Origin of the sequence: Cellulomonas soli, from assembly GCF_052036975.1 — a bacterium.
Lineage (GTDB): Bacteria > Actinomycetota > Actinomycetes > Actinomycetales > Cellulomonadaceae > Cellulomonas > Cellulomonas soli_A.
The window spans coordinates 1-55,088 of sequence record NZ_JBQIAR010000016.1 but is presented as its reverse complement, the minus strand read 5'-3'; the positions used below and the strand labels follow the sequence as shown (position 1 = coordinate 55,088).

Genomic DNA, 55,088 nt, shown 5'->3' with positions numbered 1-55,088 from the left:
GGCCCATCGCACGCGCAGGGACTCCTCGAGCTCCTGCTCGTCGAGCCGACGACGCAGCACCTGCAGCTGCTCCTCGAGCCGGGGGATCCACCGGTTCTCGACAGCGCGCTGCCGGGTGCGGGTGGACTCGAGCCGGGCGGTGACCAGCACGACCGCCCGACGCGCGGCGGCGAGGCGCGCGGCAGCGGCGGCGGCCTCGCGGTGCGCGGCGGCCGAGTGGGCGAGCGCCGAGCTGCCCCCGGTGGCGGGTGCCTGCGGTGCCGTGAAGGTGGCGTCGACGGGGTAGGTGGCACCCATCGCCCCGCCCCAGACGACGGTGACCTGTGCCGCGGCGGTGGGTGCGGTGCAGCGGATGGCCTCCTGCCCGTCGAGCGCGGCGACCCGTTCCTGCCACGTCGCGGCCCGGTCGGCGTGGTCCGCCCACTCGAGCTCGAGCCGGGCGGTGTGCAGCTGCAGCCGTTCGAGCTCGTCGGTCAGGATCTGCCGGGTGCGGTCCAGCAGCTCGGCGCCGTGCCGGGCGGTGCGCAGGCGTCGTTCGAGCCGCATGCGGCCGGCGCGTCCGGTGTCGCTCATGCCCGGCTCCTCGCGTCGGCGTCGGTGGCGGTGTCAGCGGCGGTGTCGGCACCGGTGTCGTCCGGTCCGTCCGGTGTCGGCGGCCCGTCGGTGGCGGGCAGGTGGTGGGCGAGGAGCGCCGGGGGCAGCATCGCCAGCTCCTGCAGGGGCAGCTCGGCCAGCGCGGACCACGCCCGGTCCAGGGTGTCGTCCATCGTGCGGCGCTCGTCGGTGCCCTGGTGGAAGAGGCGTTCCTCGACGACCGTGCCGTACCGCAGGCAGCGGCGGTCGGTCTCGCTGAGTGCACCGGTGCCGATCAGCTCGGCGAGTTCGGCGACCCGCCGGGCCCGGGCGATCGACGCCATGACCTGCGCGGCCACGTCCAGGTGGTCCTCGCGGGTGCGGCCCGGTCCGGCGCCGCTGCGCATCAGCCGGGACAAGGACGACAGCACGTCGACCGGCGGGTAGACACCCCGCGCGGCCACGTCCGGTGAGAGCACCACCTGGCCTTCCGTGATGTACCCCGTCAGGTCCGGCACGGGGTGGGTGATGTCGCCGCCGGGCATCGTCAGGACGGGCACGATCGTCACGGAGCCGGGCCGCCCCCGCACCCGACCGCACCGCTCGTACAGCCCGGCCAGGTCGCTGTACAGGTACCCGGGGTAGCCGCGGCGGGCCGGGATCTCGTGCCGTGCGGCCGACACCTCCCGGACCGCCTCGGCGTAGCTGGTCATGTCGGCCATGACGACCAGCACGTCGTGCCCGTCGGCATAGGCCAGGTGCTCGGCGACCGTCAGGGCGATGCGCGGCGTGAGGACACGTTCGATGACCGGGTCGTCGGCGGAGTTCAGCAGCAGCACCAGCTCACCGGCGGCGGACCGCTCCTCGAGCCGGTCCCGCACCGTGGCGATGTCGGCGTGCGGCATGCCCATGGCGGCGAACACCACCCGGAACCCGGTGCCCTCGACGCTGGCCTGCGCGGCGATCTGCGTGGCCACCGTCAGGTGGGGCAGCCCCGGCACGGAGAAGATCGGCAGCTTCTGGCCTCGGACGAGCGTGGTCAGCGCGTCGATCACGGAGATGCCGGTGAGGACGGGTTCGTGCGGCGGTTCGCGGTGCACGGGGTTGAGCGGCCAGCCGTTGACGGGCATCACGGTGCCGCCCGTCACGGGGGGACCGCCGTCGAGCGGTTCGCCGCGGCCGTTGCACACCCGCCCCAACCAGCCGTCGCCGACGGGCACGTGCAGGGGCCGCCCCGCGAACCGCACCTGCAGCCCGCCGGGTGTGAGCCCGTCGGTGCCCTCCAGGACCTGCACGGTGACCAGGTCCCGGTCGACCTCGAGGACCAGACCGTGCCGCGGGGGCTCCCCCGGGGGAGTCGGCTCGACGGTCGCGAACTCGTCCCAGCCGACCCCTGCGGCGTCTCCGAGCACGAGCAGCGGGCCGCGCAGCTCACGCACGTCGTCGTACGAGAGCGCCGCCCCGGTCATGCGCCGGCCTCGAGCCGCCGGATCGCCGCGGCTGCGCGCTCGCGGACACCGTCGGCGTCGGCCGCGCCGGTCTCCTCCCGCGCGCGGACCACGGACCCGAGGTCGGTCTGCTCGAGGGTCGTGGCGGCCACCCCGCGGTCGACGAGTCGTTGGGTGCAGTCGGTGACGTCGAGCACCATGTCGAGCAGCGCGGCGCCCTTGGCTGCGGTGCAGAACGCGTCGTGGGCGCTGAGGGCGTTCTGCCGCAGCACACCGTCGCGCAGCAGCCGCCCGCCGAGCAGGACCATGCGTTCGTGCCCCGGCAGCGAGGACGTGCCCACGATCTCGGCGAGGTCCGCGAGCCGGTCCGCCTCGGCGAGCAGCGCGGCGGCGCGGGCCCGTCTGGTCGACCAGCCGGGGTCGCCGTGCGTGGTGTGCCACCGGCCCACGGCGTCCGCGTCGCGGGCGAACGAACCGGCCCAGTGCACCGCGGGGTAGTGCCGCGCGTACGCCAGGTCGCGGTCCAGCAGCCACAGCGACCGGATGAAACGTTCGGTGCAGGTGGTCACGGGTTCGGTCAGGTCGCCTCCGGGTGGGGACACCGCGCCGATCACCGTGACGGACCCGTCGAGGCCACCCAGCGTGGTGACCCTGCCGGCCCGTTCGTAGAACGCGGCGAGCGCGGAGGCGAGGGTCGCCGGGTACCCCTCCTCGGCGGGCAGCTCACCGTGACGGTTCGCGAACTCCCGCAAGGCCTCGGCCCAGCGGGACGTGGAGTCCGCGATGACGACGACGTCGTACCCCATGTCGCGGTAGTACTCGGCGACGGCCACCCCGGAGTAGATGCTCGCCTCGCGGGCCATCATCGGCATGTTCGAGGTGTTGGCGATGATGACGGTCCGGTCGATCAGGCGCCCGCCGGTGCGGTCGTCGACGAGCTGGGCCAGACCGTCGAGCACGTCGGCCATCTCGTTGCCGCGTTCGCCGCAGCCCACGTAGACGATGACGTCGGCGTCGGACCACTTGGCGATCTGCTGCAGGAGCACGGTCTTGCCGGTGCCGAACCCGCCGGGCACGGCGGCGGCAGCCCCCCGGGCCACGGGGTACAGCAGGTCGAGCACGCGCTGCCCGGTGTGCAGCGGGACGGTGCCGACGGCGCGGTCCCGGAACGGTCGGGCCACACGCACGGGCCACGGTTCGGCGAGCCGGACGTCGCGGGTGCCGATCCGGGCGATCACGTCGAGCGCCCGGACCTGGCCGGGTGGGGCGAGCCAGGTCAGGGTGCCGGTGGCGTCGGCGGGCACGAGGACCCGGTGCTCGACCGCGCCGGAGTCCGGGACGGTGCCGAGCACGTCGCCCGGTGCCACGGGTGTCCCGACCGGGTGCTTCGGCTGGAACGTCCAGGGCCGGGCGAGGGTGTCGGGGTCCTGCGTGGCCGGGACCCGGTCGGGGGTCAGCCACAGGGGTGCGGTGCTCAGGGGGCGCAGCAGGCCGTCGAAGACGCGCCCGAGCAGACCGGGGCCGAGCAGCGCGGACAGCTCCCCGCCGGTGCGTCCGACGGGGTCGCCGACGTGCAGGCCACCGGTGTACTCGTACGCCTGGAGGGTGGCGCGGTCGCCGGCGACGGCCACTGTGGCGGCGCTGATCTGCCCGGTGCCGAGCGTCACGAGCTCGCGCATGCGCAGGCCGTCGAGGCCGGCGACCTCGACGAGCGGCCCGTTGACGCGGGTCACGGTGCCGTGGCCGTCCACAGGGTGCTCACCTCCGGGGTCATCTCGTCGAGCGTCCGGGTGGCCAGTGCGGGCAGCGACAGGTCGAGGTGCCGGCTGCCGGACCGCGCGACGACGCCGCCGTGCGGGCTGGGGCTGACGACCGCGTCGGGTCCGAGCACCTGGTGCGCGCGGGCGGTGAGATGCGCGACCAGGTCGGGGTACCGGGGGTCGTCGCGCAGGGCGGCGACCTGCAAGGTGACCTGCTGCCGCAGTGCGTCGAGCAGGGCGTTCTGCCGGGCGAGGACAGTCTCGTGCGCCTGGCGTCGGGCCCGGGCCGAACGGAGCGCCGCCGCGGCGCGTGCGGTGCGGCGGCCGTCCGCGGTGGCGGCGGCCAGCAGGGCGTCGGCCTGGGCGTGGGCGTCGGCCAGGAGGGTGTCGGCCCGCTGCCGGGCGTCGCGCCGCAGGGCGTCGGCCTGCGCGTGGGCGTCGGCCAGGAGGGCGTCCCGCAGCGGGTGGAGGGCGTCCTGCGCACGGTCCGGCAGGCCGGTCATGACGGGATCACCACGGTGAGCGGGGACGCGGGGTCGTCGACCGCGGGGCCGATCGCCTGCGCGGCCCGGCCGGTGAGCAGGACGACGGCGGCACTCCCGGGCAGGTGCTGCCACGCGCGGCGGACCTCGTCGTCGGTCTCGGCGGGCCGCACGTCGACACCGGTGAGCCGGTAGCCCCCGATCAGGGCGACCTCACCGACGGCGACCACGGTGCGGGCGGTCATGGCGGTGCCCGTCAGGCCTGCCCGATGAGCACGACCGCGATGATCAGGCCGTAGATGGCGATGCCCTCGGCCAGGCCGACGACCACCATGGCGCGTCCGAAGATCTCAGGGCGTTCGCTCATGGCAGCCAGGGCCGCAGAGCCGGTGTAGGCGACGGCGAACGCCGCCCCGAGGGACGAGCCGGCCACGGCGATCGCGGCGGCGATCAGGGCGGGTCCGCCGATGCCACCCGTGGCGGCGGCCTCCGCGGCGGGCACGGCGGCCTGCACGGACCCGGCCGCGGCGGGGGAGCCGGTCAGGGTGACGACCAGCACGGCGAGGGCACCCAGCAGGGCCAGGACGTCCACACCGACCAGGACCGCGACCCCGGCACGGCGGTGCCGGTGGGTCAGGACGAGCGCGCCGACCGTGACGAGCACGACCACGGGGGCCATGACGATCCAGGGGTTCACGGGTGCCGCCCTTCGCTGGTGCCGGCGGCGTGCAGCGCCTCCGGGGGTGCGGTCGACCCGGTCGGTGCGGTCGGGTCGGTTGTGCTGCCCAGCGCCGGGGTCCACGGGCGGAACGCCCGCCCCTCGGTGAGGAACACACGGGAGAACAGCTCGTAGTACTCGAGCCGCAGCGCCTGGATCGCGACGACCAGCGCCTCCAGGACGAAGGTCAGCGCGTTGCCGACCAGGAACAGCAGCACCGCGGCGACGCCACGCCACCCGGGTCCCCACAGGGCGGTCGTGCCGTCCCACACGACGCTCAGCAGGGCGGCGTGGGTGAGCCCGAACGCCGCCAGGCGCGCGAACGAGACGATGTTCGAACCGAGGCGCAGGACCGTGTCGACACCTTCGACGACGGCCTGGAACACGCCGGTGGCGCCACCGCCGGACTCGACGAACAGCCCGACGAGGACCAGGGCGAGCGAGACGGCACCGATCACGGCGCTCGCGGTGACCAGCACGGTCACACCACCGGTGAGCCCCCACACGGCCAGCCCGGCGGCGAGGAAGAGACCCGAACCGGCCAGGCCCGAGCGGGCGTACAGCGCGTAGCCCCAGCCACCCTCACGGACCCGGTTGATGGTGCCGTACGTGTAGGCGCCGGCCAGCAGCACGGCGCCGACGCCCAGTGCGGTGAGCAGCAGGCGGACGGGTTCGGCGAGCGGGTCGAGCCACAGCACGGGGATGATGCCGGTGGGTCCGAACATCTCGCCGTACAGGGCTCCGAAGCCCATGGAGACCAGCCCGGCCCCGGTGACGAACGGCCAGGTGCGGCGCAGGGGTCGCAGCCGGGTGACCCGTCCGCTGTGCAGCAGGAGCCCGCAGCCGACGAGCACGGCACCGTGGCCGACGTCCCCGAACATCATGCCGACCATGACGACGTAGGCGAGCCCTGCGGCCCGGGCCGGGTCGACGTCCTGGTAGGGCACGGTGCCGTAGGTGTCGACGAGTGTCCGGGACAGCCGGGGGGTGCGGGTCCGCGCGATGAGTGTCGGCGGTTGCACGCCGCGGGGGTGGGTGAGAGGGACGAGCGCCGCCCCGTGCACGGCGAGCCGTGCGGCCAGGTCGCCCACCTCGCGCGAGGGCACCCATCCGACGACGCCGGCGACGGGGCCGTGGGTGGCGGCGACGGCCTGGGCCCGGTCGAGCTCGTCGGGTCCGTCACCGGGCGTGTACGGCAGGTCCAGCTCGACGACCCCGGAGCGGGCCGCGTCGGCGAGCGCGGGGCGCAACCGGTCCTGCGGGGCCACCAGGGCGACCCGTTCCATGTGCAGCGGCCGCAGCCGGTCACGCGACGGCATCGAGGACCTCACCGGGTCCGGTTCCGCGTGCGGCGGCGGCGAGGGCCGCCCGCACGCGCCACGCGTCGACCATGAGGACCGCGGCGGCGCCCAGCACCACGTCGGGTCCGGGCAGTGCGCCGCGCAGCAGGCGGGTGCCGTCCGTCTCGACGGCCACCTGGGCGCGGACCTCGCCCTGCCAGAGCCGGTCGGGGTGGTCGAGCCCGCGCAGCACGGCGTGCGTGGCCCGGGGCAGCGTCTCGCGGAGCGCGGTGAGGTCGTGCGTGTCCTGCCACCCGCTGCCGATCAGGGGCCGCAGGAGGACGGGGATCCGGGGTGGCGGTGGGGTGCGGTCGACGAGCACGAGGCGCGCGGCGAGCAGGGCCGCGGCGGTCTGCGCCCAGGGCCGGGCCGGCGGTGCGACGTCGGCGAGCCGGCGCCACCACACCAGGGTGAGGGTGTCCCGCAGCCAGGTGGTGCCGTCGGTGTCGACCTCGCCCCAGGGCGAGCGGCGCAGCGCGGTGCGCAGCTCGGGCAGTGTCGTGGCGGTGCGGAGCTGCGGCCAGGCGGTGGCCAGGGTGCCGAGCTCGTGCGGTGGGGTGAGCGTCCGACCGTCCTGGAGGTGCCGGGCCAGGGCCACGATGTCGTCGCGTTCGTAGCGTCCGGCGGCGGTCCGGCACAGGCGTGACGATCCGGCCGGTACCCAGCCGGCCAGCACCCGCAGCTGCCACACGGTCGTGTCGTCGAGGGCCCGTTCGGCGGCCGCCAGGTCGGTGGCGTCGTGCAGGCGTTCGGCGTACATGCTGCCGTCGAGCCGGGTGAGGGCCGTGGCCAGGTCGGGCTGCGCGGCGACGGTGCGGCAGCCGGCGGCGCCGAAGCGGCGTCGCGCCAGCGCGCGGGCCCGGACCGCGGCGGCCACCCAGTCGGAGTTCATGGCCGTGACGCCAGGTGGTCCGCGAGCAGCCGGTCGACGACGAGCTGCGCGGTGCCGGCCAGGCGCGCGGTGCCGGCGGCCTGCAGCCGGTCGGCGGCGGCGCGGGCGGCCTCGAGGGTGCGGGCGTCCTGCTCGTCGGCGGCCTTCCCGATCCCTTCGGCGGCCTCGGCGCGCGCCGCAGCCTGGGCGAGCCGGGCCTCGGCGACGACCGCGGTGGCGCGGGCGCGGGCCTCGGCGACGATCCCGTCGGCCTCCTGGCGGGCGTCGTCGACGAGTCGCCGGCAGGTCTCGAGGTCGCCGGACAGGGCGGCGAAGACGGGCGCGAGCTCGGCCTCGAAAGGCGCCTCGGTGGTGGCGGGAACTCCCAGGGGCCCGGCGGGCCCGGGTGCGCCCACGGGCCGGAACCGGTCGAGGATGCTCAGACGCGCCATCGCATCTCCTCGAGGTCTTCGGACCCTTCGGACTCTACGCGCGCCGCCGGTGGCCGCCAGTGCGCGGCGTCAAGGGCGGTCAGGAACGGACATTTCGGACTGTTAGGGTCGCCGCCATGACGAGCGGTGCAGGACGGGCAGGCGGACGTGCAGGTGGGCGTGGAGGTCGACGCACCGTGGTGATCGCCGGGGTGGCCGCGATCGTGGCGCTCGGGGTGTCGGCAACCGCGGTGCAGGCGTGGCCGCACCACGGGACCCCGCAGGCTGCGGCCCACCCTGCCCGGACCTCCGCCGCGGCGACGGCGGCCCCGACCGCCGCAGGCGCTGGTGCCGTATCGTCACCGACCAGCGGGGCCGTGGGCGAAGCGGCGACGGCCGTCGCCCCGACCGCCGCCGCGGCGACCACCACGGACGCGGCGGCCGGTCCGGCGGCGCCCACCCCGTCCGGTGACGTCATCGCCAACCTGTTCGAATGGAGCTGGGCGTCGGTCGCCACCGAGTGCACGACGGTGCTGGGCCCGCACGGGTACGGCGGGGTGCAGGTCGCCCCGCCGCAGGACTCCGTGCGGCTCGACTGGGACACCCACCCGTGGTGGGAGGTGTACCAGCCTGCCGGGTACGACCTGAACAGTCGGATGGGCGACGAGGCGGCGTTCGTCAGCATGGTGCAGACCTGCCGCGCGGCGGGGGTGCACGTGTACGTGGACGCCGTGATCAACCACATGTCCGGTGCCGACACCACGGCCGACGGGGCGACGTCGTACAGCGGCCACATGTACACCGCGATGACCTACCCCGGCCTGTACACCCCGGCCGACTTCCACCAGGCGAGCGAGTGCCCGACCGCATCCGGGCGCGTCGAGGACTACGACGACGCCACGCAGGTGCACTTCTGCATGCTGTCCGGGTTGGAGGACCTCCGGACCGAGAGCAGCTACGTGCGGGGGGCCATCGTGACCTACCTGAACAAGCTGCTCGGCTACGGGGTCTCGGGGTTCCGGGTGGACGCCGCCAAGCACATCCCGCTCGCAGATCTGCAGGCCATCATCGACGGGCTGGACCCGACGGTCGACGGCACCGAGCCGTACGTGGCGCTCGAGGTGTTCGGCGGCAAGGGCGAGCTCTCCCAGGCGGCGTACGCCGAGCTGGGCAGCGTGCTCGGCCTGGACGCCTCCGTGCAGCTGAAGCGGGCGTTCGCGGGCAGCATCTCCTCGCTGCGGACGTTCGGGGACGGCCTGGTCCCGTCGTCCGACTCCCTGACGTTCGTGATGAACCACGACACCGACCGCAGCGGCGTGTCGATCGGTTCCCACGACGCCGCCACGAACCGGCTGGCCACGTTGTTCGTGCTCGCGGACGACTACGGGCGGGCCCAGGTGTACTCGTCGTTCGCCTGGTCGTCCTCAGACGACTCCCCGCCGTCGGACGGTGCGGGCATGGTCAGTGGCACGGAGTGCGGCAGCGGCGCCTGGGACTGCCTCGACCGGGACCCCGCCGTGCTCGGCATGGTGGCGTTCCGCAACGCCGTGGGTGACGCCACCGTCACGAACTGGTCCGACGACGGCGCTGACCTCATCGCGTTCAGCCGCGGGAGCACGGGGTGGACGGCGCTCAACGACGCCACGTCACCGACCACCCGGACCCTGCAGACCGGGCTGGTCGCCGGCACCTACTGCGACCTGCTCACCGGTGGCTCGGCTGCCGGTTCGTGCCGCGGCACGAGCATCACGGTGGGCGCGGACGGCACGGCCGTCGTGACGGTCCCGGCCCGGGGCGCGGTCGCGATCACCACGGCCACCCGGGTCTGACCGGGGTCGTCCGCGAGGTCAGTCGCAGTTGTCGCAGCGGCCGGTGGCCGGCAGTGCCATCGAGCACGTCGGGCAGATCCGCTCCGGGGCCTCGCGGACGGCGGACGGCCGCGCGACGGGAGTGCGGGGCGCGCGAGGGGCCTGGGGTGCGCGCGGCGCACGGGCCGGTGCTGCCCGGACGACGCCCGCGGGCTCGGTGACCTCGAACCCGCGCTTGCGCAGGATCGCGACGGCCGCCTCCGGGCCGCTGTCGAACTCGTCGGAGCTGGCCAGGCGCCCGGTGGCGAACCGGTGTGCGAGCCCGAGCAGGGCCCGCGCGTCGTAGCTGCGGCCCTCGTGCACGAGCGTGTGCTCGTGGGACGGCGCGAAGCCGTACAGCTGGAGGAACTCCTCCCTGCCCCGATCGTCGTACTCGGTGATCGCCTGGAGGACATGCTGCTTCGACACAGAGGAGAACGTGGCCACGATCCCTGAGCGTACGTCGCCGTACGCGGCGCCCGGTCCACGGGTCGGCCCCGCCGGGTGCAGCCCCGGGGGAGCGTGCCTACCGTGGTTCGCACGTGCCCGCACCAGCGTGGGCGCCGACCCCTGGGAGACGGCATGGCGCACGGCGACATCACGCACATCGACATCCCCGTCGACGACCTGGCGCGGGCCACGGCCTTCTACGGCGGGCTGTTCGGCTGGGACATCCAGGAGGTGCCCGGCTTCGAGGGCTACCCCATGTGGCAGGCGCCCAACAAGATCAGCGGCGGCGGCCTGGCCCCGCGCAGCAACGGGTTCCGTTCGCCCCGTTCGTACGTGGAGGTCGACTCGATCGACGACGCCCTCGCCAAGGTCACGGCCCTCGGTGGCACGGTCGCCATGCCGAAGTCGGAGATCAGCCCGACGAGCTGGTGGGCGGTGTTCGTCGACCCCGACGGCAACGAGGTCGGGCTGTACGAAGGCACCACGGACACGGGCGAACCGGCCTGAGCGCACCGGTCCGGCTCTGAGCGGGGCGGACTGGCGACGAGGTCAGCTGCCGCCGGTGAGGATCGCCGCGAGGTCGTGAGCCGCCTGCGTCTCGTCGTACGCCTCGGAGCGGTCGCCGGAGCCGTCCACGTCGAGCGAGACCCGCGAGCGGGTCGACTCGTCGAGGTAGTGCGCCACGTAGCCGATGCCCGCGGCCTCGTTCGTCGGGTACTCCCAGCGGACGACGACGAACTCCCGTTCCCCGACGGTCACGGAGGTCTCGGTCTGCACGTTGCCCTGCTGCTCGTAGGCGCCGGTGGCCTCGACCAGGTCGTCGTAGGCGGCGTCGTCGACCGCCTCGGTGTAGATGAGGCTGGCCGACGTCGGCTTGTAGAAGTCGCACTGGACGACGAACACACCCTCCAGAGGCTGGGCGAAGACCGTGGTCTGGACGTTGTCGTGCGTGCGGCCGTCGACCTCGATCGACTGCTCCAGCGGGCAGTCCCAGTCGAAGTCACCCATGCCGGTGGTCCCGACGTCGGGGTAGCGCTCGTGGCCCTCGACGATGCCGTTCGCGTACCCGGCGGGGACGCCGGTGATCAGCGCGGGCCCCTCGTCGGCCCCTCCGCACGCGGCGAGCAGGCTCACGCCGGCGGCGAGGGCGACCAGACGGAGCAGGCAGGGAGGAGAACGGACATAACGGACATGGGATGACATGCGGAGAGCGTAACGGCCGTCTCCGCCGCCCTCGCACCCGGGGCCGGCGCGCTGCGACCTGCGCGGTCTGGGCTACGTTCGCCCGATGAGGACAGCGGGCGTGATCGGTGGGGGGCCCGCAGGGCTGATCGCCGCGGAGGTGCTGGCCCGCGCCGGCGTGCACGTCACGGTGTACGAGCGGATGCCGTCACCGACGCGCAAGTTCCTGCTCGCCGGGCACGGCGGGCTCAACATCACGCACTCCGAGGCGCGCGACCGCATGCTGCCCCGGTACGGCCGCTCCGCCGACAGGCTCGCCCCGATGCTCGACGTGTTCGGGCCCGCCGACCTGCGCGAGTGGTGCGCCGGCCTGGGGGAGCCCACGTTCGTCGGGTCGAGCGGGCGGGTGTTCCCGCAGTCCTTCCGGGCCACACCCCTGGTCCGCGCGTGGCTGGCGCGGCTGACCGAGCTCGGGGTGGACGTCCGGCGCCGGCACCGCTGGACCGGCTGGACGGACGACGGCGCGTTGCGCATCACCGGCCCCGACGACGTGCCCCACGAGGTCACGCACGACGTGGTGCTCTTCGCGCTCGGCGGTGCGTCCTGGCCGCGACTGGGCGCCGACGGCGGATGGGTCGACCCGTTCACGCAACGGGGGATCGAGGTCGCCCCGCTGCGCCCCGCCAACGTCGGCCTACGCGTCGACTGGACCGACGCGTTCGTCGGCCGCTTCCCGGGCACCCCGCTCAAGCACGTCGCCCTGACCGTCCGCGGCCACGACGGCCCGCCGTCACGCGGCGACGCGATGCTCACCCGCACCGGCATCGAGGGCGGACCCGTCTACGCCCTCGGCGTCCCCGTCCGCGACGCCCTCGACGCCGACGGCCGCTGCACGCTGCTGGTCGACCTGCGCCCAGACCTCGCCACCGACCAGCTCACCGACCGCCTCCGCACCCGGCGCCCCAAGGACTCCCGCTCCAGCTGGCTGCGCCGCACCCTCGGCCTCGACCCCGCCTCGCTCGCCCTGATGTGGGAGGCGACCGCCGGCGCCCTGCCCGACGACCCCGCCGCGACCGCCGCCCTGGTCAAGGGCGTCCCCGTCACGATCACCGGCACCATGCCCATCGACCGCGCCATCTCCACCGCCGGTGGCATCACCTGGTCGGAGGTCGACGACACGCTGATGCTCCGCCGGGTGCCCGGCACGTTCGTCGCAGGCGAGATGCTCGACTGGGAGGCCTCCACGGGCGGGTACCTGCTGCAGGCCTCGTTCAGCACGGGGGTGGTGGCGGCGCGGGGGATGTCGGCCTGGCTTGACGGGGGGACCCCGGCCGCCTGACCGCAACGCTCGACCGGGGGCGGGCCCACCTCGGTGAGCTCGAGGGGCCGAGTGCAGGACCGATGGCTACCCCGGCGACTTGCCGGTGCACGGCAGGCGCGGTTACCCAAACGTGCATCCCGAAGCGCAGGCGTGCTTGCCTGCTACTTTGAGCATCGCGCTGATGGTCTAGTGGCCCAAGACGCCCGCCTTCATATGCCTCGACTTGAGGCCCCTTAGAGCGGGAGGCGCTCGTTCGAATCGAGCCAGCGCACGTGGGAGATGAACAGCTTGGCCTTATGGTCACGCGTGCGCGGCGGGATTTCAAGCTCAATGCGGGCCAGAACAATCACTTCCTGATCACCGTTCTGGTCGGACTGGATGCTGTCCGTGAAGGTCGGGCGACGCTGAATACTGAGTTCTCCACGTCGTGGAGTCCGAAGGATGAGCGCCGTTCTGCGGAACGCAGTCGCGACTATGCTCTCAAGACATCTCTGACCTGGATCGCGGACCTCGTCGACGGCTATCGATCGGCGCTGTCCAGGACCGCTGGCGTCCTGATCGCCAGCGTGCCTGCGGACGCGGGGGCGTCGGAGCGCCTTAGGTGCGTGGCCAAGGCCGTCGGTGTAGCGGAGTCTCCAGAAGAACTCCTGGTGCGGCTGGCCATCCACTGGAGGAACCGGATCGTGCATACGATGTCTCAGTCACGACTGGATGCCAGAGTTCGGGCGGAGTTGCTCAGATCGGCCGAGTACATCCGCGACAACTTCCGAGGGCTTGATGTCTCAAGGACCATCGCTCTGGCAGAGTCAGGCGGGTCGCCCCGCTTCAAGGACGTTGCGTCGATCATCGAGGCTGCCCACATAGTCGTGCGGAAACTTGATCGGCGAGTCGTTGAGCGTCTCAACTTGGAAGAGTACGTCGAAGATATATTGAGGCGTGAACTTGGGAGTAGGTTCAGCGAGGGTGACCGCCAGGTCTTCGCGCGAATGTGGCCCGGGTCTGCGGCGAAGACCGCACGCAGAATGCGTCAACTTCTCCTTCAGAGCGGATTCACTCCGGCGCCGCAGCAGTCGTGCCGCGGCGTGTCGGTGGAGTACATGGTCGCTCTGTGCGCCCTCAACGCCTCGGAGGCACGGCTCAGGTTCGCCCGGCCCTAGAACGGTCGGCCGTACCCGAACAGGTGGACGCTCAAGACGTCCACCTCGCGTCGTGGGTCGCCGAAGAAGCTGGACAGGCGCGTCAACACGCGGCCGTACGGGTGTTCCCGAGGCCCGCCCGCCTCATTCCAGTTCGCGTTTGGCACGACTAGGAAGAGGTGCTGTACGTCCGAGGCGATGTGCGTCTTCCAGAGGTCCTTCAGATCGTGGTTGTTGGTCGTTGTCCCGCCGCGCTCCACCTCGGCGATCACGCCCCGCCCCGGGCCGAGCGAGTACACGAAGTCGGGTCGTGCTCGGGTGACGAATCCCTTGTCGGGTGTGAGGACTACTTCGGGGCTGAAGCCGAGCTCGTCGGTCAGCAGCTCCGCCACGATGTCCTGAACGACTTTGCTTGCCGCCCGGTGAATGTGCACGAGATCGATAGCGTCCGACGAACTGTCTAGGTGGTTCACCAGCTGCGCTGCTAGCGCATCGACGCGGGCGAGTTCGACCCGTTCTCCGGGCGAGACCTCACCGCGCACGAACCTGTGGTGCTGCACCACCCCCATGGAGCGGAGCTTCGCAGCGGGCCGTTCGCGAAGCTAGAGCCGAATGAGTGGAGTCGGCGCACAAGCTCCGCCGCCTGCGCCGCACTGAGTATCACGGGCCTGGCCACGCGCCGAAGTCCGCATGGGCAGGAGTGCGGGGTCGCCTACGCCTCGGCGTAGTCGACGTACGGGTGCGCGAACTCTCGTCCCCAGAGCGTGGCGCGTTCGGCGCTGGTCAGCCCCACCTGGTCGCACACGTCGTCCCAGCCGTCGACGATCGCGGTCCGGACGCGGTCGATCACGGCGACCGCCTGTGCGTCCGTGAGCAGGAACTCGCCGGCGACCTCGCGGCAGAGCCGCAGCTGACTGGTCCGTCGACCGTCGGCGGTGATGCCGATCGCCTGCGTGGCGGTGTTCGTCGAGCGGCGCTGGGGAGCGATGTCGTAGGCGGGCGTGAGCGACAGGTGCGTCCCGTCCCAGAACGCGGCGTGGTTGCGCAGGTGGTCGTCCGTGTTCCCGACGAGCACGTTGACCACCAGTCGGGTGAACAGCTCGCGGAGGGTCCGGGGCACGTCGGTCCACGGCCCGGTGCGGACGTGCTGCGCCATCAGGGCGTACGAGCCGTAGCGGGCGCTCGTCTCGGACAGGCCCAGGACCGTCAGCATCGACAGCATCTGCCGCCGGGCGACGCCGACGTTCCCGTCGGGTCCGGCGAGGGCGTGCCGGTCGAACCGTTCGACGAGCAGCACGTCCTTGCCCCCGGCGCGGACGACCGACACCGGGGCGACGTCCGCGCCGGCGCGGGCGGCGAGCAGCATCGCCGCGCCCTCCGCCTTGACCACCGGCCGGTCGTCGGTGCTCGAGGAGAACTTGGCGATGAGGTGCCGGTCGCCGTCGCGCAGCAGCGCCTTCGGGCGCGCGCCCCCGATGCTGGTGCCGTGCCCGACCGCGGCGGCCAGCAACGGCGGCAGGTGCTCACCCCGCTCGACCATCCCGGCGCCTTCGACCAGCTGGTCCAGTGACGCATGCTGATCGCGGGGGACGTACTCGGTCGGCGACTGCTGGAAGTCCAGCGCACCGATGCGATCGCTGCCGGAGCGGAGCAGGTACGTGATCTCGGACAGGTGGAGGTCCGGGTCGTTCCCGACCTCGAGGTTGATGACACGGCGGCCCCACGCGTCCGGCGCCGCGTCACGCAGGCTGCCTGCCAGGTGCAGGGGGTCCCGGTGCGGCACCCTCGTCGGGTCCAGGATCGCGGGGCCCAGCGGCAGCTCCGGCGTGTAGAGCGAGACCGCATCGGGGCGGGCGCGGTAGCTCGCGGCATACCGGAAGGCGAGCACGGGCTCGTCGGCGAACGCGCGGCCACTTGCCTGCAGCACGCCGGCGACGACCGGTGAGGTCGCACCCGGGAGCCACACCCACACGTAGGCCCGGGGTGCGGGCGGGTCAGAAGTCATCGCTGATCTCCACGGTGGGCGGGCGCACCCGCTGCGGGAGCAGCGCGAGCGCGGCCCGGCTGCGGTCGGCAGCCCCGGGCAGGTCGGCGGCGTCGACGCCGAAGAGCGGGACGCCGCACACGACCGCGGCCTCCAGCACGGTGCCGAGGGCGGTGCCCGGCGATCCCTTCTCGATCCGTGTCACCAGGGCAGGGGCTGCCCCGATCCGTCCGGCCAGCTCGGCGGCGGTCCATCCGAGCTCTCGCCGGGCGATCGCGATCTGCGTGCCCAGCACGCGTGCGGCGTCGAGTGTCGCCGGCAGGTAGACGTGGGTGCGCCTTGGCACCGAAACCCCCTATAGAACGCGAATAACGGTCGTAACTGTCGATCTATGATCGCCTGCCCCCCTGGCGTTGGCAAGAGGCCGCCCGCGCGCGAGCCGCCCGCCCCGGTGGTCCGGGACGGGCGGCTCGTGAGACGGGACGGTCGACCGTCAGCCGCGACCTCGGCGGTCGCGGCGGTCCTCGCGCCGGTCGCTGCGGCGGTTGACGCCGTGCGAGACGACGGCCGCGGTGCCCACGACGGCGGCCGTGCGGGCGACGGGGGCACCGATGACGCCTCGGCGGGCGACGCGTGCTGGGCGCAGTGGCATGTCAGTTCCCTTCCTCGGAGGCCAGCTCGGCCTCGATGGATGCGGCGATCGCCTGGATCGGGATGCGCCCGGCGGCGATGAGCTGTCCGCCGGCACGCCGTGCGGCAGCGCCGAACGGCGCGGCCCAGAGGTTCTCGTAGACCAGCACGCCGGCCACCGAGTCGGGTTCCATCGCCGCGGCGAGCATGTCGACGTCCTCGGCGGCGAGCAGCTCGGCGATCTGCGTCTCGAACACGCGGATCTCTGCCTCGTCCTCGAGGTCGTCGATCTCCACCGCGTCCACGCTGCCGTCGGCGTTCTTCTGCAGCACCAGCAGGTCGAGCACACGGATCGTGCCGGCCTCGGACAGGCGGGCGAGCTCGTCGACGACCTCGCCGGTGAAGTTCTGCTGACCTGCCGGGAACTCCAGCATCAGGTAGTCGACGGGGCCCAGCTCGTCGAGCGTGGGCTCGCGGTCGTCGTTCATGTCGTGCTCCTCTCGGTGTGGTCGTGCGGGTCGGGCGGGTGCGCGCGAGTTCGAGCGCAGGTGGGGTGCACCTCAGCCGGCGGCCCCGTGGGCGAGCGCGGCCTGGGCGGTCGCCTCGTGCAGGTCGAGCTCGGCGTCGTGCGCCCCCGGTGCGAGGTCGAACACGACCGTGCGCACCGTGCCGGTGAACGCGTACGGCGCCCTGTCCTCGTAGTCGAGGTCGACCACGCCGCCGTTGTCCCGGCCGATGTCCAGGCCCGCGTAGGTGCTGAACAGCAGCCCGACGGTGCGTGGCAGGTCGCCCTCGCCGATCTGCTGGTCGTCGGCCCACAGGGTCACGTGCCCGCCGGTGCCCGGGACGGCCTGGTCGGCGTCGAAGCGCATGGTCAGCGTGACGTCGCCCGTGGGCACGGGCACGGTCGAGGTCTGCCGGTAGGTCTCCACCCCGAGGAACTGGTAGGTGTGGTTGAGCAGCCCGTGCTCGTCGACCCACAGCGCGAAGCCCCCGATGAAGTCCGCGAACGCCACCAGCACGCCCTCGGCACCTGCCTCCGGCACGTGCACGGCCGCCTCGATGGCGTACGACCGGCCGTAGATGCGCGGGATCATCGTGGTCTGCACGTTCTGCACGTCGCCGGCGAAGCTGTACCGGGTCCGGGTCGGCATCGGCGGCAGGATCCCGAAGAACACCGCGAATCCGCCGAGCAGCGGCAGCACGTGGTTGCGCTCGGCCTCCGCCCAGAACAGCGCGACCAGCTCGGCGACCTTCTCCGGGCGTTCGGCCGCCAGGTCGTGCGCCTGCGAGAAGTCGTCGGGAAGGAAGTACAGCTCCCACACGTCCGCGTCGGGGTCCCACCCGCTGCCCGGCGCGAACCGCGACAGGGTCGCCGGCGAGAAGTCCCAGGGCAGCTTGTCGAGCTTGGTGCAGGCCCACCAGCCGTCCTTGTAGATCGCCCGGCTGCCGTACATCTCGAAGTACTGCACGGTGTGCTGCTCGTCGGCGTCCGGCGCGTCGAACGTGTACGCGAAGCTGGTGCCGTCCAGCGGCTCCTGCCCGATGCCGTCGACGACCGTCGGCGTCGGCAGCCCCACGACCTCCAGGATCGTGGGCACCACGTCGATGCAGTGCGTGAACTGCGTCCGCAGGGAGCCGCCGGAGGCGATCCGTCTCGGCCAGGCGATCACCATCGGGTCGCGGGTCCCGCCCAGGTGCGAGGCCATCTGCTTGCCCCACCGGAACGGCGTGTTGTTCGCGTGCGCCCACGCGGCGGCGAAGTGCGGCGCGGTGTGGAAACCGCCCAGCTCGGCGATGCCGCCGTACTTGTCGGTCAGCGCCATCTGCTCCTCGGCGTCGAGGACGAGACCGTTGAAGAACGTCGTCTCGTTGAACGAGCCGGTGAGCGTGCCCTCCATCGAGGCGCCGTTGTCGCCCCAGATGTAGATCACCAGGGTGTTGTCCAGCTCGCCCATGTCCTCGACGGCGTCCAGCAGCCGGCCCACGTTCCAGTCGGCGTTCTCCGAGAACCCGGCGAACACCTCCATCTGCCGGGCGTACAGCCGCTTCTCCGTGTCCGAGAGGCCCTCCCACGCCGGGTAGGCCTCGGGGCGCGGGGCCAGGTCGGTGTCCTGCGGGACGATGCCGAGCCGCTTCTGCCGCTCGAGCGTCTTCTCCCGGTAGACGTCCCAGCCCTCGTCGAACTGCCCGGCGTACCGGTCCGCCCAGGCCTTGGCCACGTGGTGCGGCGCGTGGGTGGCGCCGGTGGAGTAGTACACGAACCACGGCTTCTCGGCGTCCTGCGCGCGCACGGCGTGCAACCACTCGACGGTCTTGTCGGTGATGTCGTCCGGGAAGTAGTACAGCTTGCCGTCGGTCCCCTCGGGGACGCCGAGGGTGGAGTTGTCCTGCGTGATGATCGGGTCGTACTGCCCGGCGGCACCCGTCAGGAACCCCCACCAGTGGTCGAAGCCCCAACCCGTGGGCCAGTGGTCGAAGGAGCCGGCGGCACCCATCTCGTGCCCGGGGGTCATGTGCCACTTGCCGAAGCCCCCGGTGACGTACCCGTTCTCCTTGAGGATCCGCGGCAGCGCCGTGCACGCCTTCGGGCGCATGCCGGTGTAGCCGGGGAACGGCCCGGGGAACTCGGCGATCCCGCCCATGCCGACCCGGTGGTGGTTGCGTCCGGTGAGCAGCGCGGCCCGCGTCGGCGAGCACACGGCAGTGACGTGGAACCGGTTGTACGTGACGCCCTGCTGCTGCACCCGGGTCAGGTTCGGGGTGCGGATCTGACCGCCGAACGTGTCCGGGCCGCCGAACCCGGCGTCGTCGATGAGCACGATCAGCACGTTCGGGGCGTCGTCCGGAGCCTTGACCGGCGCGACGAGCGTCCAGTCGCCCGCCGAACCGTCGATGGTGTGACCGGCCACGCCGCCGAACGGCTTGTCCGGCACGGGCAGGACCGTGCGGTCCGGGGAGAACTTGCCCATCGCCTCCGCGAGCGCGTCCTTGAGCTCGTCGATGCCGCCCTCGTCCGACTCGACCACGGACCGCAGCGGTGCGCCGGCCAGGGCCTGCGAGACCTCGAGCCGCTCGTCGGCCGGGTACACACCGATGACCACGGCGGTGCCGTCCTTGAGCGCCGCCCCGACCTGGTCCTGGATCGCCCCGGTCAGCCGGTGGCCGGCGAACCGGCCGACCACCGCGCCGGCCGCGGCACCCACGGCCACCGAGGCGAGCATCGCGGGGGCGAACAGGCCGACGAGGACACCGACACCACCACCCCATCCCGCACCGCGGCGGCCGAGGTGGTTGCCGGTGTCGAGCAGGCGCGGGCTGCCGTCGGCGTCCTTGCCGACCAGGATCATCCCGGCGCTGTGCAGGTCCTTGGCGGCCACCCGGTCGGCCAGCGCACGGAACTCCCGCTCGGCGACGTCCACGTCGGGGTATCCGGCGACGATCAGCATCTTCGTCTCACTCATGGCCTGCTCCTGTGTCGGGTCCGGCGGTGTACGAGGTCATGACGTCGTCCGCGTAGCGGCCCTGGCGCACGAGGTCCGCCATCGCGCGCATGGGTCCGTCGACGTGACGGAAGAAGGCGAGGTACCCCTCGCAGAGGTAGTTCACGGGTGGTTCGCCGTCGCCCGCGGGGACGAACCTGTCCTTGGGGCACCCGCCGTTGCACGCGAAGAGCACCTCGCACTCGCGGCACCGGGTCGGCAACGTGTCGCGCTTGGCCTGGCCGAACGCCTTCTGGCGTGGGCTGTCGACGATCTGCAGCAGCGTGCGACCGTCGGCCAGGTTGCCGATCAGATGCTCCGGCGAGACGAAGTGGTCGCAGGAGTAGACGTCCCCGTTGTGCTCGAGCGCGACCGAACGTCCGCACGTCTCGGCCTGCACGCACAGACCCGCGTCCGGCATGCCGAGCCAGTGCGCCAGGGCTGTGTCGAACGACTGCACGAAGACCGTGCCGACGTCGTGGCGCACCCACTCCTCGAACACGTCGACGAGGAACTGCCCGTAGGCATCGCCCGTGACCGTGCGTCGGCTGACCCCGTCGCCCTCCCGCTCGACGACCGGGATCAGCTGCACGAACGTCGCGCCGAGCTCGTCGCGCAGGAACCGGTACACCTCAGCGCCGTGGCCGGCGTTCGCCGCGTTCACGGTCGTCAGCGCGTTCCAGTCGACCCGGTTCCGGCGCAGCACGTCGATGCCGCGCACCACCCGGTCGAACGTCGGCTTGCCGCCCTTGTCGGTGCGGAATGCGTCGTGCATGGCGCGCGGGCCGTCGATCGAGGCCCCCACCAGGAAGCCCTCGCGGGCCAGGAAGGCGCCCCAGCGGTCGTCGAGCAGCGTCGCGTTCGTCTGCAGGGTGTTGAGCACCCGCTGCCCGGGGACCGCGTACGCACGCTCGACCTCGAGGACCCGCTCGAAGAAGTCGAGGCCCATCAGTGTCGGCTCGCCGCCCTGGAACGCCACCACGACCTCGTCGGCACCACGATGCGCCTCGAGCAGCCCGGCCACGTAGCGCTCGAGCACCTCGTCGTTCATCCGGAACGAGCTGCCGGCGTACAGCTGCTCCTTCGCCAGGTAGAAGCAGTACTCGCAGTCGAGGTTGCAGATGGCACCCACGGGCTTGGTCATCACGTGGAAGGCGCGCGGCACGGGTCGTGCCGGGTCGGCAGTCAGCATCAGGCCCCCTCGTCGGTGCACCCGATCGTGGCCCGGTCGGGTCGTGGGCGAATCCTCCGATTCGGGTGAACCTGCGGGGTCGGGTGGTGGCGGGGACTCCCCGCAGCGACAGCCGGTGATCGCGATGCCACCATGGCCAGGAGGGGGCGGTGCGTGAGCGGACTCCGCACGGCCGGGGGGCGGCGCGTCGGCAGGCTCCGGACGCACAGGGGGACCACATGAGCGTGTCGGAGGGTGCAGAGCCACCGCTCGTGCTGCCCGCGCCCCAGGGTCCGACCGGTGACGGCACCGCCTGGGTGGAGCGGACGCGGCTGCTGGCGCGCCTGTCGACGCAGGCCCGCACACCGGTCGTGCTGGTCAGCGCACCCGCGGGGTCCGGCAAGTCGACCTTCCTCGACCAGTGGTCGCGGCTCGACGGACGCGCGTGCGTCACCATCTCCGCCACCGTCTGGCTGGACGACCCTGCACTGCTGGCCCGCGCGCTGGTGGACTCCTTCGCGCGGATCGGTCCTCCCGCCTCCGACGCCCGCACGGGCGTCACCGGGCAGGAACCTGGCTGGTCGGCGACAGTCCTGCCCGGGCTGGCGCGGCTGGCCGCGACCCGGCTGTGCGACTACCTGCTCGTCGTGGACGACGTGCACCTGCTGCAGGGTGCGGCCTGCCACGCCGCGCTCGCGGCCGTCGCGGACGCCGTGCCCGACGGGAGTCGGCTCGTGCTCGCCACCCGTGAGGAGGCGCCCCGGTACCTCGCCCGGGCGCGCGCAGCGGGTCGGCTGCTCGAGATCGAGCCCGACGACCTCGCGTTCGACCTCGACGAGGCGGCCACGCTGTTCGACCGGCTGGACGTCACCCGGTCCGACGACGAGCTCGCCGAGGCCGTCGAACGGGCCGAGGGGTGGGCCGTGGGGCTCTACCTGCACGCCCTGTCGATGCGGGGGCACGGCACCGGCGGACCCCGGGACGGCGGACCGTCCCGTCGAGGGCGTGACGGCTTCGTCTTCGACTACATCGGCACGCAGGTGCTCGACGGCCTGGACCCCCGCACACGGCACTTCCTCACCCGGACCGCCGCCCTCGACGAGCTGCGACCTGCCGTGTGCGACGCGATCCTCGACCGGCAGGACTCCGTGGCGGTCCTGCCCGAGCTGTGCGACCACCTGCAGCTGGTGATCCCGGTCGACGACTCCGGCCAGCGGTTCCGCTACCACCACCTGCTGCGTGACGCGCTGCTGAGCGAGCTGACCCGCGAGGCACCGACCGAGCTGGTCGACCTGCACCGCCGGGCGGCGCTGTGGTTCGACGAGGCGGGCGACCTCGACCAGGCCGTGCGTCACGCCCGGGCGACGCACGACGGACGGCTGCTGGCCGACATCATCTGGCCCGCGGTCCCCGACTGCCTGACGAGCGGATCGCTCGAGCGGCTCGCCGGGTGGTTGCGCGGCATCTCCGAGCACGACCTGCAGCAGGAACCGCGGTTGACGACGGCGACCGCCTGGCTGGCGCTCCAGCAGGGCGACCCCGAGCGGATGGACCGCTGGCTCCTGCACGCCGAGAACTTGGCCGGGCGGGACTGGCGCGAGCACGCACGTACGGACGAGGTCACCGCCTCGCTCGCGTGCGCCGAGGCGGTGGTGGGCAGGGGCGGGCTCGCCGACAGCATCGCGCTGTGCGACGCGGCGCTCAGCGGCCTGCCACCGGACTCGGGCTTCCGGAGCGCGGCAGCGTTCGTGCGCGGGGTCTGCCTGACGCTGCTGCGCGACCTCCCGGCCGGGCTCGCGGGCCTGGGTGCCGCCGAGGGGCTCGCGCGGGCGCTGGGTCAGCCGCTGCTCGTGGCCGACTCGCTGTCGTGGCAGGGGCTGCTCGCCGTCGCGTCCGGCGACCAGCGACGCGGCACCGAGCTCGTGCTCGAGGCGCGGAGCCTCATCGGCGACCACCAGCTCGAACGGCTCGCGACCTCGGCGCACTGCGTCACGGCGCTGGCGCTCGTCCTGGCCCTGAACCACGACCCGAGTGCCGTGCGCGTGCTGGGCACGGCCCGCCGCCTCACGGCGGGCACGGACGGCATCGCGCCCTGGTTCGCCGTGTGCGGGCGGCTCGTCCAGGCCCGCGCCGCGGTCGCCCTCGGTGACGGCTCCCTGGCGCGGCGTCTGATCAGCGAGGCCACGACCCACCTGACGCCCGACCTGCGAGACACGCTGGTCAGCGACTTCCTGGCGGAGGCGCAGTCCGCGCTCGCGATGCTCTCGGTCGAGGGCGTCTCGGCGGCGGCCCTCTCGCCGGCGGAGATCCGGGTGCTGCAGTTCCTGCCCAGCCATCTGACGATCCCGCAGATCGGCGAGCACCTGTGCCTCTCACCGCACACCGTGAAGTCGCACACGTTGGCGATCTACCGCAAGCTCGGCGTCTGCTCACGCGACGAGTCGGTCGAGCGTGCCCAGCGGCTGGGCCTCGTCGAGGCGCCGCCGCGCGACTGATCTGGCCCGATCCACCCCGGGTCTCACCCGATCCACCGGATCGGGTGATGTGTGCCCGGCCTCCCTGCTGGTGGCCTTGACGTGCGCCGCCATCGTGACGAGCCCGGCGCGCGGGGGGAGTGCCGCCGTGGGAGCTGCACGGGACGGACCGCGAGCATCGCTCGACCGCACCCTGCCCGGTGGTCCGCGCACCACGTACGTGCAGCTGGCGCGCGGCCTGCGGTGCGCCGGGGGCACCCTCCGCCTGGAGCAGCTGGCACCCGCGACGATCTGGGTGCTCGGCGACCCGACGACCACCGTCGGCCAGGTGTCGACCGGTGCGTTCCTCGACCTGTGGTGGCAGAGGCACGAGGGGACGGGGGTGTGGTGGTCCATCGCGCGGCTGCGTCTGCTCGGCGCCGGCACGCACCTGCTCGGAGACCCGGCCCTGCGGGTCAGCGCCCCGCGGATCACCGGCTCGGGCCTCACGTACGACGTCGAGGTGCACGCCGGGGTCGTGCCCGCCCGGGCCGGCGGTTGCGTGCTGTTCATCGACCCGCCGGATGCGCCCACGAGCCGCTGACGTGCGGACGGCCGGTGTCGGTCCGTCATCCAGATCGGTGGATGTGGCCCCCGGCGCCTCGTCCCAGACTCGGAGCAGCCTCACCTGACGACGAACCGAGGAGGGTCCCGAGATGGACAGCGTGGCCGAGCGGTTCTGGTGGTCCCCGCCTTCCACCTCGTCTGCATCTCCGTCGTCGCCCGCGGGTCGGACATGCTGCTGCAGGCCGGGTCGATCACCCCGGCGGAGCTCGACACGCGCAAGGCGAAGGCCCTGGCCTGACGCTGCTGGTCGCTGCTGACGGAGACCCCCATGTCCGATGCCGGCCGACCTGGCCCGACCACGCGACGGACGGTGCGCGACGCCTACGGGCGCCGCTCACCGTTCGCCTCGTCCACCAAGGAACCGCTGACCCGTCGCCTCGTCCCGGTGGTGACCACGGTGCGCGGCTACTCCGGCAGCCGTCTCCGGCAGGATGCGATCGCAGGTCTGACGGTGGCCGCGCTCGCGCTGCCCGCCGGCATGGCGTACGCCGAGCTAGCAGGCCTGCCCGTCACCGCCGGCCTCTACGCCCTGCTGCTCCCGGTGCTGGTCTACGCCGGGATGGGTGCCACGCGCCGCGGGGTGATCGGACCCGAGGGTGCCGTGGCGCTGCTGGTCGCCTCGGCGCTCGGCCCGCTCGCGGTCGCCGGGTCGCCCGAGTACTCCGCGCTCGCCGCCGCCCTGGCCATCGGCATCGGGTGCCTCTTCCTGGTGGCCAGGCTGGCGCACCTGGGCTGGCTCGCCGACTACTTCTCGCAGTCGGTGCTCGTCGGCTACATCTCGGGCGTCGCGGTGCTCATGGCACTGGGTCAGCTCAGCAAGCTGACCGGAGTCTCCAGCGACCTCGAGGGCGAGCTGCAGGCAGCCGCCGACACGCTGCTGCACCTCGGCGACGCGAACGTGTGGACCGTGGCCGTCGCCGTCGTCACGCTGGTGATCCTGGTCGTCCTGCCGAAGGTCGCCCCTCGGGTGCCTGCCGCGCTCGTGGTGGTGGTCCTCGGCATCGGCGTCTCCTGGGCGATGGATCTGCAGTCCCACGGGGTCGCGCTGACCGGACCCGTACCGGCCGGGCTGCCCGACCTGGCGCGACCGGACGTCGGCATGGACGAGCTCCGGTCCCTGGTGATGCCGGCGCTGGCCATCTTCCTGGTGAGCTTCGCCGACGCGATCCTCATCGCCCGCTCGTTCGCGGCCAAGCACCGCGAGACGGTCGACGCCGACCAGGAGCTGCTCGCCTACGGCCTGGCCAGCGTGGCCTCCGGGTTCAGCCACGGGATGCCCATCGGGGCGAGCGGTTCGCGGACCGCGGTCAACGACTCGATGCGGGCGACCAGCCAGGTCAGCGGGTTCGTGGCGTTCTCGGCCATCGCACTGATCCTGCTGGTGCTCACCGAGCCCATCCAGTACCTGCCCTCGGCCGTGCTGGGCGCGGTGATCCTCGTCGCCTCGCTGCGGCTCGTGGAGCCCGCCCAGTGGCGTGCGCTGACGCGCAGCAGCCGCGCCGAGGTGGCCATCGCCGCCGTCACGGCGGTGTTCGTCGTCACGATCGGTGTGCTCGCCGCGATCGCCGCAGCCGTCGTGCTGTCGCTCGTCGACGTGATCCGCCGGATGGCCGCACCCGAGGACGCCGTGCTCGGCTGGTCCGAGGAGGACGGCCGGTTCGCGGACGTGCGCACCCGCCCGGACGCGGTCGTCACACCTGGGGTCGTCGTCTACCGCATCCAGGGCCGGCTGTTCTTCGCGAACGCGCACTTCTTCAAACGGCGCATCTGGGCGGCCGTCGACGGCGCCCCGCGTCCCGTGACCACCGTCGTGCTCGACGCCGGGGGCCTCTCCGGCATCGACGCCACCGCCGTGGACGCCGTCGCGGAGGTCCACGCCGGCTGCCTGGCGCGCAACATCACCCTGGAGGTCGCCCGGGCCACCGCCGATCTGCGCGAGCACTTCGCCTCGACCGGGTTGACGGACGTCATCGGCACGGAGCACTTCCACCCGACGGTGGTCGCGGCGGTCGCGGCAGCAACCGCCTGATGCGCACGGTCCGGTCAGCAGCGCGTCGTCGGACGGAAGGTCGCGGCACGCCTTCAGGGCGATCAGCGCGCTCGCACGGAACCCGCACGGGAACCGAGTGCCTCGTGTTCGCTAGACGATCCAACCGATGACCGTGACCGCACCGATGACCACCAGGGCCGCCAGGGCAAGGCCGCCGACCAGGCAACCGATGACCGGTGCGGCATCCCACCACGAGCCGCCGACCTCACGCCCGCCGGACGACCAGTCGAGCTCCCGACCGGCCTTGGCCTCTGCACTCGCGCGGACCTCGAGGAGCCGCCGCCGGGCCACCTCGGTCGCGGCCGCCGCTTCCGACCCCCGCCAGCGGAGGGCCCGCATGACCCGGACCGGGTTGCGGCCGCAGGCCTTCTCGAACGCGGCGACCTCCTCCGGGTCGCGATGCTCGCTGAGGTAGGACCAGCGTCCGGCCTCCACCTGGTTGCCGTCGAGGCGGAAGAGGTCGGCGAGCCGCTCTCGGGCGTCGAGCTCGCGCGGCTTGGACGTGAGCAGGCTCTGCAGACGCGTGCGCGCCATCGTGACGTCGCCGCTGCGCAGGTCCTCCTCGACCCTAGCCAATGTCCGCTCCACGCTCACGGGGCGACTGTAGGGGCCGACGTCCGCGCATCACAGGCAATTGCTGGCCGCCAGCGAGCGGCCCGTCCGGCAGACCGCCGCGCTACCGCGCCTCTGCCGGGCAGCTCCATCCGACGGTGGTGCCTCAGGTTCCGGACGGGACGACCTGCCGCACCTCGGCCGTGCCGTTCCCGACGACGATCTCCTGGTCCGGGCACACCGGTCCGGGCAGGACCACGGTGCTGCCCGAGGGGAACTCGACGGTGACGTCACCGGGCGTGCAGCCGTAGTCGAGCAAGACCACGCCGCCCCAGGGGGAGACCGTCGCTTCCTCGTCCCCCGTCAGGATCGTCGCCTCGGAGTCGCCCTCGTTGACCACGGACAGGTCGCCCTCGTCGCTGCACGCCGTCAGGGCGATCGCCACGCCCAGGGCGAGAGCCACCGGCACGACGACCGGCGAGGCCACAGCGAGGACGCCACCCGAGACCAGCCGTCGCTGCGCGTTCACCGTGTCCCCCGCTCGTCGCTGCGTGGGTTCGACGCTAGCGGCGTGCCCGACGGGCGTCCGAGGATCGACGGTCCGCACACCGAACCTGCACAGGCCGCCCCCAGCGGCTGAACGCCCGACGCCCAGCCGGCTGCGGCGCTACCGTGGCCGGATCTGGTCTTCCTCTCGAAGGAGCCGATCGTGTTCCTGCTCGTCACCGTGGCCGGCGTCCTCCTCGGCGTGGCCTACGCGGGGTTCGTCGACCGGCGCTTCGGCGTGAGCGACCGGCGACGGTGGATGGCCCTGGTGCCGTTCTGGGTGCTGGCCGTCGGGGTCGCCGTGGCGCTGCACACCGTGAACCAGGTGGACCTGGTCCCGCAGGCCGTGCAGTCGTTCGCGGTCGGCTCGCTCGGCGAGACCCTGGTCGACTGGGTGCGCACGCGTCGGCGCCGACGTCTCGAGGCGTCCACGCCGACGGCCTGAAGATGGGTGCACCGCCCGCGAAAGCCCCGCGGTGGTGTGCACCCGAGATCGCACCTCGACGCCCGGTCTCGGCCATGACGAAGGGCCCGCCACCCACATCGCTGCGAGTCACGGGCCCTTCACCGGCGGAGGATGGGGGATTCGAACCCCCGAGGGCTTTCACCCAACACGCTTTCCAAGCGTGCGCCATAGGCCACTAGGCGAATCCTCCCGGCCGCACGATGGTAGCGGACCGAGTCGGCATCCCCGAACCGGGTCCCGTGCGGGCATGCAAGGACCCCCCGCACACCCGCCAGAGCTCACCTGCCCTTGCTGCCTTCCGGCCCTGGGGGAGTTCAGCGAGATGACGCCGCACGAGGGGTCTGCCACCAGCCTAACGCAGCGCGGGCGGCCGGCCGTCACACCGGGTTGGACCAGCGGTGGATCTCGCCGTCGGCCATCACGAGCACGCCGGAGGTACCCGGCAGGGTCGTGACCCACTCGACGGCGTCCGCGCCGCGGGCCACCGCGGCGGTGGCCATCACGTCGGCCCACAGGATCGAGGGGCCGACGACCGTGGCCGAGAGCACCCCGGTGACGGACTGCCCGGTGAACGGGTCGATGATGTGCGCGCCGCGTGCCGCCACGCCGGACGTCGCGATGGCGCCCTCGGTGACGTCCACCCAGGCCAGGATCGTCGAGCGGTCGTTCGGGTCCTCGATGCCGACCCGCCAGGGGGCGTCGGCCGCGGACCGCACGAGCACGTCACCCCCGGCGTCGATGGCCACGTCGCCCTCGACCTTCTCCAGGAACGTCGCCGCGCGGGCGATCGCCCAGCCCTTGACCAGGCCCGTCGGGTCGAAGCCGTCACGCCAGCGCCACGCGTCGAACCAGCCGTCGGTGCGCTCGCGGGCCTGCCGGCACAGCATGTGCACCTCGAGGACCTCGGGCGGGCAGTCCGCCAACCGGATCTCACCGCGCCGCACGCGCGAGATGACCGAGTCCTCGCGGTACGTGCTGAACACCGTGTCGATGCGGCGCAGCTCGGCGTACGCGTCGGCCACGGCACGCGCGGTCAGAGGGGCCGGTGCCATCGGTCCGCGCACGTGGATGCTGACGGGCATCCCCATGATCTGCTCGACCCACGAACGCCTGGGGGGCTCGACGGAGGTGGGCACGAACGGCACGGGCTCCGTGGGTGGGAGGGCGGCGGCCGGGCGGTCGGTGGTGGAGAGGGTCATCACGGTCCTCGTGGTCGTGACGCAGCGGGTTGGGTGGTGCCCCATGGTGCTCCGTGAACGTGAGAGGACCATGAGAATCAGACAGATCGGACCGTCAGGCTAGCGCCTGGTCGATGGCCGACTGCAGTGATTCCACATAGGCGTCGCTGGTGTACGTCGCACCGGAGACCAGGTCGATCGACGCGCTCTGCGCCGAGAGGGCTTCCTCGTTGAGCACGGGGACGGCGTAGGCGTTGATCTGCTTCGACTTGCCGTCGCGGGTCGGGTAGGCGATGGCGTCCGAGGCGGTGATGGTGCCGCCGGAGACGGTGATCTCCACCTGCACGTCGCCGAACCGGGTCGAGACGGTCGTGCCGGTCCAGGTCCCGTCGGCCATCCCGGACGTGCTCGTGCTGCCCGAGTCGGCGGTGCCCGACCCGGTGGTGCCGGAGTCCGCGGTGCCGGAGTCTGCGGCGCCCGGATCGGTGGTGCCGGACGAGTCGGTGCTCGACCCCGTGTCGGTGCTCGATCCGGCGCCCGCGTCGGTCGTCGCGTCGCCCGTGGTGGACGACGTGACCGGGGCCTCCGCGGTGGTGGTGCTCGCGGACTCGACGGACCGGTTGGTGCTGGTCGGGTAGGAGAAGAGGAGGACGAGCCCGCTGAGCGTGCTCATGAACGCGATGACGATGCGACGCATGATGACCTACCAGGTGTAGCGCTCGAGATGGATGGCGGAGTCGGGCACGCCCGCGGCACGCAGGTCGGTGACGACCGCGTCGGCCCAGCCGTCGGGCCCGCAGACGAACACGTCGTGCTCGTCGAGGTCCGGGATCAGATGCCGCACGGCCTGCGGACCGGCCACGTGCCCGTACTGCTCCGGGAGCCACGAGGTCCCGGTCCGTGAACGGCGGCCGACGAGGGTCACGTGCCGCAGGCCGTACTGGTCGGCGAGCCACGCGGCGTCCTGCAGCAGGGAACCGTCCTGCTCGTCGCTGAGCCGTTGCACGAGCGTGTCCGGGCCGGTGGTCCGGCTCGTCGCGGCGTGGTCGTGCAGCAGGGCCATCACGGGTGCCACCCCGGTGCCGGCGGCGAACGCCGCGATGCGCGGGCGGGTGCGGGCGCTGCTGACCATCCGCCCGTACGGACCCTCGACGAGCACCCGCGTGCCGGGTCGCATCGACGCGATGCGCTCGCCGTCGTCGCCGTCGACACCGATGGTGACGCGCAGGCCCGCGGTGGTCGGGGCGGCCGACAGGGACAGCGGGTGACCGCGGGTCCAGCCCGGTCCGGTCAGGAACCGCCACGTGAAGTACTGGCCGGCCTCGACCCGCAGCCGCGACAGGTGGCGGCCGGTGATGTGCACGGTGACGGTGCCACGCCCGGCGGGGGTCACCGAGACCACCTCGAACCGGTGCCGCGCCGACAGCAGCAGGGGCGCACCGACCCGGTACACCAGCACGCACACCAGCACCGCGCCGTACAGACCCCACCAGTAGGCGGCGGCCCACGGCTGCGCGGTCAGGTCGCTGCCCGTCCACAGCTGGTGCGGCAGGGCCAGGCCGACACCCAGGTACGCGTACAGGTGCAGCAGGTGCCACGACTCGTACCGCAGGCGGCGCCGCGCGGCCCGCATCGACAGGACCACGACCATCGTGATCATCAACGTGCCCGCCCAGGCCAGCAGCATCCCCGGGTACGTCAGGGCCATCGACCACGCGGACTGCACCACGCCGGTGCCGGTGTACAGGTTCTCGGCCAGCACCAGCGTGACGATGTGCACCAGCAGCAGGTGGAACGAGCTGAAACCGACCCACCGGTGCCACTTGGCCAGCCGGTCCGCGCCGTACGCCCGCTCGATCACCGGCACGCGCGCCATGCCGAGCACCTGCAGCAGCAGCAGGTTCGAGGCCCACAGACCCGTCAGGCGACCCAGCGACGACAACGCCGCCGCCGGTCCGGCCAGCACGTCCTGCAGGCCCGAGTTGGCGACCCACAGGGCGGTGACGACCAGCAGCGTGCCCCACGTGAACATGCCGACCGCATCGGGCCACCAGGCGCGACGCAGCGGCGGGCGCAGGCGGACCGGGCGTGCCGGATCGGCGCCCCGGCGGGTACCGGCCGCGGTCCTGGCGGTCGCGTCGAGCCGTGTGGTGCGCGGCGCCCGGGACGCAGGGGTCGCGCCGGGTCGTGCGGTGGTCGTGGTCATCGTGGCTCCTGTCCGATCGACCTCGCGGGGTCGTGAGCACCACGGTGGCGGCACGACCTGGGGGAACTCTGAGAACCGGCGGTGCACCGCCCCAGCAACGGGACTCCACGGCGGGCTCTCAGGGGTTCCTCAGGGTCGGCTCGTCCATCCGGTGGACACCGGGCGGCCCCGGGTCGGCCCGCAGTCGCAGCGGCCGTCGGGCCAGGTCCGTCCCGCAGGCCGACGCGGGCCGGCGCTCTCCGGGCGGACGCTGGCCGCATGAGCGCACCGAGCCCGTACCCCGCCTCCACCCCGACCGCAGCGAGCGCCGTGACCGCCGCACCGACGCCCGCCCTGGCCCTCGCCCCGGCGCACGCGCCGTCGCCGATCGCCCGGCTCCGTGCGCGCGGCCTGGTCAAACGGTTCGGGGCCACCACCGCGCTCGCAGGCGTCGACGTCGACCTCGGCGAGGGGGAGTCGTTGGCGGTCATGGGCCCCTCGGGCTCCGGCAAGTCCACGCTGCTGCACTGCCTGGCCGGGATCCTGCCGCCCGACCAGGGCTCCGTGGTGCTCCGCGACCGCGAGGTCTCCGGGCTGGGCGAGCGGGAACGGTCGCTGCTGCGGCGTCGGCACTACGGGTTCGTGTTCCAGTTCGGCCAGCTGCTGTCCGAGCTGCCCGCCGTGGAGAACGTCGCCCTGCCGTCGATGCTGCTGGGCACCTCCCGCAAGGACGCGATCGACATCGCCACGCAGTGGCTCGGCTCGTTGGGGCTCGCCGGGATGGAGGGCCGGCGCCCGGGCGAGCTGTCCGGCGGGCAGGCGCAGCGGGTCGCCGTGGCACGTGCGCTGATCACCGGGCCGGACGTGGTGTTCGCCGACGAACCCACCGGCGCGCTCGACCAGGCCACCGGTCAGGACGTCATGCGGATCCTCACCGACACGACCCGGCGGGCCGGCGCCTCGCTGGTGGTCGTCACGCACGACGCGCAGGTGGCGGCATGGTGCGACCGCCGCATCGAGGTGCGCGACGGCCTCGTCGTCGGCGGTGCCGCGTGAACCCCGTGCTGGCGCTCGCCCCGCGCCTGCAACGCGCCGGCGGGCGTGACGCGAGGGTCGTGACCGGGCTCGCGGTCACCGCGTTCGCCGTCTCCACGGCACTCACCCTGTCGGTGGTCGGCGGGCTGCTGGGCTTCGTCCACCGCGCCCAGCACCCCACCAGCCAGTACCTGACGGACGTCGGCGACGCCTACGTGCTGTTCGCCTGGACGGCCCTCGTGCTCCTGGTCGTCCCGCTGATCACGCTCGGCGGCGCCGCGGCACGCCTGGGGGTGTCCCGGCGCGACGCCCGCCTGGCGACGCTGCGGCTGCTGGGCGCCACACCACGTGAGGTCGTCGGGCTCACGCTCGTCGAGACCGTGGGCCAGGGGTTCGTCGGGGCCGTCGCCGGCACGCTGCTCTACGGCGCGCTCCTGCCGCTGTGGGCACTCGTGCCGTTCCAAGGCACCACGTTCACCGTCAGTGAGCTGTGGGTCGGGTGGCCGGGGGTGCTCGGTGCGCTCGTGGGTGCACCGCTGCTCGCACTGGTCTCCGGCGCCGTGTCCCTGCGCCGCGTCACCGTCTCCCCGCTCGGGGTGGCCCGCCGCCAGACACCCCCGGGGCTCAGCGCGCTGCGCCTCGTGCTCGCCCTGGTCGGTGCCGGTGCGTTCATGGTCGTCTCGGCGACGCTCGGCATGTGGGGTGCGGCCGCGGTGATCCTGCTCGTGGCGATGTTCGCCGTCGCCTTCGCCACCCTCAACGCGCTCGGACCGTGGACCCTCGGGCTGCTGGGCCGACTCCTGCTGCGGCGCGCGAACACCCCCGCGCGGCTGCTGGCCGCCCGGCGCCTGCTCGACGACCCCCGCGCCACCTGGCGCATCGTGGGTGGGCTCGGCCTGGCCGGGTTCGTCGCCGGGTCGCTCGCCGTGGTTCCCGTGCTGACCGTCGGCCAGGACGTCGACGCCGAGGGCCAGCTGCTGTTCGACGACATCGTCACCGGCGCGATGCTCACGCTGGTGATCACGTTCCTGGTGGCTGCCGCGTCCGCCGGCATCTCGCAGGCCGCCTCGGTGCTGGACCGGCGCCGCGAGTACGCGCTCGCGGACCTGGCTGGTGTGCCTGTCGAGCTGCTCGACGCGGTGCGACGCCGTGAGGTGCTCGTGCCGCTGCTCGCGGTCGCCGTCGGATCGGCGGTGCTCGCACTGGTGATGCTGCTGCCGCTGTTCGGGATGGCTGCCGTGCAGTCGCCCGGCGGGTTGCTGCTGCTGGTCGGCTGCCTCACCGGGGGTGTGCTGCTCGTGGTGGCGGCCACCGAGACCAGTCGGCCGCTGCTGCGGTCGGTGCTCGCCACGACGGTCGTCCGCGCCGACTGACGGCCGCGCGAGCCGGGCTCGCCTCGGGGAGGGCTCGCCTCAGGCGGGGTCGGGGCGCAGCGCGAGGCGGGTGAACGTCTGCTCGGCACCCGTCTCGCGCTTGAGCCGGCGCACCAGGTGGTCGATCGCGGCCGGGTCCGCGACGAGCGCGTGCAGCAGGTAGTCGTACCCGCCGGTCACGTGCACGGCGTCGAGGACCTCGGGGAACCCCGGCGGGCGGTGCAGCCGCTCGAGGAACTCCTCGCTGGCCCCCGGTGCGAGCCGGACGTCGACGAACACCTCCAGCGGGTGCCCCGCGCCCGGCGCAGGAGCACCATCAGGGGCAGGGCCTGGTCCGGTGGCCGAGGGGGACACCGGACCGGACCCTGCCGACGCCCGGCCCGCCGCGACCGCTGCGGTGCGGGCGGTGACGACCGTGAACCCCCGGATCGTGCCGTCGCGCTGCAGGGCCCGGACGCGGGCCGCCGCGGCGTTCGCGGACAGGCCCACCCGGCGGCCCAGCTCACGGAAGGGCAACCGCGCATCCGCGGTCAGCTCGCGCAGGATCGCGCGGTCGATGTCGTCCACACCGCGATCATCGCAGCCGGACGAACAGATGCGCAGCGGGTGGGTGCGTGCGGCCGGACCGGGCGGGCACCATCGCCCGCATGCCACCAGGTGCCGGGTCGGGTGCGGCGCTCCTCGTCGGGGTGCTCGCGGGTCTCGCCGTGGCCGTGCCGGTCGGCCCGGTCGGCGTGCTGCTGCTGCGCGAGGGATTGGTGCGCGGCACGCGCGTGGCCGTGGGGGCGGCGCTCGGGGTCGCGAGCGTCGACGCGGTGTACGCGGTGCTCGCCGTCCTGGTCGGCGTGCCCGTCGGGCGGGCGGTCGAGGCGCACGCCGACCTGGTGCGGCTGACCAGCGCGGGCGTGCTGCTGCTCGTCGGGGCGGTCGGGGTCGTGGGCGCCGTGGGTGGGCTGCGCGCTCCCGGCCCGGTCGACGCCGCGGCACCCGACGGTGCCGGTGGCCTCGCGGGCATCGGTGGCCGCGGCTGCCCAGCGCACCGGGGTGGGACGCCGCGCGCCGCCTACGCGCGGTTCGTGGCGCTCACCGCGGTCAACCCGACCACCGCCGTCACGTTCGCCACCGTGGCCGTGGGTGCCGTGGCGGGCCTGGCCGACGCCTCGTCCGCGACCGTCACCACCGGGAGGCCCGGGCCCGGGGTGGGTGCCGCGTTCGTGGTCGGCGTGGCACTCGCGTCCGCGGCCTGGCAGCTGGTGCTCGCGCTCGGCGCCGGGCTGCTCGGTGGCCGCGTCGGGGTGCGTGGGCGCACGGCGCTCTCGCTCGGCGGCAGCCTCGTCGTGGTCGCGCTGGCCGGCGTGCTGGCGCTCGGCTGAGCGGTCGCAGGGGGTCGGCGGCCGTGGGTGCGGGCGTCTAGGGTTCGGTGCGTGACGACAGCCCTGTACCGCCGCTACCGGCCCGACTCGTTCGCCGAGGTGATCGGGCAGGACCACGTCACCGCACCCCTGCGGCAGGCGCTGCGCAGCGGTCAGGCCAACCACGCCTACCTGTTCTCCGGCCCGCGCGGCTGCGGCAAGACGACCTCGGCGCGCATCCTGGCGCGCTGCCTCAACTGCGAGCAGGGCCCTACGGACACCCCGTGCGGTACGTGCCCGTCGTGCGTCGAGCTGGCCCGCGGCGGCCCCGGCAGCCTCGACGTCGTCGAGATCGACGCCGCGAGCCACGGTGGTGTCGACGACGCCCGTGAGCTGCGTGAGCGCGCCACGTTCGCCCCCGCGCGTGACCGGTACAAGATCTTCATCCTCGACGAGGCCCACATGGTCTCCAACCAGGGCTTCAACGCGCTGCTGAAGATCGTCGAGGAGCCCCCGCCGCACATCAAGTTCATCTTCGCGACCACCGAGCCCGACAAGGTCATCGGCACCATCCGCTCGCGCACGCACCACTACCCGTTCCGGCTCGTGCCGCCCGACGTGCTGGTGCCGTACCTGGAGCAGCTGTGCCAGGCGGAGCAGGTGCAGGTCGGCTCCGGCGTGCTGCCGCTGGTGGTGCGGGCGGGCGCCGGCTCGGTGCGCGACACCCTCTCCGTGCTCGACCAGCTCATCGCCGGGTCCGGTGAGCAGGGGCTGGACTACGAGGGTGCAGTCGCCCTGCTCGGCTACACGCACTCCTCGCTGCTGGACGACCTGGTCGAGGCCATCGCGGCGCGCGACGGCGCCTCCGCCTTCAAGGTCGTCGACCGTGTCATCTCCACCGGTCACGAGCCGCGTCGCTTCGTCGAGGACCTGCTCGAGCGTCTGCGCGACCTGATCGTCATCGCCGCCTCCGGTGACGCCGCGTCCGCCGCGCTGCGCGACGTACCGGCCGATCAGCTCGCCCGCATGCGCGCGCAGGCCCAGCACCTCGGGGCGGCCGAGCTGTCGCGCTCGGCGGACCTGGCCAACGCCGCGCTGACCGAGATGAGCGGGGCGACCTCCCCGCGGCTGCACCTCGAGCTGCTCATGGCGCGCCTGCTGCTGCCCGCGGCCGACGACACCCGCGAGGGTCTGGCCGCACGGCTCGACCGGCTCGAGCGGCTCGACCGCGGTACTCCGACCGGTGGTGCAGGGGCCGTGCCGGCCGCGACGCCGGCCGCCGGCCTGTCGCGGCCGCAGCCGGCACCCGTCGAGCAGCCCGCACCCGTGCCCACGCCAGTGCCCACGCCCGAACCTGCCGAGCCTGCCTCGCACGTCGAGGTCGACCCGCCCGCGGAGCCCGCTCCGCCTGTCGAGGTCACCCCGCCCGCTCGACTCGCCGAGCCCACACCGCCTGTGGAGGTCGCCCCGCCCGCCGCACCCGCTGCCCCGGCTGCGGCGTCCTCCGGCGCGGTGGCGGCCGACACCGAGATGCTGCGTCGCCGCTGGCCCGAGGTGCTCGGCACCCTGAAGGGTCTGCGCCTGCCCGCGTGGGCGTTGGTGAACCAGCACGGCCAGGTGCTCGAGCTGGACGCGACGACCCTCCGGCTCGGGTTCGCCCAGCCCGGTCTGGTCTCGACGTTCATGGGCTCGCGCCACCACGAGGCGCTCGGCAGGGCGTTGCGCGAGACACTCGGCCTCGACGTCCGGGTCGAGGGTGTGCTGGTCGAGCAGGGTCGCGGCCCCGCCACGGCGAGCGAGCCGCCCGGTGACCGGGGGGCGGCACCCGCGGGCCCTTCGGCCGACGCCGCGTCGGGCTCGCGCGCGATGAGCTCTGCCGAGGCGGCCGCGTCGTGGGACGCCCCGGCAGCCAGGCCCGCGCCCGCGCCCGCGGCCCCGGTGGCACCGTCGGCGCCGCAGGGCGGTTCGCGTGGCGCGGCGGTCCCCGAGCGGGGCCCGCAGGTCACGCCGCCGGACGACGACGAGCCACCGTTGGCCGAGCCGCCGGACGACGACTGGCACGAGTCGGGCCCGCCGTCCCCGTCCGAGCGGCAGCCGTCCGCGCCGGGCGCCTCGGGTGCCCCCGGGGCAGGTGCAGCACCGTCGGCCCGGGAGCGGGCGATGGCCGCGGTCCGGCGTGAGCGGTCCGAGCAGGCCGCGACGCCGCCCGAGGAGGACGACCCGTCGCCCGACGACCCGGACATCACCGCGTCGGGGCTGGTCGGTGCGCCGCTGATCGCCCAGATGCTCGGCGGCACGGTCATCGACGAGCAGCTGGACGACCCCGCCTGACCTTCGTCCCGCAGGGCCACCACCCGGCCGCGCCTACGGTCGAGCCAGTCGGCCGACCGGTCCGGCTCCACCGGGCCTCGCGTCCGGGCCCCGGAGGAGGCAGCCATGCGTGCGGTCAGGTACCACGGCACGGGAGACGTGCGGCTCGAGGAGATCCCCGCGTCGGTGCTGCGCCCCGGTGCGGTGCGCATCGCGCCGGCGTGGACGGGCATCTGCGGCACGGACCTGCACCTGTTCCAGGACGGCCCGTTCCCGCCGGCGCCCACGGCCGGCGCCCCGCACCCGTTGTCGGGCGAGACGCTGCCGGTGGTGCTGGGGCACGAGTTCTCGGGTGTGGTCCTGGAGCTGGGTGAGGGCGTCGACGGCCTGACGGTCGGCGAGAGCGTGGTCGTCGAGCCGCTGCTGGTGTGCGACCGGTGCACCTCGTGCCTCGAGGGTCGCTACAACGGTTGCGACTCGATGGGTTTCGTCGGCATCTCCGGCGGCGGGGGTGGCCTGGCCGAGCAGGTGGTGGTCGACCGCCGGTGGGTGCACCCGGTGGGCGACCTGCCGTTGGACGAGGCGGCGCTGATCGAGCCGCTGGCGGTGGCGGTGCACGGGGTGCGTCGCTCGGGCGCGGTGGCCGGCGACGTGGCGGTCATCGGTGGTGCGGGTCCCATCGGTCTGCTCGTCGCGGCCGTGCTCCGAGGGCTCGGGGTGACCACCGTCGTCACGGAGGTCAGTGCCGCCCGCAAGGAGACGGCGTTGCGCACCGGGGTGGCCGACGTGGTCCTGGACCCCACCCAGGACGACGTGCCGGCGCGGGTGGCGGCGCTCACGGACGGGCGCGGGGCCGATGTCGCGTTCGTGTGCGCCGGGGTGCAGCCGGTCCTGGACACGATGCTCGAGTCGGTGCGGGCGCGCGGGGTGGTGCAGGTCGTCGCCGAGTTCGTCGGCCGGCCCACGGTGGACCTGTCGCGCGTGGTGCTGCGTGAGCTCGACGTGCGTGGTGCCATCGGCTACGCCCACGACCATCCGACGGCGATCGCCCTGGCCCGCGAGGGCAAGGTCGACCTGGGGGCGTTCGTCTCGGCGCGGATCGACGCGGCGGACATCGTCGAGCAGGGCTTCCGGGTGCTGGTCGAGCAGCGCGACACGGTCGTGAAGGTGCTCGTCCGGCTCTGAGCGGGGGGCCGGTGCGGGCGGGTCCAGCGCGGGCGCGGGCGCCGTCGCCCCGTAGGCTGCCCGTGTGTACGAAGGCGCGGTCCAGGACCTGATCGACGAGCTCGGGCGGTTGCCCGGGGTCGGTCCCAAGAGTGCCCAGCGGATCGCGTTCCACGTGCTCGCGGCCGACCCGGCGGATGTGCGGCGGTTGGTCGACGCCCTCACGGAGGTCAAGGCGCGGGTGCGGTTCTGCGCGGTGTGCGGCAACGTCGCGCAGGAGGAGCAGTGCCGGATCTGCCGTGACCCGCGCCGTCAGGCGAGCGTGATCTGCGTGGTCGAGGAGCCGAAGGACGTCGTGGCGATCGAGCGCACGCGCGAGTTCCGCGGCAAGTACCACGTGCTCGGCGGGGCCATCAACCCGATCGCGGGGGTCGGCCCGGACGATCTGCGGATCAAGGACCTGATGACGCGGTTGGCGGACGGCACGGTCACCGAGGTGATCCTGGCGACCGACCCGAACGTGGAGGGTGAGGCGACAGCCACGTACCTGGCGCGTCTGCTGGTGCCGATGGGTCTGACGGTCAGCAGGCTGGCCTCGGGTCTGCCGGTGGGAGGGGACCTGGAGTACGCGGACGAGGTCACGCTGGGACGGGCCTTCGAGGGGCGTCGACGCATCAACGCGTAGTCGTCGGCCACGACAACGAGGGGAGCACGATGAGCACGACGGACGAGGCGTCGGGGGACGCCGACCTGCGCGACATCGCGCGTGCGGTGGCCGACGAGGCCCGCAGCTACCTGACCACCGTGACGGAGGTCGCGGCGGGCACCAACCCCGACGCGTCGTTGCCGTTGCTGCTGCTGGCGGTCTCGGACGTGCTGGCGGCCGGTGCACGGCTGGGGGCGACGCAGGACGTGGTCCCGACGTTGCGGTTCGAGCCTGACCTGGGCCCGGACCCGGATGTCGACCCGGTGCGTGCGGGCCTGGCGAACGTGTTCGAGGGCATCGACGAGTACGACGAGGTCGTCGACCCGGTGCTCGGCCCGGACGTCACGCAGGCCACGGTCTCCGGTGACCTGGTCTCGATCGCGGGGGCGCTCGCGCAGGGTCTGCGTCACTACGAGACGGGTCAGGTGCTCGAGGCCTTGTGGTGGTGGCAGTTCTCGTACCTGTCCGACTGGGGTGGGCGGGCGTCGAGCTGTCTGCGCACGCTGCAGTCGATGCTGGGTCATCTGCGGCTGGACGTCGACGACGACGTGGCCACCGAGGCGGAGTACGACGCGCTGCAGCCCTGAGTCGACGAGAGCCCCGGTGCGCGACCTGTGAGGTCGGCGCACCGGGGCTCTCGTGCGTGCGGGGTCAGCCGACGGTGGTGTCGATGACCACGTCGATGTTGCCGCGCGTGGCGTTGGAGTAGGGGCACACCTGGTGGGCGCGCTCGACGAGCCGCTCGGCCTCGGCCTGGTCCATGCCGCCGATCTCGACGTGCAGGGCGGCCTGGAGCTGGTAGCCGCCGTTGCCGTCGGGCTGCAGGGAGATGTCGGCGACGACGCTGGTGTCCTGCAGGGTCGTCTTCTCGGCGCGGGCGACGGTGCGCAGGGCGGAGTGGAAGCACGCGGCCCAGCCGGCGGCGAACAGCTGCTCGGGGTTGGTGCCGCCGCCGGGGCCGCCGAGGGCGGTGGGGATCGCCAGGGCGAGGTCGAGCTGACCGTCGTCGGTGACGGCGCGTCCGGCGCGGCCCTCACCGGTCGCGGTGGCCGTGGCGGTGTAGAGCGTGCTCATGGTGCTCCTCAGGAGTAGACGGACTAGTCTGTCTACCGTACGTCGTCCCGCCGCCCCGTGTCACACTCGGGCCGGAACCCACCCACAGCCAGCTCCCAGGAGACGAAGATGACCGCGTCTGCACCCGCCGGGCAGACCGAGCCCCCCGCCGGACGCACGGTCGTCGGCCGCCCTGGACGCGACGGTGGGCAGTCGCCGGTCGCCGCCCGGATCCTCGAGATCGCCGCCGCGCGGTTCTACACGCAGGGCATCCGCGCGGTCAGCGCCGATGCCCTCATCGCCGAGGTCGGCGTCACCAAGGCCACGTTCTACCGCCACTTCCCGACCAAGGACGACCTGGTCGTGGCCTACCTGACCGCCGTCGCCGAACGCGAAGAGGCGCAGCTGGACGCCTGGGCCGGCGAGCGCCCCGACGACCCGGCCCACGTGCTGCGCACCTACGCCCGGGCCGTCGGCGCGCAGGCCTGCTCGCCGGGGTTCCACGGCTGCCCGTTCATCAACGCCGCCGCCGAGTACCCCGACCCGCAGCACCCGGTCCGCCTGGTCGTCGAGCAGCACCGACGGCACCTGCTGCGCACCGCCGCGGACCTGCTGGCACGGCTCGGCGTCCCCGAGCCCGACCGGATCGCCCTCCAGCTCGGCATGCTGCGCGACGGCGCGATGGTCGCCGGCGACGTCGGCACGCCCGAGGCGGTCACCGAGGCGCTCGTGCAGGCCGGCACGGCACTGGTCCGCGCCGCCCGGAACGGCTGAACGAGCCGCCCGCGCGTCAGGCCACACGCGTCCCGCGGGCCAGGGTATGCTGGGGGATCGTCAGCCGTCGCACGGCCACCGCGAACCCGGCCGCACCCAGCAGCAGGTTGAACGCCAGGCCCCACGGCCACACCGGTGCGTCGGAGACCTCGGCCTGCTGCACCGCGTCGCCCTCGCCCGTGTAGCCCCACGACCAGCACTCGTCCACCTGCGGGTCCGGTCCGGCACGCAGCGCACGCACACCGTCACGGATGCCGGCGAGCGGGTCGGTGCGGTTCTCCAGGTCGCCGGTGCCGGCACCGTCGGCGACGACCACGAACGGGTTCATGCCCAGCAGCCACCACGTGCGCTCGGTGTGCATCACGTCGCGCTCCTGCGTGCTCCACTCGCAGTCCGGGGACTCGTCCTCCGTGTAGTCCCAGGTGGGCGGCATCCCGTAGACCTCGACCTGCTCGGTGGTCGTGATCGACGGGAACGTCACCGCGTAGAAGATCAGCGAGAAGATCGTCAGGGTCGCCACCGTGACGAACGTGAGCACGGTGGAGCCCGCCGTGCGGGCCGTCAGCGCGGACAGGCCGATCCCGATCCCGCACACGGCTGCCAGCAGCAGGGCCACGAGCACGGTGACCCGCACGATCGCCCACACCGGTGTGCCGCCGAACGCCAGTGCCAGCCCCAGGAACGGCAGGCTCACCGCGAGGAACGCCAGCGACGCCGCCCAGGCAGCCAGCAGCTTGCCCATCGCGATCTCCGCGGGCGTGAGCAGCGTGACCTGCAAGGTGGCCAGCGTGCCCGCGTTGCGGTCGCCGTTGACGGCCGTCGACGTCAGCGTCGGGGTCACCAGCAGACCGAGTCCGAGCACCAGGAACGTGACGATGCCGAACAGCAGCGGTCCGTACTGCGACGGCGAGGAGTCCGCACCCCACGTGCTGGAGACCGCCCCGGTGGACAGCAGCGTGATCGCCCCCACGAGCAGGAACCACGCGACCAGCGCGACGATCCAGCGGGTGGACCGCACCCGCTGGCGCAGGTCGAGCACCGCGACCGTCCGGATGCCGTGCCAGGTCATGTTCCACGGGCTGCGCCGCGTAGGCGGCACGAGCGTCGGCCCGCCGTCGGTCGGGTCGTGCTGCTCGTCGAGGGACACCGCGCTCATCGTGCTCACCGTCGTTCCTCGTCGAGGGCCAGGTACGCCTGCTCGAGCGCACCACCGGCCGGGGCCACCGAGACCAGCGGGACGCCGGCCGTGACCGCGTCACGGATCAGCAGGGCGGCGCCCTCCTCGTCGGCGACCTGCACCAGCACCGCGCCGGGTCCGGCGGTCACCGGTGCCAGGGGGTCGAACGGGCCTCCGTCGTCCGGGCTCCACGCAGCCCCCACCGAGGTCAACCAGGCGGTCAGCGCGGGGAGCTCCAGGGCCCGCACGCGCCAGGCGCGCGGTGCACCCGCGGACGGGTCGAACGCGCCCTCGGTGACGGTGCGGCCGCGCGAGACGAACACGGCGTCGTCGGCCATCTCCTCCAGCTCGGTCAGCACGTGGCTCGAGACGAGGATCGTGCGGCCCTGGTCGGCCAGCTCGCGCAGCAGCACCCGCAGGTCCACGCGCGAGCGGGGGTCCAGCCCGCTGGCCGGTTCGTCGAGCAGCAGCACCTGCGGGTCGTGCACGAGTGCGCGGGCCAGGCCCAGCCGCTGCTTCTGGCCGCGGGAGAGCACGCTCGCGTGCCGGTCGGCGTACTCGGTCAGGTGCACGGTGGCGAGCAGCTCGTCCACGCGGCGGCGGGCCGCACCGGGCGAGATCCACGACGCGGCGGCGAACGTGAGCAGCACCTCGCGGGCGGTCAGGGAGTCCCAGGTGCCGAACGCGTCGGGCATCCAGCCGGTGCGGGCCCGGGCCAGCGGGCCGTCGGCCACGGGGTCGTGCCCGGCCACGCGCACCTCGCCGGAGTCCGGCACCAGCAGACCGGCCAGCACCAGCAGCAGCGTCGTCTTGCCGGAGCCGTTGGGGCCGACCAGCGCGGTCACGGCGCCGGGGCGGGCCACCAGGTCGACGCTGTCCAGGGCGCGCACGGTGCCGAACGAGCGGTGCAGCCGGCGCACGACGATCCCGTGGCTGGCGGCGTCGGGGGCGGCCGCCACGGCGGGGGCAGCGGGCGCTGCCGCTGCTGGCGGGATGGCGGGGACGTCGGGCGGGGTCTCGTCGACCGGGCTGGGCATGCGCCCAACCTAGGGCCGGGCCGTAGGCGCCCGGAGCCAAACCGCTGACCCGCCCGTGCAGAACCTGTGAGGGTCCCGGCAGCCCGTCCGTCATGCGGAACTCGGGGAGTCCGCACTCTGGTCCCGTCCTAGACTCGCCAGGACCCGCTCCTTCGCCTCCGGAGACTCATCGTGGCCCTGATCGTGCAGAAGTACGGCGGTTCCTCCGTCGCGGACGCCGCCAGCATCAAGCGCGTCGCGAAGCGGGTCGCCGAGGCCAAGCGCGCGGGCAACGACGTCGTCGTGGTCGTCTCCGCCATGGGCGACACCACCGACGAGCTCATCGACCTCGCGCAGCAGGTCACGCCGCTGCCCCCGCAGCGCGAGATGGACATCCTGCTGACGGCCGGTGAGCGCATCTCGATGGCGCTGCTGGCCATGGCGATCCACAACCTGGGCGTCGACGCGAAGTCGTTCACCGGGCAGCAGGCCGGTGTCATCACCGACGAGTCGTACGGCAAGGCCCGCATCATCGACGTCTCACCGAGCCGGATCGCGACGACCGTCGCCGAGGGGTCGGTCGCGATCGTCGCCGGGTTCCAGGGGGTCAACCCCTCGACCAACGACGTGACGACGCTGGGCCGTGGCGGTTCGGACACCACGGCCGTCGCCCTGGCTGCCGCGCTGAAGGCCGACGTCTGCGAGATCTACACCGATGTCGACGGCGTGTTCACCGCCGACCCGCGCATCGTGCCGGCCGCCCGCAAGATCGACCGCATCAGCTACGACGAGATGCTCGAGATGGCCGCGTCGGGCGCCAAGGTACTGGTGCTGCGCTGCGTCGAGTACGCCCGGCGTTACCACGTGCCGGTGCACGTGCGCTCCTCGTTCTCGTCCCACCCGGGCACGCTGGTCACCGACGTGCCCGCACCCGCGTCCGCCACAGCAGGTCCCGCCACAGATCCCGCCACCGCCGAGGGAGCCACCATGGAGCAGCCGATCATCGCCGGCGTCGCGCACGACCGCAGCGAGGCCAAGATCACCGTGGTCGGCGTGCCCGACGTGCCGGGCAAGGCCGCCCGCATCTTCGAGGTCGTCGCCTCGGCGGGCGTCAACATCGACATGATCGTGCAGAACGTGTCGGTCGCGGCCACGGGCCTGACGGACATCTCGTTCACGCTGCCCGCCACGGACGGGGCGGCCGCCACGGCCAAGCTCACCGAGCACCAGCCGGAGATCGGCTTCGCGTCGCTGCAGTACGACGACACGATCGGCAAGCTCTCGCTCATCGGTGCCGGCATGAAGTCGCACCCCGGTGTCTCGGCGCGGCTGTTCGCGGCGCTGTCGGAGGCCGGCATCAACATCGAGATGATCTCGACCTCGGAGATCCGTATCTCCGTGGTCACGCGGGCGGACTCCCTCGACGAGGCGGTCCGCGCGGTGCACACCGCGTTCGAGCTGGACTCCGAGTCGGACGAGGCCGTCGTGTACGGCGGGACCGGAAGGTGATGGGCATGGCGCTCCAGGACAACGCAGCAGGGCTGCACGTCGCGGTGGTCGGCGCGACCGGTCAGGTCGGTGCGGTCATGCGCCGCCTGCTCGACGAGCGCGACTTCCCGGTGGCGAGCATCCGCTACTTCGCCTCGGCACGTTCGGCCGGTCGCACGTTGCCGTGGCGCGGCACGGACGTCGTGGTCGAGGACGTCGAGACGGCCGACCTGTCCGGCATCGACGTGGCGCTCTTCTCGGCGGGCGGCGGCACCAGCAAGGTGCACGCGCCCCGGTTCGCCGCCGCCGGTGCGCTGGTGGTCGACAACTCCTCGGCGTGGCGCCTGGACCCCGACGTGCCGCTGATCGTGTCCGAGGTGAACCCGGGTGCGCTGGCCGAGGCCCGCAAGGGCATCGTCGCGAACCCGAACTGCACGACCATGGCCGCGATGCCCGTGCTCAAGGTGCTGCACGACGAGGCGGGCCTGCGCCGGCTGACCGTGACGACCTTCCAGGCGGTCTCCGGCTCGGGTCTGGCCGGGGCCACCGAGCTCGACTCGCAGGTCCGTGCGGCCGTCGAGCAGGACACGCTCGCGCTCGTGCACGACGGTGGCGCGGTGACGTTCCCGGAGCCGGTCAAGTACGTCGCGCCGATCGCGTTCGACGTGATCCCCCTGGCCGGTTCGATCGTCGAGGACGGCTCGCGGGAGACCGACGAGGAGCAGAAGCTGCGCAACGAGTCGCGCAAGATCCTCGACATCCCGCAGCTGCTGGTCGCCGGCACCTGCGTGCGCGTGCCGGTGTTCACGGGTCACTCGCTGTCGATCAACGCCGAGTTCGACCGGCCGCTGTCGGTCGAACGGGCCACCGAGCTGCTGGCCGACGCCCCCGGTGTGCAGCTGGAGGACGTGCCGACGCCGCTGAAGGCGGCGGGTGTCGACCCGTCGCTGGTCGGCCGCATCCGGCAGGACCAGTCGGTCGCCGACGGCCGTGGCCTGGTGCTGTTCGTCAGCAACGACAACCTGCGCAAGGGTGCCGCGCTGAACGCGGTGCAGATCGCCGAGCTGGTGGCCGCCGGTCGGTTGCCCGCAGGCAGCGAGCACTGACGACCCGGGGTCGGCCGCCGAGCAGGCGGTCGGCCCCGGACGTCGTCGGCGTCAGTCGCGCGGGTCGATCGGCAGGTTCTGGTCGAACACGTGCTCGGGGTCGACCGCCCGCTTGAGCGCACGCAGCCGGGCCAGGGTCGCCGGCGGGTACGCCTCGAGCAGGCGCGCGGGCCGGGGGTCGGTCTCGAAGGGCGCGTAGAGCCCGTCCATGTGCGGGTGGGCCAGCTCGTCCCAGGCGTCGTCCAGGCCCTGACGTTCGGGCAGGTCGCCGAACGCCGCGACGGCGAACAGCTGGTGGCGGTGCCCGTACGCCGTGGCGTCGGCCGGCACGTCGTTGATGGCGCCGCCGACGGCGCGCAGCTGGATGACGCTCGCCTCGCCGCCGCGCAGCAGCGAGCCGAGGTCGGCGGCGGCCATGGAGCTGAGCCGGGGGAGCAGGCCGGAGCGGCTGGTCGGCGGGGCGTCGCCGACGTGGTGCTCGGTGACGGGCCCCACGATCCCCGCGTACGGGGTGAGCTGCGCGCGGTGGTCGAGCATCGGCCCGGCACCGAGCAGGGGTTCGAACGCGGCCACGGCGGCCTGGGTGTCGTCGCCCGCCCACACGGTGGTGGTCTGCGCGAGGGGGCCGCGCCCGCGGCGCCCGGCCGACAGGTGCAGGAAGCTCGTCACCTCGCGGGGTGCTTCTTCGACGAACTGACCCCACCGGGCGATCAGGTTGGTGGTGTCGGTGGCGTCGAACGCCATGGTGGCCAGCACCACCTCGGGCAGCTCGAACGCGAGCATCTCGACCCAGGTGACGATGCCGAGGTTCCCCCCGGCGCCGCGCAGCCCCCAGAACAGCTCGGGTTCGTGCTCGGCGTCGACCTGGTGCACGGTGCCGTCGGCGAGCACGATCTCGGCGGCCACCACGTGGTCGATCGTCATGCCGTGCCGGCGGGACAGCAGGCCGATGCCCCCGGACGTGGCCAGGCCGCCGACCCCGACACCGCCGTGGTCGACCGCGGTGACGGCCCAGCTGCGCGGGGCGAGGGCGGCGGACACCTCGCCCCAGGTGGCGCCGGCGCCGACACGGATGCGGCGGGTGGCCTCGTCGACGATCTCGATGCGGTCGAGCGCGCCGACGTCGAGCACGACGCCGCCGTGGTTGGTGGAGCGTCCGGAGATGCCGTGCCCGGCGGAGCGGACGGCCAGGGGGCCGCGCTGGTCGCGGGCGTACTCCAGGGCGGCGACGACGCCGTCGACGTCGCGGGGGAGCAGCACGATCCCGGGCCGGCCGCGACGCATGTACGTGGAGCGCACGTCGTCGTAGCGTCGGTCGCCCGGTTCGACGGCGTCGAGCCCGGGGGGCACGGCGTCGTAGTCGATGCCTTCGGTGCGCAGGGCGAGGGCGGCGGCGGGGCGTGCAGGCCCGGGACCGGTGCCGGCGGAGGCGCGGGCGGCGGCGACCTGGTCGCGCACGGACGGGGCGACGTGCTCGGCGAACGTGCGGATGGCCTGCGGGTCGTCGGTGGCCAGCACGAACGTGCCGGTGCCGTGCTCGAGTGCGAGCCGGACGAGCTCGTCGACCCACTGCGAGACGGGTCCGACCAGGCCCCCCTCGGAGGCAGCGGTGAACTGCCCGCCGATGTTCAGCAGGCGCCGGATCTCGCGGGGGTCGCGTCCGGCGTCGCGGGCGGCGGCGTCGATGGTGTCGTTGCCGGTGGCGAGGTCGCCGGGCTGCAGACGGCCGAGGGTGGGCAGCCAGCCGTCGGCCTGGCGTCCGACGAGGCGGAGCATGCGCGGCTTGTACGCGCCGACCCAGATGCCGACGTGGTGCGCGGGGGCGGGTCCGCGCTTGGCTCCGTGCACGTGGTGGTGCTCGCCGCCGGCCCGTAGCGGGGTGCGGTCGCGGGGGTCCCACAGGCCGCGGATGACGTCGATGGCCTCGCTGAGGGCGTCGACGGCCTGCCCGGGGGTGAGTCGGGTGCCGCCCATGGCCTCGATGGCGTCCCAGAATGCCCCGGCGCCGAGCCCGAGCTCGGCGCGGCCGCCGGACAGCAGGTCCAGGCTGGCCACGGCCCGGGCGAGCACGGCCGGTGGGCGCAGGGGGAGGTTGGCCACGTTGGCGGCGACGTGCACGCGCGAGGTGCGGGCGGCGACCCAGCTGAGCAGGGTCCAGGTGTCGAGGAACGCGGGCTGGTACGGGTGGTCCTGGAACGTGACGAGGTCGAGCCCGACGTCCTCGGTGTGCACGGCGAGGGCGACCGCGGCGTGCGGGTCGGCATTCTGCGGGGTGAGGAACGTGCCGAACGTGAGCTCGTGTCCGTAGTCCGCCATGCGTGCCGCCGCCCTCTCGAGATGTCGTCGGCGCCAAGACTATGACGGTCGCCTGTTGCGCCAGGGGTGGCCCTGTGGTTCATTAGTCGAGTAACGAACCAATGAACCGCGACGAGCCGACCGGCCGCCGTCGCGCCACCCGGAGGAGGCTGCCCGTGTTCGACGGCCGCGACCCCCTCTACCTGCAGATCGCCGACCAGATCCGCGAGGACGTCCTGCGCGGAGCGCTCGCTGCCGAGGAGCAGGTCATGTCGACCACCCAGTACGCCACGACGTTCCGGATCAACCCCGCGACGGCCGCCAAGGCGTTCGCCGAGCTCGTCGACGAGGGCGTGCTCTACAAGCGCCGCGGCATCGGCATGTTCGTCGCCCCCGGCGCCCGCGACCGCCTGCTCGCCGCCCGCCGCGAGGCGTTCCTCACCGAGGTCGTCGACCCCGTGCTCGACCAGGCCCGCGTGCTCGGCATCGCCGTCGAGGACGTCGTGGCCCACCTGCGCAGCCGCGCCACCGACATCCCGACCACGGCAGGAGACGCCCCATGACAGGGTTCCACCTGACGGCCCGCGGGCTCACCGTGCGCTACGGCAGCACGACCGCCCTGCAGGACGTCGACCTCGACATCCGCGCCGGCACGCTCACCGGGCTGCTCGGACGCAACGGGTCCGGCAAGACCACGCTGCTGTCGGTCGCCGCCGCGTTCCGCCGCCCCAGCGGCGGGCAGGTGCTGGTCGACGGCGAGGACCCGTGGGAGAACGAGCGGATCGCCCCGCACGTGCACCTGGTGCGCGAGTCGGGCGACGTGCTCGTGTCCGAGCGGCTCAGCGCCACGATCAGCATGGTCGCCGACGCCCGCCCCGACTTCTCCCACGAGCTGGCCGGCACGCTGCTGGACCGGTTCGAGCTCGACGTGCGCCGGCGCCCCGACAAGCTCTCCCGCGGCAAGCGCTCCGCGTTCGGCATCGTGCTCGGGCTGGCCAGCCGCGCCCGCCTGACCCTGCTCGACGAGGTGCACCTCGGCCTGGACGCCCCCTCCCGGTACGCGTTCTACGACGCGCTGGTCGCCGACTACGTCGAGCACCCCCGCACCATCGTCCTGTCCAGCCACCTCATCTCCGAGATCGACCGGCTGCTGGAGGACGTGGTCGTGCTCGACCACGGGCGGGTGCTGCTCAGCGAGGACGCCGAGCGGCTGCGCAGCCACGGGCTGTCCGTCACCGGCCCGGTCGACGCCGTCGAGGCGTTCGTCGTCGGTCGCACCGTGCTGGGCCGCCAGCGGCTCGGCGGTACCGCGCAGGTCACGCTGCTGGGCGCGCTCGACGAGACCGAGACCCGCGCGGCGACGGCGGCAGGGCTCGAGCTCGGGCCGGTACCGCTGCAGGACCTGTTCGTGCATCTCACCGCCGACGGCGCCCCGGCGCTGCCCGCAGCCCAGGAGGCCCGGCCATGACCGCGCTCACCGCACCGACCGGGCCCGTCGCCCGCACCGCCCGACCGGGCGGCCCCTCGATCCGCACCGCCCGCCGCCTGCTGGCCGCACAGCTGTCCGTCGGCCGCTGGTTCTGGGCGATCCTGTTCGCGGCTGTCGTCGTGCTCGGCGTCGTGCTGCACCGGTACGCCGAGCCCGACGCGTCGGTCCTCGCCCAGGCGCGGCAGGCCGGGATCTGGTTCCCGTTCTCGATGCACATCGTGCTGGCGACCAGCCACCTGGCCCCGCACCTGGCCGCCGGGATGACACGCCGCACGTACGTGCGCGGGGCGATCGCCTGCGCGGTGGCCGTCGGTGCGCTCTACGCCATGCTGATGACGGTGGGTCTGCTCGTCGAGCGATGGTGGTACCTGGCGAACGGCTGGACGTGGCGCATGCAGGTGCTGGGGGTCGAGACCGAGCAGGTGCGTGCCGGCCTGGTCTTCCTCGACCACACGTTGACGTTCGTGCTGGCCACCCTGTGCGGCCTGCTGGTCGGCGCCGTCTACCAGGCGCGCGGTGGGTGGTGGGGCACGTTGATGCTGCCGTTCACGGTCGGGCCGATCCTGCTCACCGGGGGTCTGCTCACCGTCGAGACGCTCCCCACGGCCGCCGACGTGGTGGGTGGCACACCCGGTGCGATCGCGATCGTCGTCCTGCTCGCGGTGATCGTCGCATTCGCCTTCGCGGCCGTCGCCCGGCGCACCGCCGTCTCCCGGCCGTCCGCCTGACGTCGGGCGATCCTCGGCTCGTCCGTCGCACGTCCGTCCGGTTCCATCGTCCGAGCTCAGGGGGTCGTCATGAGCGCACCAGTCATCCAGGTCGAGCACCTGCACAAGCGGTACGGCAGCACCGTCGCGGTCGACGACGTCAGCCTCGAGGTCCAGGAGGGCGAGATCTTCGGGATCCTCGGCCGCAACGGCGCGGGCAAGACGACGACCGTCGAGATCGTCGGCGGCCTGCGCACGCAGGACTCCGGCACGGTGCGGGTGCTGGGACTCGACCCGCACCACGACGCGGCGCACCTGCGTCAACGGGTGGGTCTGCAGCTGCAGGAGTCGGCGATGCCGGCCCGGCTGCGCCCCCGCGAGGCCCTCGAGCTGTACGCGTCGTTCTACGACGACCCCGCCGACCCCGTCGAGCTGCTCGACGCGCTGGGGCTGGCCGACCGGGCCGAGGCGCCGTTCGACAAGCTGTCGGGCGGGCAGAAGCAGCGGCTGTCCGTGGCGCTCGCACTGGTGGGCAACCCCACGGTGGCGATCCTCGACGAGCTGACCACCGGTCTGGACCCGCACGCGCGCCGTGAGACGTGGGGCGTGATCGAGCGCATCCGTGAGCGGGGCGTCACGATCGTGCTGGTCACGCACCTGATGGAGGAGGCCGAGCGGCTGTGCGACCGGCTGGCGCTCATCGACGCCGGGCGTGTCGTGGTCACCGGCACGCCGGACGAGGTCGTGGCGCGCGCCTCGGGCGCGGAGGTCCTGCGACTCAGGCCGTCCAGGCTGCTGGTCCCCGACGAGCTCGCGGCGCTCGGTGCGCTGCCGACCGTCTCCCAGGTCCTGCCTGGCGACGGTCACGTCGAGGTGCACGGCGCCGGGACCGTCGTGCAGGACACGCTGGTCGCGCTCGACCGGGTCGGGGTCCGTGCGCTCGACGTCCGGCTCGAGCGGGCCTCGCTGGAGGACGCGTTCGTCGCGCTCACGGGGCGTGGCACCGAACCGGACGACGCCCCCGCCACTGCCCCCGCCACGGCCCCCGCCGCTGCGACCGCCGAGGAGGTCCGCTGATGTCCACCACCCACCCGATGCCTGCGCTGGCCCGGCTCACCCTGACCGAGGGGCGGCTGTTCCTGCGCGATGCCGGCACGTTGTTCTTCGCGCTGTTCTTCCCGGCCCTGCTGCTGCTGGTGCTGGGCCTGGTGATGCCGTGGGCGGACGAGCCGTTCAGCACCACCGACCCCGACCTGGCGGGCATCACGTGGATCACCGGGTTCACGCCCACGATGCTCGTGCTGGCCATCGCCACGGTCTCGTTCACCACGTTCCCGACCCTGGTGGCCACCTACCGGCAGCGCGGGGTGCTGCGGCGGATGTCCACCACCCCGGTGCCGCCGTGGAAGCTGCTGGTCGCGCAGGTGGTGGTGAACCTCGTGGCGCTGCTGCTCGCGGTGGCGCTGGCGCTCGGGCTGGCGGTCGTGGTGCTGGGCGTGCGGCTGCCCATGCGACCGGGGGTGTTCGTCCTGGCGTTCCTGCTGGCGGCGCTGTCGACCTTCGCGGTCGGGTCCGTCATCGCGGCGGTGGCGCCGACGGCCAGTGCGGCGACGGGCTTCGGCATGACGGCGTACTTCGTGTCGTTGCTGCTCGGCGGGGTGTGGGTGCCGCTGCAGGTGATGCCGGCGGGTCTGCGGCAGGTCGCCGAGCTGTCGCCGGTGGGCGCCGGCGCGCAGGCGCTGTCCGCGGCCTGGTTCGACGAACCGTTCCCGACGACGTCGATGGTCGTCATGGCGGTGTGGGTGCTGGTGGGGGTGCCGCTGGCGGCCAAGCTCTTCCGCTGGACGTGATCGGGGGGCCGATCCCAGGTGGGCACGCTCCCACCGGGTGAGCGTCTGAAGCGTTTCGCCCCATGGACGCCCGCGGCGGCGGACCCTGATCGTGGGCCGGTCCGGACCCGGCTCACAGCCCTCGCACAGGCGCGGGGGCGGGCCGGGGCAGCAGAAAGGTCCGCCACATGTCCGCATCCACCCGACGGCGATCGGCCTGGGTGGCGTTCGCCGCCCTCGGTGCCTCGTCGATCCTGGCCGTCGCGGGGCTCACGCCCGCCACGGCCGCGACCCGGTCCGGCCCTGCCGCGACCTCGCCGCTCACCGCCACGTCCGCAGCCCTGCCCGCCGCCGCTCCCGCCGCCGTCGTCGGGACCGACGGGGAGTACACGCAGCGCTTCCTGACCATGTACGAGAAGATCAAGGACCCCGCGAACGGCTACTTCAGCGCGCAGGGCATCCCGTACCACTCGGTCGAGACCCTCATCGTCGAGGCCCCCGACTACGGCCACGAGACCACGTCCGAGGCGTACTCGTACTGGCTGTGGCTCGAGGCGCTGTACGGACAGGTCACCGGTGACTGGGCCCCGCTCAACCACGCGTGGGCCACGCTCGAGGCGTACATGATCCCGACGTCGGCCGACCAGCCGACCAACTCGTTCTACAACGCGAGCAGCCCGGCCACGTACGCCGCCGAGTACAACCACCCGAGCAGCTACCCGTCGCAGCTCAACTCCGGCGTCCGCTCCGGGCAGGACCCCATCGCCGGCGAGCTCAAGGCGACCTACGGCACCAGCGACGTGTACGGCATGCACTGGTTGGCCGACGTCGACAACGTGTACGGCTTCGGCGCCACCGCCGGTGCCGGCTGCGAGCTCGGCCCCACGGCCACCGGCTCGTCGTACATCAACACGTTCCAGCGCGGCCCGCAGGAGTCGGTGTGGGAGACGGTGCCGCAGCCGTCCTGCGAGGAGTTCAAGTACGGCGGCAGGAACGGCTTCCTCGACCTGTTCACCGGCGACTCCTCGTACGCCAAGCAGTGGAAGTACACCAACGCGCCCGACGCCGACGCCCGCGCCGTCGAGGCCGTCTACTGGGCCAAGCAGTGGGCCGCCGCGCAGGGCAAGTCCGCCGACGTGGCTGCGACGGTCGACAAGGCCTCGAAGATGGGCGACTACCTGCGGTACGCGCTGTTCGACAAGTACTTCAAGACCATCGGCTGCACGTCGCCGTCGTGCGCGGCGGGCACCGGCAAGACCAGCGCGCACTACCTGCTGTCCTGGTACTACGCGTGGGGCGGCGCGACGGACACCAACGCCGGGTGGGCGTGGCGCATCGGCTCGTCGCACGCGCACTTCGGCTACCAGAACCCGCTCGCCGCGTGGGTGCTGTCGACCGACGCGGACCTGATCCCCGCCTCGACCACCGCGCAGAGCGACTGGTCGACGTCGATGCAGCGCCAGCTGGAGTTCTACCAGTGGCTGCAGTCGCCGCAGGGCGGTATCGCCGGTGGTGCCACGAACAGCTGGGACGGCGCGTACGCGACGCCGCCGGCCGGCACCCCCACGTTCTACGGCATGGGCTACACGGTCGCGCCCGTGTACAACGACCCGCCGTCGAACCAGTGGTTCGGCATGCAGGCGTGGGGCATGCAGCGTGTCGCCGAGCTGTACTACGCGTCGGGCAACGCTCAGGCCAAGGCGATCCTCGACAAGTGGGTGCCGTGGGTGCTGGCCAACACCACCGTCACCGCGACGTCGTGGCAGATTCCCTCGGAGCTGACCTGGACCGGCAAGCCCGACACGTGGAACAAGGCCAACCCCGGCTCGAACTCGGGGCTGTCGGTGGCGGTCAAGAGCTACGGCCAGGACGTCGGCGTCGCCGGCGACCTGTCCCGCACGCTGCTGTTCTACGCCGCCAAGTCCGGTGACACGGCGGCGCAGGCCAAGGCCAAGGCCCTGCTCGACGCCGTGTGGGCGCAGAACCAGGACCCGCTGGGCGTGTCCGCCGTCGAGATCCGCACCGACTACCAGCGGTTCGACGACACGTACGTCGCCGGCGGCGACGGGGTCTACATCCCCGCCGGGTGGACCGGCACGATGCCCAACGGCGACGCCATCAAGCCCGGCGTGAGCTTCCAGGACATCCGGTCGTTCTACAAGGCCGACCCCGCCTACTCGAAGGTGCAGGCCTACCTGGACGGCGGCGCCGCACCCACGTTCCGGTACCACCGGTTCTGGGCGCAGACGGCGATCGCGGGCGCCATGGCCGACTACGACCGCCTGTTCGGGACCTCGACACCCGACACCAGTGCGCCGAGCGTGCCCACCGGTCTCGCCGCGGGCACCGTCACCTCGACGACCGTCCCGCTCACCTGGACGGCGTCCACCGACGACCGGGCCGTCGTCGGGTACGACGTGTTCCGCGACGGCACCCTCGCCGGGTCGGCCACGGGCACCACGTTCACGGCCACCGGCCTCACCCCGGCGACGGCCTACGCGTTCACCGTGCGGGCCAAGGACGCCGCGGGGAACACCTCCGCCCAGTCCGCACCCGTGACGGCCACGACCGCCGCCGCACCCGTCGACACCACCGCGCCGACGGTGCCCACCGGCCTGGCCACGACGAACGTCACCCAGACGTCCGTCGCGCTGACCTGGTCGGCGTCGACCGACACCGGATCGGGTGTGGCCGGCTACCGGGTGTACCGCGACGGCACGCTCGTCGGCTCGCCGACCGGCACCTCGTTCACCGACTCGGGCCTCACGGCCGCGACCGCGTACTCGTACACGGTCATCGCCCGTGACGTGGCCGGGAACGTGTCCGCGGCGTCCGCGCCGCTCGCCGTGACCACCGCGCCGGTGACCCCCGTGGGCACCTGCTCGGTGCGGTACACGACGAACGACTGGAGCACCGGCTTCACCGGCTCCGTGCGGATCACCAACACCGGCACCAGCCCGATCACCGGCTGGACCCTGCGGTTCGCCTTCACCAGCGGGCAGCAGGTCCAGCAGGGCTGGAGCGCCGCGTGGTCGCAGACCGGCACGGCCGTGACGGCCACGAACCTCGGATGGAACGGCACGCTCGCCCCCGGGGCCAGCACCGACATCGGGTTCAACGGCTCGCACACGGGCACCAACCCGAAGCCGACGGCCTTCACGGTCAACGGCAGCGCCTGCACCACCGCCTGACCAGATGCAGCAAGGCCCGGCCCCTCAGGAGGGACCGGGCCTTGCTGTCACTGTCGGGGTGGCGGTGTGTGGTTTCAGCACATCGGCGACAGCATGTCTCAGGACATCGGCGACAGTTGTCCGGGATGCTCGCTCATGTC

The 55,088-nt window shown here is 73.3% G+C and carries 54 protein-coding genes, 2 tRNA genes and 1 other RNA gene (2 of these 57 only partly in view); 26 read left to right on the top strand and 31 right to left on the bottom strand.

The genetic code is table 11. The features are described from left to right. A protein-coding gene (locus tag ACTHAM_RS15280; protein ID WP_440688972.1) for a universal stress protein crosses the window boundary here: on the bottom strand, positions 1–7 show its 5' end (the start). 491 nt of this gene lie to the left of the window's left edge; only the first 7 of its 498 coding nucleotides appear in the window; its start codon is at positions 5–7; the stop codon falls past the left edge of the window. Continuing rightward, positions 1–573, bottom strand: the 5' portion of a protein-coding gene (locus ACTHAM_RS15275; protein WP_440688970.1) for a V-type ATP synthase subunit D. It extends 12 nt beyond the left edge of the window; 573 of the gene's 585 nt are visible here — the first part of the coding sequence; the start codon lies at positions 571–573; its stop codon lies beyond the left edge, outside the window. Before ACTHAM_RS15275 ends, ACTHAM_RS15280 begins: the two co-directional genes overlap by 19 nt. Beyond that, positions 570–2,042 carry a V-type ATP synthase subunit B gene (locus ACTHAM_RS15270; protein WP_440688968.1) on the bottom strand — a complete coding sequence of 491 codons (1,473 nt, stop codon included), beginning with the start codon at positions 2,040–2,042 and terminating at the stop codon, positions 570–572. Before ACTHAM_RS15270 ends, ACTHAM_RS15275 begins: the two co-directional genes overlap by 4 nt. Continuing rightward, complete coding sequence (locus ACTHAM_RS15265) at positions 2,039–3,772, bottom strand: V-type ATP synthase subunit A (RefSeq protein WP_440688966.1); 1,734 nt, start codon at positions 3,770–3,772, stop codon at positions 2,039–2,041. The genes ACTHAM_RS15270 and ACTHAM_RS15265 overlap by 4 nt, the downstream gene beginning before the upstream one ends. After that, the gene (locus tag ACTHAM_RS15260) at positions 3,751–4,284 is read right to left on the bottom strand and encodes a V-type ATP synthase subunit E family protein (RefSeq protein WP_440688964.1); all 534 of its coding nucleotides are present in this window, start codon (positions 4,282–4,284) and stop codon (positions 3,751–3,753) included. The genes ACTHAM_RS15265 and ACTHAM_RS15260 overlap by 22 nt, the downstream gene beginning before the upstream one ends. After that, complete coding sequence (locus ACTHAM_RS15255) at positions 4,281–4,508, bottom strand: V-type ATP synthase subunit F (protein WP_440688962.1); 228 nt, start codon at positions 4,506–4,508, stop codon at positions 4,281–4,283. Before ACTHAM_RS15255 ends, ACTHAM_RS15260 begins: the two co-directional genes overlap by 4 nt. Before the next feature lie 11 nt (positions 4,509–4,519). Then, the gene (locus ACTHAM_RS15250) at positions 4,520–4,960 is read right to left on the bottom strand and encodes an ATP synthase subunit C (protein WP_440688960.1); all 441 of its coding nucleotides are present in this window, start codon (positions 4,958–4,960) and stop codon (positions 4,520–4,522) included. Beyond that, on the bottom strand, positions 4,957–6,300 hold the full coding sequence (locus tag ACTHAM_RS15245) for a V-type ATPase 116kDa subunit family protein (RefSeq protein WP_440688958.1): 1,344 nt from the start codon (positions 6,298–6,300) through the stop codon (positions 4,957–4,959). Before ACTHAM_RS15245 ends, ACTHAM_RS15250 begins: the two co-directional genes overlap by 4 nt. Next, positions 6,287–7,213 (bottom strand): hypothetical protein, encoded by a 927-nt coding sequence (locus tag ACTHAM_RS15240; RefSeq protein WP_440688956.1) that lies wholly within the window; start codon positions 7,211–7,213, stop codon positions 6,287–6,289. The genes ACTHAM_RS15245 and ACTHAM_RS15240 overlap by 14 nt, the downstream gene beginning before the upstream one ends. Beyond that, positions 7,210–7,644 (bottom strand): hypothetical protein, encoded by a 435-nt coding sequence (locus ACTHAM_RS15235; RefSeq protein ID WP_440688954.1) that lies wholly within the window; start codon positions 7,642–7,644, stop codon positions 7,210–7,212. The genes ACTHAM_RS15240 and ACTHAM_RS15235 overlap by 4 nt, the downstream gene beginning before the upstream one ends. Positions 7,645–7,820: 176 nt before the next feature. Here ACTHAM_RS15235 and ACTHAM_RS15230 point away from each other — a divergent pair, with 176 nt between their 5' ends. Continuing rightward, positions 7,821–9,452 (top strand): alpha-amylase, encoded by a 1,632-nt coding sequence (locus ACTHAM_RS15230; RefSeq protein ID WP_440688952.1) that lies wholly within the window; start codon positions 7,821–7,823, stop codon positions 9,450–9,452. Between the two features lie 18 nt (positions 9,453–9,470). Here the strand turns inward: ACTHAM_RS15230 and ACTHAM_RS15225 are convergent, their stop codons facing one another. Then, positions 9,471–9,899, bottom strand: a complete 429-nt coding sequence (locus ACTHAM_RS15225; RefSeq protein ID WP_440688950.1) for a hypothetical protein — start codon at positions 9,897–9,899, stop codon at positions 9,471–9,473. 153 nt (positions 9,900–10,052) lie between these two features. Between ACTHAM_RS15225 and ACTHAM_RS15220 the strand changes: the two genes are divergently transcribed. Next, the gene (locus ACTHAM_RS15220; RefSeq protein ID WP_440688948.1) at positions 10,053–10,427 is read left to right on the top strand and encodes a VOC family protein; all 375 of its coding nucleotides are present in this window, start codon (positions 10,053–10,055) and stop codon (positions 10,425–10,427) included. Positions 10,428–10,469: 42 nt separating this feature from the next. On the opposite strand, the gene ACTHAM_RS15215 is transcribed toward ACTHAM_RS15220, so the two are convergent. Further along, positions 10,470–11,123, bottom strand: coding sequence for a hypothetical protein (locus tag ACTHAM_RS15215; RefSeq protein WP_440688946.1), 654 nt, complete (start codon positions 11,121–11,123; stop codon positions 10,470–10,472). A gap of 85 nt (positions 11,124–11,208) precedes the next feature. Here ACTHAM_RS15215 and ACTHAM_RS15210 point away from each other — a divergent pair, with 85 nt between their 5' ends. The 3 genes from ACTHAM_RS15210 to ACTHAM_RS15200 all read left to right on the top strand — a co-directional run bounded on the left by ACTHAM_RS15210 (position 11,209) and on the right by ACTHAM_RS15200 (position 13,580). Continuing rightward, a complete protein-coding gene (locus ACTHAM_RS15210) occupies positions 11,209–12,441 on the top strand; it encodes an NAD(P)/FAD-dependent oxidoreductase (protein WP_440688944.1) in 1,233 nt (410 codons plus the stop codon). Between the two features lie 157 nt (positions 12,442–12,598). Beyond that, positions 12,599–12,694, top strand: a tRNA-OTHER gene (locus ACTHAM_RS15205). 1 nt (position 12,695) lies between these two features. After that, the gene (locus tag ACTHAM_RS15200) at positions 12,696–13,580 is read left to right on the top strand and encodes a hypothetical protein (RefSeq protein WP_440688942.1); all 885 of its coding nucleotides are present in this window, start codon (positions 12,696–12,698) and stop codon (positions 13,578–13,580) included. Here ACTHAM_RS15200 and ACTHAM_RS15195 read toward each other — a convergent pair. From ACTHAM_RS15195 to ACTHAM_RS15165, 7 genes are all read right to left on the bottom strand, one after another. After that, positions 13,577–14,128: a hypothetical protein gene (locus ACTHAM_RS15195; protein ID WP_440688940.1), complete on the bottom strand. Its 552-nt coding sequence runs from the start codon at positions 14,126–14,128 to the stop codon at positions 13,577–13,579. The genes ACTHAM_RS15200 and ACTHAM_RS15195 overlap by 4 nt on opposite strands. A 143-nt stretch (positions 14,129–14,271) precedes the next feature. Next, positions 14,272–15,564 (bottom strand): type II toxin-antitoxin system HipA family toxin, encoded by a 1,293-nt coding sequence (locus ACTHAM_RS15190; RefSeq protein ID WP_440688938.1) that lies wholly within the window; start codon positions 15,562–15,564, stop codon positions 14,272–14,274. Beyond that, on the bottom strand, positions 15,554–15,889 hold the full coding sequence (locus tag ACTHAM_RS15185; RefSeq protein ID WP_440688936.1) for a helix-turn-helix transcriptional regulator: 336 nt from the start codon (positions 15,887–15,889) through the stop codon (positions 15,554–15,556). Before ACTHAM_RS15185 ends, ACTHAM_RS15190 begins: the two co-directional genes overlap by 11 nt. 147 nt (positions 15,890–16,036) lie before the next feature. After that, positions 16,037–16,195, bottom strand: a complete 159-nt coding sequence (locus ACTHAM_RS15180; protein WP_440688934.1) for a hypothetical protein — start codon at positions 16,193–16,195, stop codon at positions 16,037–16,039. Position 16,196: 1 nt separating this feature from the next. Next, a complete protein-coding gene (locus ACTHAM_RS15175) occupies positions 16,197–16,661 on the bottom strand; it encodes a DUF6325 family protein (RefSeq protein ID WP_146953146.1) in 465 nt (154 codons plus the stop codon). Between the two features lie 72 nt (positions 16,662–16,733). Next, the gene (locus ACTHAM_RS15170; RefSeq protein WP_440688932.1) at positions 16,734–19,637 is read right to left on the bottom strand and encodes an arylsulfatase; all 2,904 of its coding nucleotides are present in this window, start codon (positions 19,635–19,637) and stop codon (positions 16,734–16,736) included. Further along, on the bottom strand, positions 19,630–20,847 hold the full coding sequence (locus ACTHAM_RS15165; RefSeq protein ID WP_440688930.1) for an anaerobic sulfatase maturase: 1,218 nt from the start codon (positions 20,845–20,847) through the stop codon (positions 19,630–19,632). The genes ACTHAM_RS15170 and ACTHAM_RS15165 overlap by 8 nt, the downstream gene beginning before the upstream one ends. Positions 20,848–21,065: 218 nt before the next feature. On the opposite strand from ACTHAM_RS15165, the gene ACTHAM_RS15160 reads away from it, so the two are divergent. From ACTHAM_RS15160 to ACTHAM_RS15145, 4 genes are all read left to right on the top strand, one after another. Then, positions 21,066–23,321 (top strand): LuxR C-terminal-related transcriptional regulator, encoded by a 2,256-nt coding sequence (locus ACTHAM_RS15160; RefSeq protein WP_440688928.1) that lies wholly within the window; start codon positions 21,066–21,068, stop codon positions 23,319–23,321. Positions 23,322–23,448: 127 nt separating this feature from the next. Further along, positions 23,449–23,883, top strand: coding sequence for a hypothetical protein (locus tag ACTHAM_RS15155; protein WP_440688926.1), 435 nt, complete (start codon positions 23,449–23,451; stop codon positions 23,881–23,883). A 138-nt stretch (positions 23,884–24,021) separates the two neighbouring features. Then, on the top strand, positions 24,022–24,144 hold the full coding sequence (locus ACTHAM_RS15150; RefSeq protein WP_440688924.1) for a hypothetical protein: 123 nt from the start codon (positions 24,022–24,024) through the stop codon (positions 24,142–24,144). Between the two features lie 30 nt (positions 24,145–24,174). Beyond that, entirely contained in the window at positions 24,175–25,935 is a 1,761-nt protein-coding gene (locus ACTHAM_RS15145) for a SulP family inorganic anion transporter (protein WP_440688922.1), read from the top strand. A gap of 111 nt (positions 25,936–26,046) precedes the next feature. Here the strand turns inward: ACTHAM_RS15145 and ACTHAM_RS15140 are convergent, their stop codons facing one another. Further along, positions 26,047–26,550, bottom strand: a complete 504-nt coding sequence (locus ACTHAM_RS15140; RefSeq protein WP_440688920.1) for a DUF6584 family protein — start codon at positions 26,548–26,550, stop codon at positions 26,047–26,049. Positions 26,551–26,674: 124 nt separating this feature from the next. Continuing rightward, the gene (locus tag ACTHAM_RS15135; RefSeq protein WP_440688918.1) at positions 26,675–27,037 is read right to left on the bottom strand and encodes a hypothetical protein; all 363 of its coding nucleotides are present in this window, start codon (positions 27,035–27,037) and stop codon (positions 26,675–26,677) included. 180 nt (positions 27,038–27,217) lie between these two features. Between ACTHAM_RS15135 and ACTHAM_RS15130 the strand changes: the two genes are divergently transcribed. Continuing rightward, positions 27,218–27,499 carry a hypothetical protein gene (locus ACTHAM_RS15130; protein ID WP_440688916.1) on the top strand — a complete coding sequence of 94 codons (282 nt, stop codon included), beginning with the start codon at positions 27,218–27,220 and terminating at the stop codon, positions 27,497–27,499. 126 nt (positions 27,500–27,625) lie between these two features. Here the strand turns inward: ACTHAM_RS15130 and ACTHAM_RS15125 are convergent. The 5 genes from ACTHAM_RS15125 to ACTHAM_RS15105 all read right to left on the bottom strand — a co-directional run bounded on the left by ACTHAM_RS15125 (position 27,626) and on the right by ACTHAM_RS15105 (position 30,904). Further along, positions 27,626–27,710, bottom strand: a tRNA-Ser gene (locus ACTHAM_RS15125). Positions 27,711–27,768: 58 nt separating this feature from the next. Continuing rightward, an RNA gene (gene ffs / locus ACTHAM_RS15120) (signal recognition particle sRNA small type) lies at positions 27,769–27,865 on the bottom strand. Between the two features lie 32 nt (positions 27,866–27,897). Then, complete coding sequence (locus ACTHAM_RS15115; protein ID WP_440688914.1) at positions 27,898–28,719, bottom strand: FAD:protein FMN transferase; 822 nt, start codon at positions 28,717–28,719, stop codon at positions 27,898–27,900. Between the two features lie 94 nt (positions 28,720–28,813). Further along, a complete protein-coding gene (locus ACTHAM_RS15110; RefSeq protein ID WP_440688912.1) occupies positions 28,814–29,395 on the bottom strand; it encodes an FMN-binding protein in 582 nt (193 codons plus the stop codon). 6 nt (positions 29,396–29,401) lie between these two features. Continuing rightward, on the bottom strand, positions 29,402–30,904 hold the full coding sequence (locus tag ACTHAM_RS15105; RefSeq protein WP_440688910.1) for a ferredoxin reductase family protein: 1,503 nt from the start codon (positions 30,902–30,904) through the stop codon (positions 29,402–29,404). A 258-nt stretch (positions 30,905–31,162) separates the two neighbouring features. Here ACTHAM_RS15105 and ACTHAM_RS15100 point away from each other — a divergent pair, with 258 nt between their 5' ends. Beyond that, complete coding sequence (locus tag ACTHAM_RS15100) at positions 31,163–31,939, top strand: ABC transporter ATP-binding protein (RefSeq protein WP_440688908.1); 777 nt, start codon at positions 31,163–31,165, stop codon at positions 31,937–31,939. Next, positions 31,936–33,291, top strand: coding sequence for an FtsX-like permease family protein (locus tag ACTHAM_RS15095; RefSeq protein ID WP_440688906.1), 1,356 nt, complete (start codon positions 31,936–31,938; stop codon positions 33,289–33,291). Before ACTHAM_RS15100 ends, ACTHAM_RS15095 begins: the two co-directional genes overlap by 4 nt. 39 nt (positions 33,292–33,330) lie before the next feature. Here the strand turns inward: ACTHAM_RS15095 and ACTHAM_RS15090 are convergent, their stop codons facing one another. After that, positions 33,331–33,858 carry an Lrp/AsnC family transcriptional regulator gene (locus tag ACTHAM_RS15090; protein WP_440688904.1) on the bottom strand — a complete coding sequence of 176 codons (528 nt, stop codon included), beginning with the start codon at positions 33,856–33,858 and terminating at the stop codon, positions 33,331–33,333. Positions 33,859–33,938: 80 nt separating this feature from the next. Here ACTHAM_RS15090 and ACTHAM_RS15085 point away from each other — a divergent pair, with 80 nt between their 5' ends. The 5 genes from ACTHAM_RS15085 to ACTHAM_RS15065 all read left to right on the top strand — a co-directional run bounded on the left by ACTHAM_RS15085 (position 33,939) and on the right by ACTHAM_RS15065 (position 39,410). Next, positions 33,939–34,664, top strand: coding sequence for a lysine transporter LysE (locus ACTHAM_RS15085; protein WP_440688902.1), 726 nt, complete (start codon positions 33,939–33,941; stop codon positions 34,662–34,664). Between the two features lie 51 nt (positions 34,665–34,715). After that, the gene (locus ACTHAM_RS15080; RefSeq protein WP_440688900.1) at positions 34,716–36,974 is read left to right on the top strand and encodes a DNA polymerase III subunit gamma and tau; all 2,259 of its coding nucleotides are present in this window, start codon (positions 34,716–34,718) and stop codon (positions 36,972–36,974) included. A 105-nt stretch (positions 36,975–37,079) separates the two neighbouring features. Further along, complete coding sequence (locus ACTHAM_RS15075) at positions 37,080–38,138, top strand: 2,3-butanediol dehydrogenase (protein WP_440688898.1); 1,059 nt, start codon at positions 37,080–37,082, stop codon at positions 38,136–38,138. 64 nt (positions 38,139–38,202) lie between these two features. After that, positions 38,203–38,802 (top strand): recombination mediator RecR, encoded by a 600-nt coding sequence (gene recR, locus ACTHAM_RS15070; protein ID WP_440688896.1) that lies wholly within the window; start codon positions 38,203–38,205, stop codon positions 38,800–38,802. Positions 38,803–38,831: 29 nt separating this feature from the next. Next, on the top strand, positions 38,832–39,410 hold the full coding sequence (locus tag ACTHAM_RS15065; RefSeq protein ID WP_440688894.1) for a DUF5063 domain-containing protein: 579 nt from the start codon (positions 38,832–38,834) through the stop codon (positions 39,408–39,410). Between the two features lie 64 nt (positions 39,411–39,474). Here the strand turns inward: ACTHAM_RS15065 and ACTHAM_RS15060 are convergent, their stop codons facing one another. Next, positions 39,475–39,897: an organic hydroperoxide resistance protein gene (locus ACTHAM_RS15060; RefSeq protein WP_440688892.1), complete on the bottom strand. Its 423-nt coding sequence runs from the start codon at positions 39,895–39,897 to the stop codon at positions 39,475–39,477. Between the two features lie 108 nt (positions 39,898–40,005). Here ACTHAM_RS15060 and ACTHAM_RS15055 point away from each other — a divergent pair, with 108 nt between their 5' ends. After that, on the top strand, positions 40,006–40,650 hold the full coding sequence (locus ACTHAM_RS15055; protein ID WP_440688890.1) for a TetR/AcrR family transcriptional regulator: 645 nt from the start codon (positions 40,006–40,008) through the stop codon (positions 40,648–40,650). A gap of 16 nt (positions 40,651–40,666) precedes the next feature. Here the strand turns inward: ACTHAM_RS15055 and ACTHAM_RS15050 are convergent, their stop codons facing one another. Then, the gene (locus tag ACTHAM_RS15050; RefSeq protein WP_440688888.1) at positions 40,667–41,806 is read right to left on the bottom strand and encodes an ABC transporter permease; all 1,140 of its coding nucleotides are present in this window, start codon (positions 41,804–41,806) and stop codon (positions 40,667–40,669) included. A gap of 5 nt (positions 41,807–41,811) precedes the next feature. Continuing rightward, complete coding sequence (locus ACTHAM_RS15045) at positions 41,812–42,864, bottom strand: ABC transporter ATP-binding protein (protein WP_440688886.1); 1,053 nt, start codon at positions 42,862–42,864, stop codon at positions 41,812–41,814. Positions 42,865–43,035: 171 nt separating this feature from the next. Between ACTHAM_RS15045 and ACTHAM_RS15040 the strand changes: the two genes are divergently transcribed. Beyond that, on the top strand, positions 43,036–44,352 hold the full coding sequence (locus ACTHAM_RS15040) for an aspartate kinase (protein WP_440688884.1): 1,317 nt from the start codon (positions 43,036–43,038) through the stop codon (positions 44,350–44,352). A gap of 5 nt (positions 44,353–44,357) precedes the next feature. After that, the gene (locus ACTHAM_RS15035) at positions 44,358–45,437 is read left to right on the top strand and encodes an aspartate-semialdehyde dehydrogenase (RefSeq protein WP_440688882.1); all 1,080 of its coding nucleotides are present in this window, start codon (positions 44,358–44,360) and stop codon (positions 45,435–45,437) included. Between the two features lie 51 nt (positions 45,438–45,488). Here the strand turns inward: ACTHAM_RS15035 and ACTHAM_RS15030 are convergent, their stop codons facing one another. Beyond that, positions 45,489–47,753 carry an LLM class flavin-dependent oxidoreductase gene (locus ACTHAM_RS15030; protein ID WP_440688880.1) on the bottom strand — a complete coding sequence of 755 codons (2,265 nt, stop codon included), beginning with the start codon at positions 47,751–47,753 and terminating at the stop codon, positions 45,489–45,491. A 155-nt stretch (positions 47,754–47,908) separates the two neighbouring features. On the opposite strand from ACTHAM_RS15030, the gene ACTHAM_RS15025 reads away from it, so the two are divergent. The 6 genes from ACTHAM_RS15025 to ACTHAM_RS15000 all read left to right on the top strand — a co-directional run bounded on the left by ACTHAM_RS15025 (position 47,909) and on the right by ACTHAM_RS15000 (position 54,948). Next, the gene (locus ACTHAM_RS15025) at positions 47,909–48,295 is read left to right on the top strand and encodes a GntR family transcriptional regulator (RefSeq protein WP_440688878.1); all 387 of its coding nucleotides are present in this window, start codon (positions 47,909–47,911) and stop codon (positions 48,293–48,295) included. Then, on the top strand, positions 48,292–49,200 hold the full coding sequence (locus tag ACTHAM_RS15020; RefSeq protein ID WP_440688876.1) for an ATP-binding cassette domain-containing protein: 909 nt from the start codon (positions 48,292–48,294) through the stop codon (positions 49,198–49,200). Before ACTHAM_RS15025 ends, ACTHAM_RS15020 begins: the two co-directional genes overlap by 4 nt. Continuing rightward, a complete protein-coding gene (locus tag ACTHAM_RS15015; protein ID WP_440688874.1) occupies positions 49,197–49,949 on the top strand; it encodes a hypothetical protein in 753 nt (250 codons plus the stop codon). Before ACTHAM_RS15020 ends, ACTHAM_RS15015 begins: the two co-directional genes overlap by 4 nt. 69 nt (positions 49,950–50,018) lie before the next feature. Continuing rightward, positions 50,019–51,005 (top strand): ABC transporter ATP-binding protein, encoded by a 987-nt coding sequence (locus ACTHAM_RS15010; protein ID WP_440688872.1) that lies wholly within the window; start codon positions 50,019–50,021, stop codon positions 51,003–51,005. Continuing rightward, a complete protein-coding gene (locus ACTHAM_RS15005; protein ID WP_440688870.1) occupies positions 51,005–51,778 on the top strand; it encodes an ABC transporter permease in 774 nt (257 codons plus the stop codon). Before ACTHAM_RS15010 ends, ACTHAM_RS15005 begins: the two co-directional genes overlap by 1 nt. 167 nt (positions 51,779–51,945) lie before the next feature. Next, positions 51,946–54,948: a glycoside hydrolase family 48 protein gene (locus tag ACTHAM_RS15000; protein ID WP_440688868.1), complete on the top strand. Its 3,003-nt coding sequence runs from the start codon at positions 51,946–51,948 to the stop codon at positions 54,946–54,948. The last annotated feature ends 140 nt before the right edge of the window (positions 54,949–55,088 follow it).

Bases quoted from the DNA above. Each gene is read 5' to 3' on its own strand.
- ACTHAM_RS15010 (WP_440688872.1), top strand. From the start codon at position 50,019: ATGAGCGCACCAGTCATCCAGGTCGAGCACCTGCACAAGCGGTACGGC.
- ACTHAM_RS15165 (WP_440688930.1), bottom strand. From the start codon at position 20,847: ATGCTGACTGCCGACCCGGCACGACCCGTGCCGCGCGCCTTCCACGTG.
- ACTHAM_RS15245 (WP_440688958.1), bottom strand. From the start codon at position 6,300: ATGCCGTCGCGTGACCGGCTGCGGCCGCTGCACATGGAACGGGTCGCC.
- ACTHAM_RS15255 (WP_440688962.1), bottom strand. From the start codon at position 4,508: ATGACCGCCCGCACCGTGGTCGCCGTCGGTGAGGTCGCCCTGATCGGG.
- ACTHAM_RS15015 (WP_440688874.1), top strand. From the start codon at position 49,197: ATGACCGCGCTCACCGCACCGACCGGGCCCGTCGCCCGCACCGCCCGA.
- ACTHAM_RS15270 (WP_440688968.1), bottom strand. From the start codon at position 2,042: ATGACCGGGGCGGCGCTCTCGTACGACGACGTGCGTGAGCTGCGCGGC.
- ACTHAM_RS15085 (WP_440688902.1), top strand. From the start codon at position 33,939: ATGCCACCAGGTGCCGGGTCGGGTGCGGCGCTCCTCGTCGGGGTGCTC.
- ACTHAM_RS15110 (WP_440688912.1), bottom strand. From the start codon at position 29,395: ATGCGTCGCATCGTCATCGCGTTCATGAGCACGCTCAGCGGGCTCGTC.
- ACTHAM_RS15220 (WP_440688948.1), top strand. From the start codon at position 10,053: ATGGCGCACGGCGACATCACGCACATCGACATCCCCGTCGACGACCTG.
- ACTHAM_RS15145 (WP_440688922.1), top strand. From the start codon at position 24,175: ATGTCCGATGCCGGCCGACCTGGCCCGACCACGCGACGGACGGTGCGC.
- ACTHAM_RS15260 (WP_440688964.1), bottom strand. From the start codon at position 4,284: ATGACCGGCCTGCCGGACCGTGCGCAGGACGCCCTCCACCCGCTGCGG.
- ACTHAM_RS15045 (WP_440688886.1), bottom strand. From the start codon at position 42,864: ATGCCCAGCCCGGTCGACGAGACCCCGCCCGACGTCCCCGCCATCCCG.
- ACTHAM_RS15055 (WP_440688890.1), top strand. From the start codon at position 40,006: ATGACCGCGTCTGCACCCGCCGGGCAGACCGAGCCCCCCGCCGGACGC.
- ACTHAM_RS15100 (WP_440688908.1), top strand. From the start codon at position 31,163: ATGAGCGCACCGAGCCCGTACCCCGCCTCCACCCCGACCGCAGCGAGC.
- ACTHAM_RS15160 (WP_440688928.1), top strand. From the start codon at position 21,066: ATGAGCGTGTCGGAGGGTGCAGAGCCACCGCTCGTGCTGCCCGCGCCC.
- ACTHAM_RS15210 (WP_440688944.1), top strand. From the start codon at position 11,209: ATGAGGACAGCGGGCGTGATCGGTGGGGGGCCCGCAGGGCTGATCGCC.
- ACTHAM_RS15240 (WP_440688956.1), bottom strand. From the start codon at position 7,213: ATGAACTCCGACTGGGTGGCCGCCGCGGTCCGGGCCCGCGCGCTGGCG.
- ACTHAM_RS15235 (WP_440688954.1), bottom strand. From the start codon at position 7,644: ATGGCGCGTCTGAGCATCCTCGACCGGTTCCGGCCCGTGGGCGCACCC.
- ACTHAM_RS15075 (WP_440688898.1), top strand. From the start codon at position 37,080: ATGCGTGCGGTCAGGTACCACGGCACGGGAGACGTGCGGCTCGAGGAG.
- ACTHAM_RS15035 (WP_440688882.1), top strand. From the start codon at position 44,358: ATGGCGCTCCAGGACAACGCAGCAGGGCTGCACGTCGCGGTGGTCGGC.
- ACTHAM_RS15065 (WP_440688894.1), top strand. From the start codon at position 38,832: ATGAGCACGACGGACGAGGCGTCGGGGGACGCCGACCTGCGCGACATC.
- ACTHAM_RS15170 (WP_440688932.1), bottom strand. From the start codon at position 19,637: ATGAGTGAGACGAAGATGCTGATCGTCGCCGGATACCCCGACGTGGAC.
- ACTHAM_RS15175 (WP_146953146.1), bottom strand. From the start codon at position 16,661: ATGAACGACGACCGCGAGCCCACGCTCGACGAGCTGGGCCCCGTCGAC.
- ACTHAM_RS15215 (WP_440688946.1), bottom strand. From the start codon at position 11,123: ATGTCATCCCATGTCCGTTATGTCCGTTCTCCTCCCTGCCTGCTCCGT.
- ACTHAM_RS15115 (WP_440688914.1), bottom strand. From the start codon at position 28,719: ATGACCCTCTCCACCACCGACCGCCCGGCCGCCGCCCTCCCACCCACG.
- ACTHAM_RS15105 (WP_440688910.1), bottom strand. From the start codon at position 30,904: ATGACCACGACCACCGCACGACCCGGCGCGACCCCTGCGTCCCGGGCG.
- ACTHAM_RS15005 (WP_440688870.1), top strand. From the start codon at position 51,005: ATGTCCACCACCCACCCGATGCCTGCGCTGGCCCGGCTCACCCTGACC.
- ACTHAM_RS15195 (WP_440688940.1), bottom strand. From the start codon at position 14,128: ATGGGGGTGGTGCAGCACCACAGGTTCGTGCGCGGTGAGGTCTCGCCC.
- ACTHAM_RS15190 (WP_440688938.1), bottom strand. From the start codon at position 15,564: ATGACTTCTGACCCGCCCGCACCCCGGGCCTACGTGTGGGTGTGGCTC.
- ACTHAM_RS15020 (WP_440688876.1), top strand. From the start codon at position 48,292: ATGACAGGGTTCCACCTGACGGCCCGCGGGCTCACCGTGCGCTACGGC.
- ACTHAM_RS15060 (WP_440688892.1), bottom strand. From the start codon at position 39,897: ATGAGCACGCTCTACACCGCCACGGCCACCGCGACCGGTGAGGGCCGC.
- ACTHAM_RS15050 (WP_440688888.1), bottom strand. From the start codon at position 41,806: ATGAGCGCGGTGTCCCTCGACGAGCAGCACGACCCGACCGACGGCGGG.
- ACTHAM_RS15000 (WP_440688868.1), top strand. From the start codon at position 51,946: ATGTCCGCATCCACCCGACGGCGATCGGCCTGGGTGGCGTTCGCCGCC.
- ACTHAM_RS15180 (WP_440688934.1), bottom strand. From the start codon at position 16,195: ATGCCACTGCGCCCAGCACGCGTCGCCCGCCGAGGCGTCATCGGTGCC.
- ACTHAM_RS15030 (WP_440688880.1), bottom strand. From the start codon at position 47,753: ATGGCGGACTACGGACACGAGCTCACGTTCGGCACGTTCCTCACCCCG.